33 protein-coding genes are annotated in these 40,789 nt (G+C 43.3%); 15 read left to right on the top strand and 18 right to left on the bottom strand.

Features of this window, described 5'->3' with window-relative positions; translation table 11 throughout:
- Positions 1 to 376: 376 nt before the first annotated feature.
- On the top strand, positions 377 to 631 hold the full coding sequence (locus tag D0C36_RS23860; RefSeq protein ID WP_117394251.1) for a hypothetical protein: 255 nt from the start codon (positions 377 to 379) through the stop codon (positions 629 to 631).
- A 15-nt stretch (positions 632 to 646) separates the two neighbouring features.
- Here the strand turns inward: D0C36_RS23860 and D0C36_RS23855 are convergent, their stop codons facing one another.
- The 13 genes from D0C36_RS23855 to D0C36_RS23790 all read right to left on the bottom strand — a co-directional run bounded on the left by D0C36_RS23855 (position 647) and on the right by D0C36_RS23790 (position 18,472).
- On the bottom strand, positions 647 to 2,071 hold the full coding sequence (locus D0C36_RS23855; protein ID WP_117394250.1) for an SDR family oxidoreductase: 1,425 nt from the start codon (positions 2,069 to 2,071) through the stop codon (positions 647 to 649).
- 51 nt (positions 2,072 to 2,122) lie between these two features.
- Positions 2,123 to 3,451, bottom strand: coding sequence for a paraquat-inducible protein A (locus tag D0C36_RS23850; RefSeq protein ID WP_117394249.1), 1,329 nt, complete (start codon positions 3,449 to 3,451; stop codon positions 2,123 to 2,125).
- Between the two features lie 13 nt (positions 3,452 to 3,464).
- The gene (locus tag D0C36_RS23845) at positions 3,465 to 4,778 is read right to left on the bottom strand and encodes a paraquat-inducible protein A (RefSeq protein ID WP_233524562.1); all 1,314 of its coding nucleotides are present in this window, start codon (positions 4,776 to 4,778) and stop codon (positions 3,465 to 3,467) included.
- 360 nt (positions 4,779 to 5,138) lie between these two features.
- Positions 5,139 to 5,684, bottom strand: a complete 546-nt coding sequence (locus D0C36_RS23835; protein WP_117394246.1) for a lipocalin family protein — start codon at positions 5,682 to 5,684, stop codon at positions 5,139 to 5,141.
- A 6-nt stretch (positions 5,685 to 5,690) separates the two neighbouring features.
- A complete protein-coding gene (locus D0C36_RS23830) occupies positions 5,691 to 5,924 on the bottom strand; it encodes a hypothetical protein (protein WP_117394245.1) in 234 nt (77 codons plus the stop codon).
- A gap of 110 nt (positions 5,925 to 6,034) precedes the next feature.
- On the bottom strand, positions 6,035 to 6,394 hold the full coding sequence (locus D0C36_RS23825) for a response regulator (protein WP_158557195.1): 360 nt from the start codon (positions 6,392 to 6,394) through the stop codon (positions 6,035 to 6,037).
- A 29-nt stretch (positions 6,395 to 6,423) separates the two neighbouring features.
- Complete coding sequence (locus tag D0C36_RS23820) at positions 6,424 to 6,831, bottom strand: response regulator (protein ID WP_158557194.1); 408 nt, start codon at positions 6,829 to 6,831, stop codon at positions 6,424 to 6,426.
- Positions 6,832 to 6,982: 151 nt separating this feature from the next.
- On the bottom strand, positions 6,983 to 8,959 hold the full coding sequence (locus D0C36_RS23815; protein WP_117394242.1) for a glycoside hydrolase family 97 protein: 1,977 nt from the start codon (positions 8,957 to 8,959) through the stop codon (positions 6,983 to 6,985).
- Positions 8,949 to 10,484, bottom strand: coding sequence for a glycoside hydrolase family 28 protein (locus D0C36_RS23810; protein ID WP_117394241.1), 1,536 nt, complete (start codon positions 10,482 to 10,484; stop codon positions 8,949 to 8,951). The genes D0C36_RS23815 and D0C36_RS23810 overlap by 11 nt, the downstream gene beginning before the upstream one ends.
- A gap of 148 nt (positions 10,485 to 10,632) precedes the next feature.
- The gene (locus tag D0C36_RS23805; protein WP_158557193.1) at positions 10,633 to 11,793 is read right to left on the bottom strand and encodes a glycan-binding surface protein; all 1,161 of its coding nucleotides are present in this window, start codon (positions 11,791 to 11,793) and stop codon (positions 10,633 to 10,635) included.
- 26 nt (positions 11,794 to 11,819) lie between these two features.
- Positions 11,820 to 13,598: a RagB/SusD family nutrient uptake outer membrane protein gene (locus tag D0C36_RS23800; RefSeq protein WP_117394239.1), complete on the bottom strand. Its 1,779-nt coding sequence runs from the start codon at positions 13,596 to 13,598 to the stop codon at positions 11,820 to 11,822.
- A 39-nt stretch (positions 13,599 to 13,637) separates the two neighbouring features.
- Positions 13,638 to 17,105, bottom strand: coding sequence for a TonB-dependent receptor (locus D0C36_RS23795; RefSeq protein ID WP_158557192.1), 3,468 nt, complete (start codon positions 17,103 to 17,105; stop codon positions 13,638 to 13,640).
- 209 nt (positions 17,106 to 17,314) lie between these two features.
- Complete coding sequence (locus tag D0C36_RS23790; protein ID WP_158557191.1) at positions 17,315 to 18,472, bottom strand: FecR family protein; 1,158 nt, start codon at positions 18,470 to 18,472, stop codon at positions 17,315 to 17,317.
- Between the two features lie 303 nt (positions 18,473 to 18,775).
- Between D0C36_RS23790 and D0C36_RS23785 the strand changes: the two genes are divergently transcribed.
- Positions 18,776 to 19,354 carry an RNA polymerase sigma-70 factor gene (locus D0C36_RS23785; RefSeq protein WP_117394253.1) on the top strand — a complete coding sequence of 193 codons (579 nt, stop codon included), beginning with the start codon at positions 18,776 to 18,778 and terminating at the stop codon, positions 19,352 to 19,354.
- 11 nt (positions 19,355 to 19,365) lie between these two features.
- On the opposite strand, the gene D0C36_RS23780 is transcribed toward D0C36_RS23785, so the two are convergent.
- Complete coding sequence (locus tag D0C36_RS23780; protein WP_117394236.1) at positions 19,366 to 20,661, bottom strand: glycoside hydrolase 5 family protein; 1,296 nt, start codon at positions 20,659 to 20,661, stop codon at positions 19,366 to 19,368.
- 289 nt (positions 20,662 to 20,950) lie between these two features.
- Between D0C36_RS23780 and tssD (D0C36_RS23775) the strand changes: the two genes are divergently transcribed.
- The 11 genes from tssD (D0C36_RS23775) (at position 20,951) to D0C36_RS23725 (ending at position 32,603) form a co-directional block, all read left to right on the top strand.
- Positions 20,951 to 21,352 (top strand): type VI secretion system tube protein TssD, encoded by a 402-nt coding sequence (gene tssD / locus D0C36_RS23775; protein WP_117394252.1) that lies wholly within the window; start codon positions 20,951 to 20,953, stop codon positions 21,350 to 21,352.
- A 54-nt stretch (positions 21,353 to 21,406) separates the two neighbouring features.
- A complete protein-coding gene (gene tssD, locus D0C36_RS23770; RefSeq protein WP_117394235.1) occupies positions 21,407 to 21,799 on the top strand; it encodes a type VI secretion system tube protein TssD in 393 nt (130 codons plus the stop codon).
- A gap of 163 nt (positions 21,800 to 21,962) precedes the next feature.
- A complete protein-coding gene (locus D0C36_RS23765; RefSeq protein WP_117394234.1) occupies positions 21,963 to 23,771 on the top strand; it encodes a type VI secretion system Vgr family protein in 1,809 nt (602 codons plus the stop codon).
- A gap of 6 nt (positions 23,772 to 23,777) precedes the next feature.
- Positions 23,778 to 25,055 (top strand): hypothetical protein, encoded by a 1,278-nt coding sequence (locus D0C36_RS23760; protein WP_117394233.1) that lies wholly within the window; start codon positions 23,778 to 23,780, stop codon positions 25,053 to 25,055.
- Positions 25,030 to 25,521, top strand: coding sequence for a hypothetical protein (locus D0C36_RS23755; protein WP_117394232.1), 492 nt, complete (start codon positions 25,030 to 25,032; stop codon positions 25,519 to 25,521). The genes D0C36_RS23760 and D0C36_RS23755 overlap by 26 nt, the downstream gene beginning before the upstream one ends.
- A complete protein-coding gene (locus D0C36_RS23750) occupies positions 25,521 to 26,342 on the top strand; it encodes a hypothetical protein (RefSeq protein WP_117394231.1) in 822 nt (273 codons plus the stop codon). Before D0C36_RS23755 ends, D0C36_RS23750 begins: the two co-directional genes overlap by 1 nt.
- Before the next feature lie 10 nt (positions 26,343 to 26,352).
- The gene (locus tag D0C36_RS23745; protein WP_117394230.1) at positions 26,353 to 29,754 is read left to right on the top strand and encodes a PAAR-like protein; all 3,402 of its coding nucleotides are present in this window, start codon (positions 26,353 to 26,355) and stop codon (positions 29,752 to 29,754) included.
- 29 nt (positions 29,755 to 29,783) lie between these two features.
- A complete protein-coding gene (locus tag D0C36_RS23740) occupies positions 29,784 to 30,740 on the top strand; it encodes a hypothetical protein (RefSeq protein ID WP_117394229.1) in 957 nt (318 codons plus the stop codon).
- Between the two features lie 109 nt (positions 30,741 to 30,849).
- Positions 30,850 to 31,383 (top strand): hypothetical protein, encoded by a 534-nt coding sequence (locus D0C36_RS23735; protein WP_117394228.1) that lies wholly within the window; start codon positions 30,850 to 30,852, stop codon positions 31,381 to 31,383.
- 71 nt (positions 31,384 to 31,454) lie between these two features.
- Positions 31,455 to 32,117, top strand: a complete 663-nt coding sequence (locus D0C36_RS23730; protein WP_117394227.1) for a hypothetical protein — start codon at positions 31,455 to 31,457, stop codon at positions 32,115 to 32,117.
- A gap of 39 nt (positions 32,118 to 32,156) precedes the next feature.
- Complete coding sequence (locus D0C36_RS23725) at positions 32,157 to 32,603, top strand: hypothetical protein (RefSeq protein WP_117394226.1); 447 nt, start codon at positions 32,157 to 32,159, stop codon at positions 32,601 to 32,603.
- A gap of 33 nt (positions 32,604 to 32,636) precedes the next feature.
- On the opposite strand, the gene D0C36_RS23720 is transcribed toward D0C36_RS23725, so the two are convergent.
- The 4 genes from D0C36_RS23720 to D0C36_RS23705 form a co-directional block, all read right to left on the bottom strand.
- On the bottom strand, positions 32,637 to 35,051 hold the full coding sequence (locus D0C36_RS23720) for a TonB-dependent receptor (RefSeq protein ID WP_117394225.1): 2,415 nt from the start codon (positions 35,049 to 35,051) through the stop codon (positions 32,637 to 32,639).
- Positions 35,041 to 36,387 (bottom strand): HTTM domain-containing protein, encoded by a 1,347-nt coding sequence (locus D0C36_RS23715; protein ID WP_117394224.1) that lies wholly within the window; start codon positions 36,385 to 36,387, stop codon positions 35,041 to 35,043. The genes D0C36_RS23720 and D0C36_RS23715 overlap by 11 nt, the downstream gene beginning before the upstream one ends.
- 9 nt (positions 36,388 to 36,396) lie before the next feature.
- Positions 36,397 to 37,488 (bottom strand): imelysin family protein, encoded by a 1,092-nt coding sequence (locus tag D0C36_RS23710; protein WP_117394223.1) that lies wholly within the window; start codon positions 37,486 to 37,488, stop codon positions 36,397 to 36,399.
- A gap of 87 nt (positions 37,489 to 37,575) precedes the next feature.
- On the bottom strand, positions 37,576 to 38,679 hold the full coding sequence (locus tag D0C36_RS23705; protein ID WP_117394222.1) for a DUF4856 domain-containing protein: 1,104 nt from the start codon (positions 38,677 to 38,679) through the stop codon (positions 37,576 to 37,578).
- Positions 38,680 to 38,803: 124 nt separating this feature from the next.
- Here D0C36_RS23705 and D0C36_RS23700 point away from each other — a divergent pair, with 124 nt between their 5' ends.
- Positions 38,804 to 39,481, top strand: a complete 678-nt coding sequence (locus D0C36_RS23700) for a response regulator transcription factor (protein WP_117394221.1) — start codon at positions 38,804 to 38,806, stop codon at positions 39,479 to 39,481.
- On the top strand, positions 39,478 to 40,725 hold the full coding sequence (locus D0C36_RS23695) for a sensor histidine kinase (RefSeq protein ID WP_117394220.1): 1,248 nt from the start codon (positions 39,478 to 39,480) through the stop codon (positions 40,723 to 40,725). The genes D0C36_RS23700 and D0C36_RS23695 overlap by 4 nt, the downstream gene beginning before the upstream one ends.
- The last annotated feature ends 64 nt before the right edge of the window (positions 40,726 to 40,789 follow it).

Genomic DNA, 40,789 nt, shown 5'->3' with positions numbered 1-40,789 from the left:
TATCAGGCCGTAATTCCTGTTTCGCGGGCTGCAAAGATGCGAACTTTTTACCATTCGTGTCAAGTATTATTTCAACTTTCTTTTACTTCGCTAAACTCTCAGAGTACAACCCGCTCAACTATCCGTCTTGCGGGCTGCAAAGGTACATAAGGATTCGGTTTTTACAAACTTTATTTCTCTATTTTCTACTTTTTAAAGGCAATAAATATCAATCATTTGATTTACAGTGAGTTTCATAATGACGTTACAAATTAACGATGTAGAGCACCTGCGCTTCGGGTCTTTTTCGAACCATGAAAATAGAATTGTTTGTTTTGCAGATTTCCTGAAGGCAAAGTAGTTTGAAACATTTGCCTCAATTAGCGGTTTTAAAGCTATGACAACCACTTTGGCTTACAAGATTAGCCGCGACCTCAGCAATTTAAGCTGCCAATTACATCATTTGAGCTTATCTACTAAAACCTCAAAAGAATCTACCATTGTAAAAGTTTGCTGCAGTTATTTTAAAGACGATGTTTTGACAGAATTGAACAAACGCTACGGAGCAGCTTTTGTAGAAGAACAGATACGCTTTACTACACCTGCAAACGACAGTGGCATCGTAACAGCGTCTAACAGTTTTGATGAGTAACCTTATATCAATTACTTAACCCGCAGCTATATGATGTAACATCCCCTTAAAAATAAAAAAGTGGAAGGGCAACATCGCATACCAGTATAATCTCCCGGCAATACCCAATGGCCTAAAGGTAGCCGTTTGGGCAACGCAATTTTTGTCATTTATCTTAAACTCCAACCAGGCTTCGCCGGGTAATTTCATCTCCGCATACAACAGCAGTCGCTTCTCCTCTTTGCTTACGAGTATAACTCTCCAAAAATCAAGCGCCTCTCCTGCCGAGGTCTCTGCTGCATTTTTTCTGCCGCGTCTTAATCCTACACCGCCAAACAAACGGTCAATAAACCCACGGAAAGACCAAAGCCAGTTGGCGTAATACCATCCATTGCGGCCACCAATAGCAAAAATGCGCTTTAGCGCTTCCTCAGCATCTTTTGTTTCCTCTGTTTGCTTATTGGCGAATACGCCAAATTTGGGAATCTCGATATGTTTAGAAAGCCCCTTCCTAAATATCCGGTTATCACCGGCATCATTCCAACTGGAAAGCACCAGGTTTTGCTCAATCTTTTCAAAGGCCATATTTATAGCTTCGTTGTACGGAATGAGTTTGATCTTCAGCTTTTCGGCAAGATCATTCGGCTCAGCTATAACATCTACCTTCATGCTATCAACAAGATTTTTGGCTAACGGGTAGGCTGTTGAGGTAACAAAATAAAGCCAGTAAGACGATAAACGAGGGGTAAACACAGGCACAGTAATAATCTTGCGTTTCAGCTTACGCACTTTTGCAAAATGCTCCAGCATTTGTTTATAGGTAAGCGTATCCGGGCCGTAGATATCAAAATGCTTATTATAAGTATAGTCTTTGCCAAGCACACCGTTTAGAAACCGGATTACGTTGCGGATAGCGATGGGTTGACATTTAGTTTTTATCCATTTGGGGGCTATCATAAGCGGAAGCTTTTCTACCAGATCCCGAATGATCTCAAATGATGCGCTGCCGGAGCCTACAATTATACCCGCGCGCAAAGCGGTAACCGGTACTTTGCCTTTGCGTAGCTCTTCTTCTACTGCTTTTCGGCTGGCCAGATGTTTACTGAGGTGTTCTTCGTTAACAATACCGCCAAGGTAGATGATCTGTTTGGCTTGTGTTGAACCTACAAGTGCTACAAAATTGATTGCCGAGGCTTTCTCTTCCTTACTAAAATCTCCCCCGCTCATATTCATAGAGTGCACAAGGTAATAGGCTACATCAATATCCTTCGGCACTTTGCTCAGCGTTTGGAGATGCATCAGATCTCCTTCAACTACGGTAATAAGTTCTGGTTTAAATTTATTTACATCCAGGCGGTCTTTATCCCGCACAAGGCAAACCACCTGATGTCCGTTTTCAAGCAAAACGGGCAATAATCTACGTCCTATATAACCGGTGGCACCAGTGAGCAAGATCTTCATACTTGTTCAACAGGTTGCATAATAAAATGTTCAGTAGAAATGGCTAACAGGTTATTTCGACAAGGACTTAGCAGGCGCTACAATTTTCAATATACGCTTTAAAATAGTCTCGTAAACCACGTAGGCAACAAAGATAATATAGCCCGGCTGCAGGCCGGTTTGGTTTATGGTGGTAACATTAAGCGAAGTGCTATGCAGATTAAGGCCTGATAACTGACTTTTTAGTATACCGTTAAGCCCGATATAGGTCATCAGGATGCCTACAACCATTACATCGGCCATATTCCATTTGCCAGATTCAAGTGCCAAATAACGGATCACTCTATTTTGTGATAGCTTCTCGTTACCTGAAACGTGGATTCCTGTAGCAATAAGGATGAGTACCGGCAGGATGATCACAAACAGTAATAACAATACACCAACTGCAATAGCATCGGGTTTTGGCTGGCTTATGAGTACGCCAATAATTTCCATGATGCTTTTATTCTGATAAAAAAGAACCTGGTTGCTAAACCCTACCTTCTCCCCTAAAAGCATAAAATCAAGCGAGCTTATCCGGGCATCTACTTCTATTATAGATGCCGTTACGCCAACTGCAAGCAACACAAAGGCAATACAAAGCGATAATAAGAATAAGGTTGTATGCAAATGGATGTATTTTCGCAAAACCCACCAAAGCAAAAGCGCAAATACTACACAGCCAAACATGGCATAAGCATATTGGTAAGTAAGCGATGTCATTTGCTTTGCCTTAACATCTATTTGCTTATTAAACTGTGCCACATCCTGTACCTGATATTTATGGTACAAATATTTGGTTAAAGCACCATGTGCTTCAGCCGTGCTGTCATAAGTTTGCAGGCTAAGCTGATCCAGTTTACTGGTAACAATACCTTTTAACCTTTTTGTACTGGTTGGGCTGTTTACCTTGGTTACTATAGTGCGTGCAAAGCCGGGCACCTGCGCACGGATATCATCAACATCAACCACAGCATGAAAAGCCAGTTTCTTCAGTTTACCGCCGAGCGATTTCTGCGGTTTATCAATTTCAGCAACTGTTTTGGTAACCAGGCCCTGCAATTGTTTCTCTACTGCCGTTTGCAATTCTTTCTTCTGCTTTTTGGTCATCTTATATTCCGTGACCTGGCTATCAACCACTCCTACTATCTTATCGCGCCATTGATCGACCGAGAAAATACCGAATGTGATATTGTTTACCGCACTATAATCTTCCTTAAGCTGCTCTTGCTGCTTGGATAGCATATCAACCCGGTAACCGCAGAAAACCTCAAGGGCTAAAAGCAACAACAGGCCGGCGACGAGCAATATATTGCTCGTTTTTGTCTTGCGGGTATCGGTATTTGCTTTAGCGTTGGTCATTTAATTATAGCTATTAATGCGCATCGTGCGGAGTAATAAATTTAAGGATGGTAGAAAGGATCAATCCGTAAACCACGAAACTGATAAATATAATATAGCCCGGCTGCAAGGCGGTATTGTTTGTGGTGATGATGGTTAAGGGGGCACTTTTAATATTAAGCATAGAAAGCTGACTCTCCAGCAGACCGTTTAGCCCGATAAACACCATCAGGATAGCGATAACAATTACATCGGCCATACTCCATTTGCCCGACTGGAATGCGAAATATTTGATCACTTTGCTTTCGGCAATTTTCTTCTTACTGAGCAAATGGATACCGGTTGAAGACAATTTCATCACCGGGAAAAGAATACTGAATACCAGGATAAGGATACCCACCAGTATTGAATCGAACTTTGGTTGTTTTACCAAAACCTCTACCACATCCAATATGCTTTTGCTTTGGAAGAACAATACCTGGTCTTTAAACGTAACGTGCTCGCCCAGCAACACAAAGTCAAGCGAGCCTATCCTTGCATCAACTTCTATCATTGATGCAGTAAGGCCAACCGCCAGTAAAATGAAGGCGAACAATAATGACATAATGAAAAGCGAGACATGCAACTCGGTACGTTTGCGTAGCAGCCACCACATCAGCAGCACAATAACTACGCAGCCCAGCATTATAAAAGAATAATTATACATCACTTTCCTTATTTCATTAAGCGATGTATCCAGCTTTTTATTTAAAGCATCCTGATCTTTTACATGATACTTTTGAAAAGCCTTGTTCATGATAGAGTCCTTAACACTTAGGGTACTATCTACATAGGCACTTTGCTCAAGCACAGCAAGTTTGCCCAAAGCCAGTTTGCTCAGTTGCTTTTTGTTATTGGGATTATCTGCTTCGGCAATTATTTTACGGGCAAAGCCGGGCACCTGCGCTTTTATCTTGTCGGTTTTTACAAAGGTTTTAACCGCCAGTTTTTTGATTTTTCCGCCAAGTGATTTTGGCTCCTTATTCATCAAACCCTCGGCTTTATTAATGAGTGCCATAATGATCTGCTCTACTTCTTTCTGCAGATCTTTACGCTGTTGTTTGGTCATCTCAAAATGGCGCACCTGGTGGTTAATGATGCCTTTGATATCATCTTTCCACTGATCAACAGAGAACAAACCCAGGGTAATATTATTTACGTCAGAAAAGTCGGTTTTGAGTTCTTCCTGTTGTTTGGATAAGGTACGCAACCGGTAACCGGAGTATCCTTCAACGCAAAGCAGCAAGCCCAGCCCCAGAATAAGGAGCAGGTTAAATAACAATTTTTGTTTACGGGTTTGTGCTTGCAATTTAATACAGAATTAACAGTGATTTTGGTGATAACTGCAAACCGGCGCAAATGTTTGGGAAGGTAAACTTTAAATATTCAGCCCAAACATTCCTAATTATTGTGCGTTGAATTTACATGCCTGAGTTAGCTGAAAAAACACTACAGTTGTCCTTGTTTTCTGCCGCGCAGCATGCGGGGCTGCTGTTGCTGGTACTACCTGTTCTTCACATGATATATTTGCAATTAAAAGAACAGGAAAAAATACGGCTGAACCGCGATAATAGCCTTGACAGGGCTATTGTATCGTATTTCGTAAAGCGTATTAAGTTAAATCTATCGTACTTAATGCAGAAGCTGCGTTCCCTATAAAGATGAATATCTAACGAGTATGTTGATCTGTCCAAACTAACTTATCTGTATCATATCCCAATACTTTCGCATGTTCAAGGTAACGATGCTTGATATAATCGGGCATGGTTTTATCGCGGGATAACAACCAGAGGTAATTCAGATTATTCCCCGCAATCAATGCGTACCGGTAATCCTTATCTATTGCGATAACATTATACCCGGCATAAAAAGGCCCAAAGAAAGAAACTTTCAGCCTACCTTCATTAGCCGCGTTTACAGGTTTGGCTTTACCTATACTTTGTTTCCATTTTTGTTCTTTTACCTTAAAGCCACGGTTATCAACGCGTATGGTTTCGTCTTTATTTAACGAGTAGGTGGCGGTTACCTGATCCAGCCCCTTTTCGTATTTGAAATCCATGCGTGCAATTTCATACCAGGTGCCAAGGTACTTTTGCTGATCAAACGGTTTAACCGCATTAGCTCCTTTTGGGATAGAAACGCAGGACGATAGCTTCAACAAAATTGCAGCAGCACCGGCAAGGCCTGCCACCAGGTATAGCCTATTCTTATTCATATTGTATTAAAGTGTCTCGGCAAATGAGCAGAGGTGATGAAATATGGGCTGATGAATCTCCCCGGGGTTTAGCGAACGCCACCCTGTCCCCTCTTTGGTTAACAGGTATTCAACTCCAATATCCCGGTTACGGAAACGATAAATAAGCTGCCCATTCCCGTTATTAACCTTTTCTTTCAGCACGCAGGTTTGCGATACCCCGTCTGCTGATATTACTGTGGTGATGATTTCTTCTGCCATGATATATCTATCGCAACAAATGCGCCAGCCGTTATCTTTATCAATAAAATTTAGATCTTTTCTAACATTCGGCATTTCTGTAGCCAGAAATATTAGCAGTCACTATCAGTTCAGTTGATCAGTTTCCGGATAACTGATACCAGGTAATTGATATCAAATGGCTTTTTGATATAGGCATCAAAACTAAAGTTACCGATCGCTATGGCTTCCTTCTTGTAAGCAGACATCAGTACAACCGGAATACCTGCGGTGTCTTTATTATTTTTCAGCAATGTACAGATCTGTCCACCAGAGAGGCCCGGCAGCATATAGTCTGTTAAGACAAGGTCTGGTTGCTGCGACTTTACCAGATCAATGATATCGTTTGTACCTTCAGAGCCGCTTACATCAAACTTTGCCTGGTTAAGCACCGATGTAGTGATCTCTAAAATATCCGTATCATCTTCTATAACAAGTATCTTTTTTTTCATAGCGTTAAAGGTGATCATGCCGGAGTGGCTCAGGCTGGTTGAAAAATTTCTTTAATATGCTGAAGGCTTAATGGTTTACTGATAAAATCCTGTACCAAAGGGTTAAGCAGCGATTTCTGTATATCATTTTGATACAAAGAAGACGATAACACGTAGATCTGTATACTTTTAAATTGAGATATACCCAGGCGCTCATACTCTTTCAGGAATTGCCAGCCATCCATTTCCGGCATATCCAGGTCCAGGAATATATAATCCGGTAAAAAGAAGGGCTCGCTGTTGGCAATTGCCTTTAAACGCTCTAACGCTGTATAAGCATTACTGATCGCCTCAATCAGCAGATCAGGGTCAAATTTCTTAAACAAAAGCCTTAATATCATACTATCGATGGGTTGGTCATCGATAACGTAAATATCTGCCGGTCGCACGTTATCCATAAAAAAACAACGATGTACCGGCACCATTGTTTGTAAAAAGAAAGCTGTTAAGAACAACGCACAGTTAAATACTACTTAAAACAAGTAGTCGCTTTTTAAAACCGGGCTTCTGCATTTTAGTAACAGAAGCCCGGGCCAAATATTCTACCGTTTATTTTTTAGTTATCTTAACTACTGCACCACCATTGGCTGCAACGGGTAGATTAAGCACATCTTTACGTGTAACGGTTTTGGTTTCCTTTTTCAGGTTGTTAGGGTTAGTATCTGTATCCGCGGCATCAGTATAGATATCAGCTGTATACTCTCCGTCCCCTAAAAAGTCGAGTTTTACGGCATGGTTACGGGGCTGGTTGTCGGTAATAGCACCAATAAACCAGTTGTTACCGTTGCGCCTTGCTATGGTTACATATTGGTTGATGGCGGCGTTAGGCACACGGGTCTCATCCCAGTTGGTGGGCACGGTTTGCAGGAAATCGAATCCCGGCTGGCCCTCATAAGCCTGCGGGGCATCGCATACCATACCCAGATAGCTCTCCAATACTACGTACATAGCCATCATGTGGCAACGCGTACTGGTAACCAGCGGGTTACGGAACCTTACCTTGAACTTTGATTGCGGCACGGCACGGAAACCACCCAGGTGATAATCTGTAGCGCCGGCCAGCATACGGGTAAAAGGCATGGCAATATCATGGCTGGCATTAATGGTGGTATCCCATTTATAAACCTCGTAGTTGCGCGTGCCTTCGCGGGTAAACTCGTTAGGGTACATACGGTGCAGGCCAGATGGTTTGCTTGAGCCATGGAACTGGATATGCAAATGGTGCTTGGCTGCCGTCTGCAAGATATCTTCCTGGATTTTGATCATCTCCTGGTCGTCGCGGTCCATAAAGTCGACCATCATACCACTTATGCCCCATTTTTCGTATTGGGCAAAGGCTTTTTCTAAAATAGGATATAGGGGTTTCCAGTGTACCCATACACGGATACCTACACCTTTGCTTTTGGCGTAGTCGCAGATCTTCTGCATATCCAGGCTCGATACTGCTTTAGAAGGATCAGCATTAGGCCCCGGGAAAAAGTCGGGACCATCATTCACGTACCATTCATGCAAACCATATTCAACCACCGAGTGGTATTGGATATTGTTACGGGCACAAAAATCGATGTAATACTTATTGGTCTCGAAGTTATTACCCGGCGCAAAAACAGTATCAGGCACTACGCTGCCATTCCACCAGGGGAAGGTTGCTTTGCCTGGCTTTATCCATGAGGTATCTTCTATTTTACAATCGCCATTAAGGTTAGTAAGCATATTTGATTCGATGAGCGCCCCTGCCCTGTCGCCTATAATAGCAACGCGCCATGGGGTTTCATGCGGTAATACCGCCTTCACCTTCTCTTTATCCTGCCCTGGCAGCGGCGACAGTTTACCACGCATGGTACCATCGCTGTTTTTTGAAAGGTACATACCGGCATAGTCAACCACCTCTGCCTCGGTTATGGCGAGGTAAATGTTGTTGGAATACTCAAAAGTGGCAGGCATATCCATCAGGCTGTCCACCTTAAGCTTTGAATATGGTTCGTGGGTATAAGGCCCTTCATGCGATGATGTGTACGATGGCAGGAACAGCACCAGTGCTTTCGGGTCACCGGCTAAGTTGAAGTTGGTGTGCTCATCATATAGGGTATAGTTTTTCCAGCCTGCCTGTTTAGGGAACATGTACCTGAACGCCACACCATCGTTATAAGCACGTGCCACCAGGTTTATCTTTCTGAAAGGTTTTTGGGTTTCTTCAAAAGGGATAATGGCTTCTCTGTAGTTATTGCGGATGTGCTTTGCTTTCCCTACCACAAGGTCATAGTAGCCATCGGCTTTGCTATAGTTAACGTTACTCATTTTAAGGTTTTTGCCCCAGGCACCGCTATCAAAATCGAGCGTAAGCGGCGAACTATTTATCACCGCCTGCTTTTTGTAGCTCACTTTGTAAACCGGCGAACCTGCAGTTAACGTTACCTCTATGATCACCTTTCCATCCGGAGAAGTAACCTTAGCGCTTTTCTGTGCCAGCAACATTAACGGCGAAGCACAAAGCCATACGATCAGTACAAATAACTTATTTCTCATTGCCGGTTTTTTTGATGGTTAGTTTAGAGTCGGTATAAAAATCCTTACAGTTGTTAAGCAATACATCCTGCATACCGGGGTTGGCCGGCGAGGCTGTACCTTTTACGCTGATAAGGCGCAAATTATCAACACCAACCGCTTCAATAGCATTGGTATAATGCTTTTTATCGATGCCTTTATCCCACTTTACCACAACCTGGTTCATCAACACGTTCCTGGCATTCTCAATGTAGATAGCAGGGATATCGCGTGCGAAAAGTTCTTTATGCGGCACGGTATTCGGCCTCAAGTCGAGGTTACCGCCAATGGTCTCTTCCAGCGGACTTTTCACAAACTCCATTTGCAGGTTATTAAAAAATATATTCTCCAGGTAGGTTTCGTTTGAGGCGTACATGTTTATACAGTTTTCGCTGCGGCACGATACATTGGTGAAGTTAACATTTTTTATAGTACCCACCTTGCCCTGCGGCATACCACGCATGGCGGTAATTTTTATCGGGTCGCCCTCGCCCCACCAGTCGCCGGTGTGCAGGCGGGTCTGGATGTTGATGTTGGTAAAGTTGATGTTCTCCATCGAACCGTAATCGCCAATACCCAGGTTTATGCCACGGTTTGAATCATAAATGGTGATATTGCTGAAATTGTAGTTATACATATCGTTCTGATCCCAGCCACCTATGCGGATACCGCTCGAGCGTGAACGCAATACGCAATTGTTCACGTTGATGTTCTCAGAGCGTTTCATGATACGCTTAAAGCCGGGGTCGCCCCAGTGCCAGGCGTAACCTGCCAGTACAATGGCATCATCGCCGCAAGAGAAATTACAGTTAGAGATATTTACATTACTGCTCGATATTACATCCAACCCATCGCTGTTAGGGATATTAAGGTTGTTATCTATCTTCAGCCCATCAACCTTTACATCATCACAATGTACTACAAGGAAGGTCCAGTACGGGGCATCGATACAGGTAAAATCGGTAAGTGTTACTTTGGTACACTCACTAAAAATAACCATTTGATGAAAACGGTCTTTAGGATAAAAAGGACCATCGCCATTACCTGATGCCACCTTACGGAAGTTGTTCTTTTGGCGGGTATCAGACTTATCGCCAATTACTTTGGCGCTGTCTATATACATCATTTTCATGCCCTGGCCAAACACAGTTCCGTTGCCGGTTATGGCTACATTGGTTGCTTTTTCGGTATAAAAAACACCGGCCAGTTCATCGTTATGTTTCTGGTATTGTTTCAGATCGGTGGTAGCAATCAGCCTCGCCCCAGTACCAAAATGGAAATCGACATTAGATTTTAAATTCAGCGTACCGGTAAGGTAATCACCTTTTGGGATATACACCATGCCACCGCCTTCGGCAGCACAAGCATTAATTGCTTTTTGTATAGCAGCTGTGGTAAGCGTTTTGCCGTCGTTTTTGGCGCCGTAATCAAGCACGTTATAAGTGTCTTTTGCGTAGCAGGTAAAAAGCGTGAGCAATAGGGAAAGTAACAGAAAGCTCTTTTTCATTGTTGTTTAGATGTATCCCACAGGGATATTATTGGAATAGTTTATATAAAAGGCATAATGATGCCTTAATTGGCCTCACGACCATTAAAATTTTAGCAGATGTATTAAAAAATGGCGGCTCCCCGCGAGCCTGGGAGCCGCCTGCCGATTATTTTACGATCGGCTCTTTTTTCACCAATCTCATGGATGAAATGCTGAAATCGAGATTAACCGGCACACCCGGGTTAATAGCGAAATAAAAGAAGTTATCGTTATTTGGATACAGCTGGCCCATAACCTTTTTGGCATCAAGCGTAATGGTTTGCCAGTTGCCGTAAGTGTTCAGCGATTCGCCGCTGTCATACAAATTCCACTCGTAAGTGATGGAGAAACGCATAGAGAACTTGATGAACATCTGGCTCAGCGGATGGTCTTTCTCTGTGTTCAGTTCAAATTTAAGGTCGTACTGATCCAGATGGTTCAATATATCTGCATCCGTAACCGGGAAATTACAGCCGTGGATCTGATCGTACCAACCCCATTGCCCTATTGAGACGCCATGTATGTGCGAAAACGTACCATTAATGGGTTTAGGATCGCCCAGGTTACCGCCATTGGTTTGCCACTGCTCGCCTGCCCATAGTTTGTTCTGGATGTTAACGATCTGGCCCAGGTGCCGATAGTTCATCTTAAGGCCATCAGGCAGCTCTGGTGTTACCAGGTTAACTACAGCTTCGGCACGTGGGATACTGGCAGGTACAATTATGGTCAACGTTTTCTGATCGCCTGATAGTACCGTTGCCTGTGTGCCGCCGAAACTTACCTTGGCATCTTCTTTTGTTATTTTGTAGATATCAAAGTTATCGCCGGTAATGGTTGTGGTATCGCCGGGTAAGGCGAACTCGTTGTACAAGCCGTTCACTTTTAAAGCAGGTACATTAATTTTAAGATCGGCAGTTGCGGTACCTAAGGCGGTGGTAACAGTTACTTTATTGGTAACATCACCAGGCAGCAAACGTGGCACCGGCACAACTATTTCCTTTGTTTTTACATAAGCTTGTTTCAGATCGGCCTCAACATCATTAAACTTTACCGATTTTAAACCGCTTAGGTTAGTACCCTGTATCATTACCAATTGCGACAGATCAGCCTCGGTTAAATTTGTTGTGCGGTCTACCTTGGTAATTGAAGTGATGGTTGGCGGCGCAGTAGACACCTCCGACTCCTTTTTTATCTTATCGTAAGTTACAACGTCCTTGTTACAGCTAAACAGTGTTACCGCTGTTAAAAGCACCAGGCACATTCTAATTGCATTGTAAGTTGCTTTCATAATATTGCTGATTAAATTTTCGTCAATTAATTCCATCCCGGGTTATTACCATGGATGGCAGTATTTGTAGTTACTTCGCTTATTGGCAGCGGGTAAAGCAGGTTGCGCTCTGCACGTACCTTTGTTACGCCAACCTCATCATTGCCTTGTATAGAGTTCATTACATCAAGGTAAATACCCCAGCGTATAAGATCCCAGCGGCGATCTCCTTCTAAAGCAAGCTCCATAGCACGCTCCTCGATCACTGCCGACCGGAACGCCACCAATGAGCCCACATTACCATCGCCTGCCATTTGTTTCGGATTGGCGTGACTACGTGCCCTAACATCGTTCAATGCGGTAAGCGCATCAGCCGTAGGGCCGCCATTATATTCGTTGGCTGCTTCAGCATAAATGAGTTTAATATCCGCAAAACGCAGGAAAGGATAATTCACATCGCTTTGATCTTTGGTGCGGTCTGTTGGATAGGCAAACTTGTTAAGGAAAGCAATGTAGTTAGCATCAGTACCTGAGCCATAATTTAAGCCATCATTATATGGTGCAACCGCAGGGTGATGCACAATGATAGGATTGCCACTGCCATCAACACCGGTTTGCTCATCATAACCCAAAGCTTTTTTACGGTACTCATCATTATTAGGATAAAATGTGCCTATGTGGTTAGCATAATCAAAATTACGCGACCAGCGGTGCATGGTGCCATCAACAATGCGCAGGTCCTGTGGCTCAAACAATTTATACCAGTGGTCGCGCTGGCCGTACCACATGCCCGATATTACCTGGTTATTCACTACTAAACCGGCAAAATCGCGGGTTAGGTGGTTACCCAGGTCGGCATCGCCGGTATAGCCTTGTACGCTAAAAATGTGTTCGTCGCGGTTTTTGCCGGCAGCCGTCCACATGTTATTAAAGTCGGCAAGTTTGTAAGTACCATAGTTGCCGTTTATTACCTCTTTGGCCATGTCCATAGCCAGCTTAAAATATTGCTTTGAGTCAAACTCCTCGTAGCCCTTAACTTGTTTTTTGGCGTAGGTTATTGGCGACGGCATGGTACGGATCTGTACGTTGTTCACCAGATCAAAAGGTTTACCGCCACGTACAATAACCTGCCCCGATGGTAACGATGCCGAACCAATAGTTACATACACCTTGGCCAGCAAGGCAGCCGCTGCGCCTGCCGTAGCACGGCCCGGAACTGCTTTTGCGTTAGTGTACATCATATCTTTTGCCTGGCTCAACAGGCTGATGATCTCGGCATAAACTTCTTTTATAGGGCGTCTTGGCTGGTTAATATCGGCACCATCGTTAACGGCTTTATCAAACATAGGGATATCGCCGTAGGCCCTTACCATTAAAAAGTAGGAGAAAGCTTTCAGGAAATACATCTCGCCCAATACATTCTTTTTGTACTCGGGAGTGGTTTTCGTCATTTTCTCGATATTGATGATGGCACGGTTGGCGCGATGCACCATTACGTAACCGTAGGTCCACAAAGGGTCGGTTTGTTTGCTGTTACCCTGAAAGTTACCCGCACCCAGTTCACCAAATGCCCATGATGGGCCGGTGGTGTAATCGTTATCATACTCCAGCACTGCAGGAAACTCGCCGAACCTGAACATGAGGCCTAACTCGTTGTAAGCCCCCAAAGCCCATTTATCGGCAGAGGCATCAGAATCGCCCACCTCTGCAGGCGACACGAAATCGTAAACCTTTTCGTCGAGTTTACAAGAGCCCAGCATCATCACAAAAAAGCAGGCCATAAACCATTTAAGGGGCAGGCTTTTTATGTTATATATTCTTTTCATATCCTTAGTATTTATCTCTCTTCTTCTGATAGTTAATAATTAGAATGATACCCTTGCGCCCAATGAGAAGGTACGGCTTGATGGATAAGCATGTATATCAACACCGCGCCTTGAGGCATCGCCGCCAAATGAGTTCACATCCGGGTCAAACCAGTTGTATTTGGTGATGGTGAGCAGGTTGGTACCGGTTGTGAAAAGGCTTATCATCTCTACCCCTTTAAACGGTTTCACAAAATCATAACCTATGGTAAGGCTTTTAAGGCGGGCGTAAGAACCATCCTGTATGTAGCGGTTTGATATTAACCACTCGCGGGTGTAACCGTTATTCACTTTTGGCCAGGTAGCACTGGCTGCTGTCTCTGGTGTCCAGCGGCCGGCATAGGCAAAGGTTGGGATGTTACCTATCGAATTTAGCGTAACATCAGTTAAGTTACCGTTGAAGATATCGTTACCAAAAACGCCCTGGATAAAGAAACTCAGGTTAAAATTCTTGTAACTGAAACTATTGGTGATACCGGCAATAAAATCGGGGTTGGTGTTACCGATGATGGTACGGTCGGCATCGGTAATATTGGGGTCGTTATCAAGGTTAAGGTATTTAACCTCGCCTATTTTTTGCTTGATAATGGCAGCACTTGCATTGGCGTAAACCGGATTAGCACGTACCTCTGCTTCGTTATCATAAAAACCATCTTCAACATAACCGTAAATAGCACCTATCGGCAAACCGTTACGCTGGATGAATACATAGTCGGCAGCGTTCCATAAACGGGTGGCAAACTGATCATGGTCTAAGCCACCGATGGTATTTTTGTTGAATGAAATATTGGCATCAATAGTCCATTTTAATGCGCCGCTTACCAACGGAAGGAACTTACCCCCTATCTCTAAACCCTCGTTTTTAACCCAGCCGTGGTTAATTGTTTCCTGTTGGAAGCCTGTACTTAACGGTGTTTTTATGCTCTGCAGCAGGTCGGTAGTTTTTTTGCTGTAGTAATCAATAGTGAATGCTACGCGATTATTAAAGAAGGCCATATCCAAACCCAGATCATATTGGGTAGTGGTTTCCCATTTCAGGTTAGGGTTGGCAGGGCCATTGTAAGTTGACTCGGCCATACCGCTTTGCAGCGAACCACCGATAGGATAGTTTGCAGCAGCCAATTGTGGCAAAGTAGCATACTGGGCAATAGCCTGGTTACCTGTACGGCCGGCACTTGCCCTGAATTTCAAATCGCTGAAGATACCAAGATCCTTGATGAATTTCTCTTCTGATGCTCTCCACGCAAACGCGCCCGACAGGAAGTTGGCAAACTTGTTTTTAGTAGCAAATTTACTTGAACCATCGCGGCGGAAAGAGGCGGTAAACAGGTACTTATCGTTCAAAGTATAATTCACCCTCGCCAGTACCGACATCAGCTCATTTGCACCGCGGCCGCTTACCAGTTTGCCCGGCGTTAAGGCCTTGCCCATATCATAATAACCAGTAAGATCATCAGGGAAGTTGGTAGCCGACATTGATTTGCTGCCGTAGTTGGCGTTCTCATGCGTAAAACCTAACACGGCGTTAAGGTTATGCATAGTGCCCAGCTTTTTATCGAAGGTTAACAATGATTCGGTAACGATATTGGTGTACCAGTCATCGCTTTGGCCTGCTTTACCATTGATGGTAGGTGCCTGCCCCTCGCCTGTTAAGCTGTTGTAATAAGTACCGCGGTTATTTGCCGAGTAATTGATACCCAGATTTTGCCTGAATTTTAACCAGTTGGTAAATTTAACTTCGGCGTAAGCTGAACTAAATGAGCTAATGGCCGCCAAGTTATCTTTAGCCGTCATTACATACAGGTACGGGTTGGCAGATAACCAGCTTAAAGGATTTTGAATCTTGGTGATATCAGTCTCGGGTGCGTAAGTGGTTGGGAAAACCAGGGCCGATCGGAAGATACCATAATCGAACGAATTGGTTTTGGCAAAATTTGAACTGGTACGGCCAAAAGAGGTGTTTAAACCTATCTCCAGCCAGTTACCCAATTTTTGACCAACATTAGCGCGTAATGCATAACGCTCAAAGTCGCTATTCTTAACTATGCCTTCCTGCTTGGCATAGTTACCTGATACCGAATAAAACCCGCGCTCCGAACCACCTGAAACACTCAGGTTATAATCTTGCGTTAAGGCTTTACGGGTAATAAGATCCATCCAGTTACTACCTTGTACATTGGTACTGTTTCCATATTGGTCGGTACGTACACCCGGGCTCAGGAAATCCTCAGGCGATGGTTGGTAAACACCCTGGTCATACTGATATTGGTTATTAGCGTAAGGATAAGTCCATTGACCGGGGTAAGGCAGCTGGTAAAATGTATAGTCGTTGTATTTTACACCATTGGTATAGCCTTCATTTACATAGTTTGCGTAGTTATAGGGGTCTAATACAGGCACTTTTTTGCCCAGCATTGATACAGCAGTATTGGTTGAGAACACCACCTTGGTTTGGCCGGCTTTACCTTTTTTGGTAGTTACCAGCACCACACCGTTTGCACCGCGCGAACCATAGATGGCTGTAGCCGATGCATCTTTCAATATATCTATCGATTCGATATCTGATGGATTGATCAATGCCAGCGGGTTAAAAGTTTGATTGTTACCACTGGTAGCCTCATTGGTTGGGGTTGATGCTGCATCAAACGGAATACCATCAACCACGTATAAAGGCTGGGTATTGGTGCCGTAAGAGTTGGCACCACGTATCTGGATACTTACACCGGCACCGGGCGCGCCATCATTCTGATTAACGGCCACGCCAGCCAGTTTACCCTGTAAACCTTGCGCCAGGTTTATCGGTTGGCCCCTCATCAGGTCTACTGCCTTTATCTGGCCTACAGCACCTGTAAGGTCGCGCTTTTTAACAGCGCCGTAACCAATTACAACAACATCCTCTAAAGCAGATGCCTGCTCGGCAAGGGTAATGTTTATCTGGGTTTGGCTGCCTACTACAACTTCTTTGGGGCTAAAGCCAATAAAACTGTAAACCAGCACAGCTGTGGCATCTTCAACGCGTATGGTGTACCGCCCATCGGTACCGCTTACTACGCCAACGGTTGTTCCCTTAACGCGGATGGTTACTCCGGGCAAGGGCTGGCCTTTTGAATCTGTTACTGTACCGGTTACTACAATAGGATCGGCAACTGATGAAGTGTTGGTTAACACGGTATTATCCTTATCCTTGATAACCACTGTATTACCATTTACGATGTATGTAAAAGGTTGATCTTTGAAACATTGCTCCAGCACATCGTTCAGCTGCTGGTTTTGCGCGCTGATGGTTACGGTTTTACCCGCTTTAAGCATGTTGGAGTTATAGAGGAAATTATAACCGGTTTGCTTGCCCAACTGGTCTAAAACAACCTCGAGCCGGGTATTTCTTACACTCAGGTTTACTTTTTGAGCATACGTTGCCGCACTTACCTGTAACAAGGCAGCAACCCACAAAACAACGGTTAATTTCATTATCTTCAGAAATTTAGGTGAAATGCAGGAGCGGGCCCCGCAATTACTTGCAGTAAAAATTTTATACATTTGGATGTTAGGTTAAATAATTGGGTTGGTGAAGACAATTGAATTAATTACCTGGCATCAGCTTCTCACAGGCTGAGGATCATCGGGGGCGCGGCAAACGCTCCTGATGATTTCTGGTAATCATTTATGCAACGTAAAGGTTACTGCATAACTATTACCCTCCTTCCTTCTACCTTAAAGTGTATGGTACCTGTAAGTTCCAGGTTATGCATCAGTTCAGATATATCTTTATAGCGCGATATTTTACCGCCAAATTCTTTACCCTTAAGGTTATCCAGGTATTCAACATCCACATCGTACCAGCGCGATGCCTGTTTCATGATGGTACGGATATCAGCATTGCTGAACATAAATAAACCGTTTTTCCAGGCTATGGCCTGTTCTGTGTTGGCTTCCTGTACGTTAAAACCCTCGCTGCCGCTTACTGATATGCCCTGCTGGCCCGGGATGAGCATAGCAGTAGCATCGCCTTTACGTAACCTTACCGATCCTTCTAACAAGGTTGTGGTAACCGTTCTGTCATCGCTGTAAGCGCTTATATCAAAGTGGGTACCCAGTACTTCAATACTGTTGCCGTTGGCTTTTACAATAAATGGTTTGTTCTTATTTTTTGCTACTTCGAAATAACCTTCGCCGGCAAGCTCTACCGTGCGGGTGTTACCATCAAATGATACCGGGTATTTAAGGGATGATACCGAGTTTAACCAAACTTTGGTACCATCGGCCAATATAACCTGGTATTGCCCGCCGCGTGGCGTGCTTACCGTGTTCATTGCATTAGCATCAGTAGCTGTGCCTGTAGTAGCTGTAGCAGCGCTGTAAACCAACAGGCCATCTTTGGTTTTGCTTACCCGCATACCCGCTTGTGTACCCAACTGTCCGTTCTTAGCATCAGTTAAAACAATGGTTTTACCATTGGCCATGGTTAAAAATGCTTTGTTACCGCCCGGGGCGATATGTGGTTGTGAAGCTTGTTCTGACGCCGCGATAAATGGCGCAGCATCTTTTTGCTGATACTTAATAAATGCTATCCCGGCGGACAGGAATACGAGCAATACTGCGGCTACTTTTAACCAGGTATAGCTTTTTGATGCAACAGGTTGCAGACTGCGGCTTTCTTCAAGGCGTTGCCAGATGCGGTTTTTCATTTGCTGCTTTTCATCAGCTGCCATATCAAACTCATCATCAAGCAGATGCATCTCGTCACGGTAATTGTTTAGCAATACAATTTCATCCGGGGTGCACTGGCCGGCCTGGTATTTTTCGTAAAGTTGTACAAACTCTTCTCTGGTAAGCATGAAGGTTAGTAATTGGTTGTATAGGTTAAGTGTGCAAAAGCGCATGTAACACACATACTTTATAAAACTTTTTTAAATTTTATTTGTAAGCGGCCATTTATCACTCTAAAAAGCAACCTTAAATTGTAACAATACCATGTATTTCATTTAACCTAAAGTTTAAACAAAAGACTTCACTACCATTTATTTAACCTTTACGCTATCGCTTAACCGAATAGGCCAAAACCGTGCAAACTTCTCATGGACAGCAACATAAATGGCTTGTTTTATAGGATTGATTTTCCTAATTTCATAAACCCAATTATGACTATAGATCTGAAAGACGACATTGTGTTGTGGAACGCCGTGCGCCATGATGATGAAAATGCTTTTAAAGAGCTTTTTGATCGTTATTGGGGAAGGCTGTACAATACCTGTAACCGGTACCTCAAAAATCGTGAAACCAGCGAGGAATTGGTGCACGATATTTTCCTGAATCTTTGGGATCGACGCAGGAATCTTGAAATAATTTGCTTTGAAAATTACCTGCTTAATGCCGTACGCTACCAGGCATACAACCGCATCCGGGCAAAAAAATTAGCTGTAACTTATATCGATGAAAGCCAGTTCCACGATGCTGCCGACGCGAGCCTTGCCGACGACAGAATAAACGAACAGGAACTTGAACAGGAAGTATTTGCCTACATGCACCAGCTGCCCAAACGCTGCCAGGAGATCTTCAGGCTTAGCAGGTTCAATAATTTAAGCAATGATGAGATAGCCGCCCAATTAGGCATATCAAAAAGAAGTGTTGAGAACCAGATAACCATAGCTCTCAAACACTTAAGGCTTTGCCTAAAACACACCGCATCATTAACGGTGCTGTTTATGCTGATGAAATAACAATTAATTTTTTAGCGCTTATTTAATTGCTGCAACTGTTGATTGTATTGCTTTATAGCAGGCACAATGGTATCGTTATCAAAAACAGAGTACAGGCCCTGCTCCTCTTGCGCCGGGTCGCCAAGGTAAGCATCACCATCCTGCCAAAAAACGTGGCCTTTGGTTGCCCTGCCTGTACCGCCCCATGCCCAGAAATTACATCCGGCAAAAATATCAGCGGTCTTAGCGCTTTGGCTTATTAGTTCAAAAATGGTGGTGTAGTATTTATCGCGCAGCGTAGTTGCCGATTCGGGGTTAAACTTCATGCTATCTCTCGGCAATCCAAATTCCTCAACCACTAATGGTTTTTTGAGTTGTTTAGCTATGGCAAGGTGGTTATCCAGGTAAGTTTTAGTGTTGGCGATCGCTCTGTCGAACGTAGCAGGCATGTTTGCCCTGTCCAACCAGCCCCAGTTACTTGGCCAGATGTGGATAGTAACATAATCAATAGCAGGTTCAGCGTGGATATCTTCCCAAAGTTTGATATCATCCTCGCATCCTGCCTGGCCTTCGCTGCCTGTGGTTACCAGGTGGTTTTTATCAATAGATTTGATGAAACGTGCCGTCTCTTTTATCCATGCTGCAAACGGAGCTTTACCCTCTGCAGAAAAAGCGCGGGGCTCGTTGCCTATCTGCCAGGCCATAATAGCCGGATCATTAACGTATTTGCGTTTGGTAATGCTGTTGGTACGGTTTAAAATGTAGCGCACATGATTTTTGAACAATTGCTTAGCCTTATCATCTTTCACAAATTGGGCTACATAGCTTTGGAAAGTATTCCAGCCATCAACAGATGGCACAGGGGCTTTGCCTTTGCCAGCCCATTCCAGGTACTGGCTGTAACCGCCAGACCACTCCCACGAGTTGTTGAGGTAAAGTATGGCTTTCATACCGCGGCGCTGCATCTCCGCTAACAAAAAATCGAGGCCGCCCAAAAGGTTCTGATCATAAACACCGGCAGCGGTTTGAAGCGATGGTTGTACTTTATTAGGGCGGGCAGGTCCATCGGCACCTACCAATATTCGCAAATTATTTACGCCGTTGGCTTTAAGCACATCAAGCTCTTTAACGAGCCTGGCGCGGTTACCGTTTTTGGCGCCCAGCATAGGGCCGTACCAAAAGTTAGAGCCGATATAATAGTAATTGCTGCCGCCTGATTTGAAATGGCCGTTCTCGGTCTTCACAAAAGTTTGTGCTGAGACGGTATTAAAACTAAAAAGCGCGCAAAGGAATAAAACCGCGGTTAAGCGTAGTGATAGTGGTTTCATAATTTGGTTAGTTGGCGCGCAAAAATATGATCTTAAACCAATTAAGCAAAATCAATGCATAAACAACCATGTTTGGGTATTATGAGAACCTATCGGGCCTTATCCGTAAGTTTTATTTTCAATGTCAAAAACAAGCCCTAAGTAATAGTTAAGGTGTATAAATTAAAAAATTGTTAGAAACCAGCATTATTTCGAAAAACAATACTTTATTTTCTTTGTACTATATTTTGCAAAGCAGAACCAACAGCAGGTTTTGTATTTGTTAACATTAACCTTAAAACTTATCGTTATGGCTTTCAAAGCAAGATTGAATTTTTCGGGCAAAGAGTACGATGTTCTACATTGCTCTTACACCCTTAACCGCGATGTTGACTCAAAAGGACGCCCGTCCTCAGGTGTTTATGGCGGTACAATTGACATAGAAGTTGAGTCTACCGAAGACACCTCAGTTGTCGAATCAATGGTGAACAACCAGTATAAACCCCTTGCCGGCACTTTGTTGATCAAAAAATCTGAAGAAGATGCAAAAATGAAAGAGCTGACTTTTGAAGACGGCTATATCATTAAGTATGCTGAAGGTTTAAACATCACCGGTGATACACCCATGACCTATAAATTCACCATCTCTGCCCGCAAACTAAAATTAGGCAGTGCGGAACACGTGAACGATTGGCCGGGTGTTAAAGCGTAAACACGCATAGTTTTCTGATCTGTCTAATTTATTACAATTTAAAATATTACAACCATGGCTTTCAAAGCAAGAATTAATATAGGCTCAAAAGAGTTTGACGTACTACAGTGCAGTTATGCGTTAAGCAGGGATGTTGACGCCAAAGGTCGTCCTTCTTCAGGTGTGTATGGTGGCACCATCCAGGTTGAGGTTGAATCAACCGAAGATACTTCGGTTATCGAATCAATGGTAAACAACCAGTACAAACCATTGAGCGGTACTATCACCTTTAAAAAATCAGAAGAAGATGCCAAAATGAAAGAGTTAAGCTTTCAGGATGGTTACATCATCCAATACAATGAGGGTTTATCTATTGTGGGTAACACTCCAATGTCGTTAAGCTTTGTTATTTCGGCACGTACCCTAAAAATTGGTAATGCCGAGCACGAGAACGACTGGCCCAAATAATACGTAATTGCAGAAACAATACGGTAGGAACCGCGCAGAAGCGGTTCTTACTTATATCATTTAATAATATCGTACCAAGCAGGTATTAGCAGGTTATTCACAGTCATGGTTATGCCCCTCGTGATGTGTAGATAATTGAGACCGATACCTAAACCTAAGCATCATGGAAAAAAAGTTGTCAGTCGAATTGCATATTGCGGATCAACCCATATTGCACTTTGATTCCATAAAAATAGATCAGGCATTTAATCAGCATCACAGGTTTGAGGTTATCCTAAACCATGATATAGGTGAATCATTAGGCGCACATAAAATTGATCAATCGCAATCATGGGTTGGCCAAAGCCTCGTGGTAAGCCTTGATGATGGGGCAATGAACTTTAAAGGTATTATTTGCGAAGTTGCGCTTGAGCAAAACCTTGGCCTTAGAGGCAATTTAATTGTAAGCGGCTACTCTCCTACCATATTGCTTGAAACAGGCAATCGTTTAAAATCATTTAACAATATTCCTCTGGCAACTATAGTTAGGCAGGCTGTTTCATCAGTACCGGCTAACGATCTAAATATCAACATTAAACCTGTTTACCAGGAAAACCTAACTTACATTACCCAGTTTAAAGAAAGCAATTTCGATTTTTTAAACAGATTAAGCGCCGAGTACGGGGAGTTTTTTTATTACGATGGCAACACGCTGCACTTCGGCAAACCAGCAGACCAAAAAGAAACAACACTTGTACATGGGCAAAACCTTAGCGTAATGAAGGCGGCCGTGCGCATAAAACCACAAAAATTTTCGTACTACTCTTACAATGCTGCCGATAACCAGGTATTTAATGCAGGTACTACCGGCAACAGCCAGGGGCTTGATACTTATGGCAGCAACAGCATCCAAACAAGCGGCAAAATATTTACAGATAAAGTAAATACGCCTATAAAACCACGCGTTGCCAACAAACAGCAATTGGATGATTTAACCAATATCCATGCGGCAGCGGCAGCGGCAGATCTTTCTGACCTTAATGGAGAAAGCACCAATGCTGCACTTAATTTAGGAAGCATTACCGATGTTACGGTATCGCGATCATCGGGCATAGGTATGTTTGACCAAAGCAACCTGGGTAAATACATTATTACCGAAATAAGCCACCAGATAGACGCCGTAGGGCGTTACAAAAATCGTTTCAGGGGTATTACGGCTAATGTAACCGCTATACCCGTACCAAACGTTAAAAACCCGCAAGCCGAGTCGCAGGTGGCTACGGTGATAGATAATGCAGACCCTAAACGCATTGGCCGCATTAGGGTGCAGATGCTTTGGCAGGAAAACGAGCAATGTACCGATTGGATAAGGGTTTTGACGCCTAACGCGGGCTCCAGCAGCCAGTTTAGCCAAAACCGCGGCCAGGTGTTTGTACCCGAGGTTGGCGACCAGGTGATCATCGGCTTCAGGTATAATGACCCGGACAGGCCTTTTGTAATGGGCAGCATATTTAACGGTGAAAATGGAGCAGGTGGCGATGTTAGCAACGTTATCAAATCCATAGCAACCCGGAGTGGCCACCTTATACAGTTTGATGATACTGATGGCAACGAAACCATTACCATTACTGATAAAAACCAGAACGTTATTAAGTTCGATACCAATGCATCCAGCATTGAGATAACCGCTCCCGAAACCATCAGCATAAGAGCCAAAAATATCAATATAGCTGCAGATGAAACCGTGGCTATCACAGCAGGCGAATCTATCAGCAGCAGCGCCCGCGAAAACATCACCAGCGATGCCGGGCTAAATCATACCGTTATGGCCGAAAATGTTACCATTGTTGCTAATGATAACTTTCAAAAAACGGCCAGCCATATCGAAAAAACTGCCGAAACAATCAACGTTAACAGTACAAAAGATAACATCGAATTGCATAGCGCAAGCCAGATAGTTAACAAAAGCGGCGGCAAGGTTAAATTATTTTAATATCCCATGGGCAGCATAAAATATATAGCAAAATCAATCAGCGAGCAATCAACAAGCTCGAGATGGTTTGCTACCAATGGCGATATTAATCTTAATGCCGGCAAAGAGGTGGCTATGCAAAGTAGCCAAAAGGTACAGTATGATACCTATACCCCACCCGAGAAGGAAAATACCGACCCTGAGGTTGAGGAGATCCAGATAAAAACCGTGTTGGATGATGGTTATAATGATAGCAGCACCCTGGTAAAAGGCCTGGTTTACGGCAAAGTTTACGCATTTGATGCTGTAAAGTTTAAGCAGGGAAAAGCGCCTACCGATCTGTCTACTATCCGTTGGGGTTTTAAATATGAGACCGAGCAAGGTGTTGTACAAGCCGATTTTAAGGACGGCCATGGCAAAAAGATCCTGGTATCGATTGAGGCGCTTGCCGTTTGCGGTAAAAACCTTACCATATACGCCTACATCAAAAATAAGGACGGCGGCGCATCGCTAAGTACTTGGGTACATTACCGTTTCAGATATTTCGACAGAGCAAAGGTAAAAGAAGAGATCAACCAGCGTTTATCAAAAAACTACCTTATCAACCAAAGCAGTACTTCGCTTTGCGGTATGGCGGCTATCTTTTATTGCTTCCTGAGGATAGATTCCGGCAGTTATAGCAATTTAGCACTTGAGCTTCACCAGAAAGGGACGGTTACGCTAAACCAGTATACTGTTAAGCCAAATTCGGCCATGTACGATATGCAGCCTACTGCCGAGAATACCAAATATCCCGGCTCGCGTAAGTACTCTGACGGCACACCCATCAATCCACCGCGGTTAATGCCTTTGGTAGACTGGATAGTTTTAGCCAGCACACGCAGCAGCGAAAGTAACCTGGGCTACACCGGCGAAGATGGGCAGGATTTTTCTGCCATCAACTGGGGCAGTGTAATGACCAAGATCCTGAAAGATTTTATGGGTTACACTACCATTACAGATAATACCACCCTGTTTACCGGTTGGGATCACAGCGATACGCTTATCCAAATGCAGAAAGACTACCAGGAAGGTTACCAGGTGATACTACTTATTGACTCAGACATGCTTGATGATTCGGTAAGTTGGGCAGGCAACCTAACCAACTGGCATTACATTGTTTTTGAAGGCGATCTGTTTTTTGATACCGCGGCAGATAAATATCAGTTCAGTTATTTTACCTGGGGGCAATTCTTCAACAAGAAATCTTTCAGGGCATCAGTTTTTGATTCTAACTTTTATGGCTACTACAAGATCAAGAAATAAATGGTTGGTAATTGTTATTGCCCTTGTTATCATCATCGGGGTTTTATGGTTATACAGCAACCGCAACGCGCAAAAAAAGCACGATCAGTTAGCGTATAACTGTAAAAATAAAGTATGGTATTCGGTCCCGCAGCTACAATTCAAAGGCTTTGCCCCCGAAACAAAAACAGCAGTAACTATTAAACGTAAAGGCGAGCAAATAACCAATAAGCTGCAATTGAAACAAGCCAAAGCAAATAATGATTCGCTTGCCTTTGAGTTGGTCGCTATTGAAGCAGATAGCACGGTAATTAATAAAAGTGATACCATTTTAATAACCATTGGTAACGAAAAACACACCATCTATGGTTTCAACAGCAACTCGTATTATGGCGATCATCATATTCTTTTTTGCGATGAACTGTACCAGATGGATGGCAAACCATTTCGTACCACAGAATTAAACTGGATATATAAGAAGAAATAATGAAAGGCCAAATCCCATATAAACCTTTAAGCCAGCCATTAAAACTGCTTTTTAACGCTACCATTAATGAGCGGGGCAGTGATAGCATTGATAGCGCATCAAGGCTTACGTATGTTGATATTGTGCCGTCAAAAACTTCATTTTGGTCGGGCACACAAGGCGTGCAGGTCATCAGGGAAGCAGCCCCTGTCAATGCCTCTTCCGATAACAATGCCGATGCGTTTATACAACATGCCGCGCAAGCTTTGTATAACCTGCATTTCCAGATAGATTACAGTGGAATGCCAAGTTCGCTTGAGCGCCAGGAGAAGCTTTGGCAAAACTGGATGCAGCTTAGGTTATTGCTTGCAGATACTTACAGCGGCGATTGGGTAGATAAAACGCTTACGGTTATTGACCATAAAATGCTGCCATCAGATAAATTGCTGGATACCACCATGCAGGATATTTTTTTTAATAATTATTTCAGAAATATCTACACACCCAAATTTAGCGATGGCACAACGCAGGTAAACAGGAACGTATTTGGCCTTATGCCGGGTGCTATGCCCGTTTACGAAACCTGGCAGGTTGGCGAAACTGCTAAAACTTTCGAAGTGAAATTTACAGGTAACTGGCGTGGCGGCAACCTAACCGAAATACAAACCAGATGGCTAAAGCACAAGAGCAACCTCACCATGGCCGAAGCACAACTACGCGGCAGCGGCTATTTCACCGTTAACAAAGATACCGGATGGTGTTCGGCATTTGAGAGCACCTATACCCTGCTTGCCGGGGGCGAATTTGAGAAAACTATCACAACTACCTTAAAATCTGCCTGAACCTACCACTATGTCATGGAGTACCGACCCTGAAACCTTAAATACCCCTAACAGCGGCGCCGAAACACCTGCTGCCGCGGCTAACAATAGCACAGCAGAAACTAATGGCGTGCAAGAACAAGAGCCGCAGCAACCGGCTCAGGATGGTGGGGCGCCCTCGCAATTACTGGTATGCCATGGCGCCAAATGCACCTGCGATAAGGCTGTTGATGCATCGCCAAAACCGTTAAAGGTATTAAGCCATAACAAATATTTTATTAACGATAATGGCGAATCAAAACTAATAGCCACCACCAAAGAAAATGCCTTGCCAAATTTAAATTTCGGGCAGTGTAAAGTACCTAACCCAAACAATCCTTCGCCTTGCAGTGCCAAGCTGGAGTGGAAAGATTACTATGACCACGTGCAACTGCCCGGAGGCGCTTACGTGCTTACCGAAAAAAGCACTGCTATATGCACTGCAAAAGGCGGCAACATTAAAATTGTACAACACGGGCAGCAGGCAAACATAACTACCCAGGAAGTTGACAAAGCTAATGCCGGTGCATGGGAAATGAACGGCCCCCTTGTTACCGAGGAGCTAATTTATACCGAAGAGCAATACAACAATACCGATGCCGATGGTGCAAGTGTAAAATCAATAGAGCCACTGATGTATGGCAGCAACCAACCGGTTAATACTCCTGTTGAGTTTAAGGCCAATTATAACGGCAAACCTACTGATGCACAAAAGCAAGGCACCAACTGGATAATCTATGACCCGGCCGGCGAACCTATGCAACTCCGCACCGATGTTGGCGAAAAACTTAAAGTAGCTTTTAACAAACCCGGCACCTACCTTATTGAAGCTTATGGTAAAACCGCCGGCGATAAAAAGGTAACCACTGCCTACACCGTTAAAGAAAATGAAATTGGCGAAGTAAAAACAGCTAATGGCGCTACCACGGTACGCGTACAGCAGCCTGTGTCATTCACCGTTGGTAGTTTGTTTGATAATTTACCGCTGCCGGGTAACACCAATAATATCACCTGGTCGGTAACTAAAAATGGCGGGGTTGGCACACCACAGTTGCTTAACGAGACCGGCCCAAGCACCCAGGTAATTTGTAATGACGAAGCTACCTATGTAGTTACAGCTAATTTAGATGGCATTGTAAAGCAATCTAAAGTGATAGAGGCTTTAAAAAACGGTATCAAATCGGTAAAAGCATCTAAAGAAAGCGGGCGGGTAAATGATACCATAACGTTTGATGTAAAAGATAAATTTAAGATCTCGCCTGCCCTGGAAACCGAAAAGGCAGCTGTTAAATGGCAATGCCTTGACGACAAGGGTAAGCAGGTTGCCGAGTTTAGCAGTAAAACCGGCGAGAGCATCACTTATAAGTTTGAAAAGCCGGGCACGTATACCATACAGCCCTACATGATAAAACCATCATCTAAGGTTGCAGTAAAGGTAACCATTGCCCAACCTGCTTTGACAAAGGCACAATGGGAATACCCTGAGGGTGGCCGCAAAAACAAAACCGGCTGGAACGAACCAAGTCGTCCATTACTGGTTTTCCAATCAGCAGAGGGTTTGGTGATCGACCTTGAATTTGGTTTCATCAGTAAGGATAACAAGGCTACCCCTATATCAACCCTAAAAGGTATTAAGATACCTGATAATCAAACGCCTGATTTTAAGGGTCATGATTTTACGCCCGACCGCAACAAGTTAAAAAGTTCGGTTAAGGAAGGCGACCTATTCTACTTTAAGGTGATACCGCAGGATAAGCAGTACGAGATAGATAACGCCAACATCCCGCAACCGCAAGACAAGCTAAAACTCATCACTGCCGAACAAATTGTAAGCATCGAATTTTTAAAAGATGGCAAACCCGTTATCAACGCGCAATATGGCGACAAAATGCAATGCCGCATCCGCACTCGTAACCTGTCGGCAGACAAATTAAATGTTCAGATCTATCGCCAGGAATCGCGCTTTGGGGTTGATGCTTTACGACAGGACAGCTTGCTGCTAGATGGTTCCTACCCTATTTCGCAGGGCGGTTTGGTTGTTTTTGATTTTACGTTAAACAAAGCCTGGGAGAAAAATTACAGCGAAAAGTTGCACCACTTTTACGCCAAGATTTCTGAAAAAGAACTTTTTGGCAGCACCAGCGCTACTTTAGTTGCCTTTAAAAATGATGTGCCTGCCAACGGCGGCAAAGTAATGGCCGGTGTTCAAAAAGTTAACAACCCCGGTGCAACCGGCAAATGCGCCTGTAAGGATCAAAACCTGGCATGGGGCAATAAAATTGGCTGTAAAGAGCGTAAAAAAGTAATAGAAGTTGCGGGCAATTTAGGTGTTGACCCAAGCTGGCTAATGACCGTTATAGCGCTCGAAACGGCGCGTACCTTCAGCCCGTCTATTGATAACGGCGTGGGTTATGTGGGCTTGGTGCAATTTGGTAAGGCGGCTGCAGAAACCGTTGGCACCACACAGGATAAGCTGGTTAAAATGTCTTTTGTAGACCAGATGGATTATGTACAAAAGTTCCTGATCGGCAAAAAGGCAAAATATAAAACCCTTGCAGATCTGTACCTGGCCGTACTCTATCCATCGGCATGCGGGCACGGCAGCGAGAAAGACTATGTTGTTTTAGAAGGCAAAGCATATAAAAACAACCCGGCGTTTTTTAAAGAAGATGATGAGTATGTTGACAAAATAATAAAGGGTAAAAAAGTACGAGTACGCGGCCCTAAAGATGGCGGAAAAACATACGTATGGGAAGTTGCGTTAACCATACAAGGTGTGCTTACCGAGGGACAGGGCCATCGCGAGACTACGTTTAGTTGTGGTGTTGGTAAATCTCCGGAAGATGATAAGAATACCGACGGCGTTTTAGAGCAGATGAAAACATTTGTTGATAAACATGTGCCTTACAGCCAGGCAGGTATCCGCAACGAAAATTCTGAAGCCGGACTTGCCAAGGTTGACTGTTCTGAAACAGTGGCACTTTATTTATATAAACTTGGTACGATGCCTAAATTCCAAAGCATATCTACCGGTGTGATGACCACCGAAAAAGATTTTAGAAAAGCTATAGGCAGCGATAATATTGACTTTGTTGCCGGTAGCAAGGATAAAGATTTTAAACCCCAAAGGGGCGACATATTTGTTTGGCGATCTGATGGTGCGGGCCACACCGGTATTGTTTACGAGTACGACGCCGGTAAAGATGTAGTGACCATATTAGAAGCCATTGGTTCATCCGGCGCGGTTAGCGAGAGCGACCAGGTTAAAAATGGCGGGTACTCTGGCAAGGGCGTTTCCCGAACGGCCAAATATACCCGCACAAAGGGCGCTTTATATGGCCACGACGGCTGGTGCGGTTACTTTAGGCCCAAAAATTACACTAAGAAACTGTAAGTTAAATCATATATAATATCTAACCATAAATGACTACAAAAATTAAGTTTATACTATTTGCCGCTATAGCCGCCTTAGCATTTAGTTGTGGTAACGGTTCAAAACCAGCCAGCAACCAACAAACTGATGCCATTGCCGATACCAAAGCCTTAAATTTTGATAACGTATTAAAATGCCACGCCTATTCTTATAATGATGGTTATTTTATGACTGCCGATTATGGTTGTATCTATAACCCTAACGGCGGCAACACCCTGGGCAATGCTGTAGTTTACCTAGTGCCACAAAAAGATCTGAACGTTACTGATGACCAAATAGCTGCCGAGAATAAAAAGGTTAATGCCCTTAATGCTGATCAATACAAAAAAGACTATAACATCTACATTTTTCTGATAGATAAAAAATATCTGAACTACAGTAAAGACGGTGACCCGGTATATTATCAGAAAGATAAATTTACCGAAGTAGTTTACACTTATGATAACGCCAGCGGCAACTGGAACGCGGCAGACTCGGTAAGTGTTAATGGCGACCCCAAGCAAGAACAAACCTGGCGCGACAATTTTTTAAGTAACGTAACAAGCAAGCCAAAACAACAAGCTACAACCGCCACTACAGCCACAACAGGCGGCACCACCGTTGCCGATAAATGGTTTGGTACTTACGAGTTTAACATTGATGAAGATCATCCGGATTGGAGAGATATGCAGAAGATATCACTTACCATCAGCAAAGATTCGGTTGTATACCATGCCGAAGGTTATCAGATAGATCAAACCTACCTGTTATCGGCAACCGACAATGGTTCGTCGCTAAAACTGCAATACAAAAGTCCTATAGACAATACCGAAAGTGCCGTATTAGATAAAACTAAAGACTTTGGCACTTTTAGTAACGATGGCAAAACCTACAAATGGGTGTGCCCTTATATCGATATCAGTTTTGGCAGCGGCAAAAGCATGCCTTACAAACTAAATAAAAAGTAAAATCAGCTAAAAGCCCTCGGATACTACCTGAGGGCTTTTAAATTACAACACCAGTGAATAACTGCTGAGATAAGTCGATGTTTACACAATACGCAATTGTCAATTAAAAATGCAACTGCCAAAAAGTTATTATCTCCCCCCTTACAGATCTATTATCATAGGCACTATCCTTATTGTTATGGGTTTGTGCTTCACTTTTATGGGTGTGGATATAAAAGCTTCTTTAGGGGATAATCTCCAATGGGTATTCTTGAGCTTTAGAAGCATTGGCGACTTTATTTTCTCATTCATCATGCTGGTGTTTAAGGCCGGCTTTATTGGCGGCGGCTACTTATTTATCAGGTTTGCCAATGGAATAGAACGAGCCAAGCTTGACGAAAAAGGTTTTTACTACCGCGAAATACCAAAAGGCGGCGGCGTTTCAAAACTGGCTATGGATTCGCGGCCCTTAACATTCGTCCCCTATCCCGCCATAAAAGAAATTCATTTACGAAAGAGTATGTTGAGTGGTATGCAACTGCTGATAACGTTAAACTCGGGCACTGTGCCGATGGTAGCACTTGGTGTTTTGAGTAAACAGGAAAAACAGGAAATAGTTGATTTCATAAAGACTAAGATCAATAACCCGGTCATTAAAACATAAAGGACAACCGATGCTGATAAAAATTTTGATATGTGTAATTTAACCTATCGCTTTACCGGCTTACAATTAACATGAATTGGCCGCAGATAGTATGGAATGTTTACGGGCTTTATATTTGGGCCTTTCGCTTGTATATAATGGTGGCACTGGCTATGTCGCTTTTTTTGGCAGCTCCCGTTGCCGGTAGTATTTCTTATACATCCAACGGCTATCACCTGGCAATATTCGAACTGGAGTTTTATATTATCTTACTACTGATGTATCAGCTCAGGCCATCTCGTTTCAAACGCGTCATCGTGAAGGCCTATACAGAAAAGTCTCCGCCGCCCTTTAGAAAAGAAAACTTTTTTTGGATGGTCTATCTTGGCACCCTGCTGGTTATTTTCGGCATACCTATGCTTATTGCCCGTCCCTACCTGCTTGCTGCCTGGAGATTAATGGACGATTCTAATCGATTTATCATAACACATGCCGGCGCATGGATCCCGGCTCTTTTATTTCTCACGCTTATTTCTTTTAAGTTATGGGCCGATCTTACCCGTTCTATAGATGATGCAAAATATTCAGTAACCCGTACACTGTCAGTTTTAGGGATTACTGTACTAACGGCTCTTGCAATGTATTTATCACTACTGACCTTCCGTCCAGAACCGGATGTGGTAGTGGTTTTATGCCTGGCTTTTAACGCAGCCCTTCTTTGGATAGACATCAGGCTATATCAAAAAACGAGTTAAAATTGTATGTATAATCTATAACCTTTTAAAATCAGCCTTATGAAAACCAAAATCTGCCTGTCTCAAAAAGTAGTACTTTTTTATGCTATACTAACGCCGGTAATTATATTCGCTTCTTTGTATAATTTAATAGAAGGTGTTATACTGCAGCATACGGCTACTTACCGCCTTGGGCCATTTAGTTTGTTTGGATTTGTGATTATGCCGGTGATTGTATTTGCTGCGTATTTTAAAAACATTTGCATCATTACAACTGATACCATCACTATTAATAAGGTAAATTACCCTTTCTCAGATTATAAATTTACCCTTGCCGAAAAGGAACTCGCGCTGCAGCACCGACCCCTTACCAGCTTATTTAAAAAGTACTATCACTACCTTATAATAACTGATAGAAAAACCAACAATATCGTATTAGAGAAAGATCTCGAGGTGTTTGATAAAAGCCTTAACCGGATCAAAGAATTAGTACCTTTTGAAAATTAATGCTGCAATTATATAGAATAATTATACGATTTATCAGTATTTAACCTGTAGCGTTAAATAATACCCCCTCGGGTCCGACGGTAAAATACCCGGCCCGGGGTATCCATCAGCCCTTCTCGTAAAGTATTTGGCATTGGCCAGGTTGTTGACCGTACCTGATAGTGTAAACCATTTCCAGTTATAACTGGCGCTCAAGTCCATTACTTTGTAGGCCGGCACGGCGCCGTCTACAGCACGCGGCGAATACTCGGTATTGGTAGCATCAGAATATTGTTTACCAACGTATGAGAACTGGTAGCTTACATCAAAACGTTTGTTTCCGAAAGATACACCTGTACGAAGCAACATTGGTGGTACAAACTCAACCAGCGCGTCTTTTTTAACCGAGGCATCCAGGCTGGTAATATAACGGGCATCTATCAGCGCAAAGTTTGTATATACCGATAATTTGTACTTGCTTGCGCCATGGCTGAATGCTTTCAACAGATCGGCCTCAATTAAACTTTCAAAACCGATGTTGCGGCTATCTCCGATATTTTTCCTGAGTCGATAAGAAGTCAAACTATCTGCCGATGCGGTAAATACCGAGCCAATACGGCGGTTATACTTCAGGTAAAATACGCTTATATCGTACCTTAAAAAGTTATTGATGGTACCACGTACTCCCCCATCAATAGTGTAGCCACGCTCGTCGGTAAGGTTAGAATCTACGCGGGCATTAGCGTTAAGTACACGGATATCATTAAAGTTTACCGAGCGATAGTTTTGCGAGATATTGCCATATAATTCGATTTCTTTGGTCGGTTTATACGATGTACCAATACCGAAGAACACGAATGAACGATCATTCTTTTTGTTCTCCTGGTTTTTAATAAGGTAATAATCCGGATAAGGGCTTGAGCGGGTGGTGTAAAAGCCATCGGCCTTGGTTGAGATAAACTCGAACCTTGCCCCCGGCGTTACGCTCCATTTATCTGTCAACTGAAAAATATTCTCTGTAAACACCGCCACATTGGTACCCGGGAACGTGTATTGCGATGAGCTTGGATAATCGCCCGAATATTTAAAATCGGGGCCGCTACCCTCAACTGCAGCGCCCTGGCTGCGCAGGGTTTTTCCTTTGTAAACTCTTACGCCGGTAAGCAACGAGTTTAGTTGTGTACCACCCAATTTATATTGGTGCAGCAAACGCAACTCCGACCCATAATTGCTGTAATGGTCGTTCAACATATCGCGTGGTTGGCCATTATCGGGGCGGTTAATGTAATCCAATATCCCAAGCGCAATACGATCTGCACTGAGGTGATAAGTACGCAAGTTTAGTTTGGTATAGTCGCCCAGTTTATAATCAAGCGTTACGTTAAAAAGGTTCCAGTTTACCTTAAACCAGTTGCGCGCCCGGTTAGATTGGTGCGCATCTGCCGCAAAATCCTCATCAGTTAAACCACCGGGTAATTGCGCCAGATAGGTCATGTAAGTGTACTCGCCGGTGATTTTCAACCTATCGGTAAGTGCATAATCTAAATGGATAAACGAGCCATGCTGGTTAAAATGACTGTTGGGGCGCCAGCCATCGCCACGCTTATACTGATAGTAGGCATAATAGTTCAACTTTTTGATAGTACCACCAACACTGTTAAATGTATTGAAGAACCCAAACGAACCTGCGGTTTGCCTGCTGGTGATCTCCAGTGGTTTATCTGCCGGCCACTGTTTCATTTTAAAATTGATGAGGCCGCCAAACTGTGTACCATACTGCAAACTGGCCGCCCCCCTGATGATCTCGATACGGTCGACGGCTTCGGTAGTTGGCGTGTAGTAGCTTTCCGGGTAACCTAAAGCATCGGCACTTATATCGTATCCGTTTTGGCGTGTATTAAAGTTTGATACACGGCTTGGGTTCAATCCTCTACCACCTATACCCAGTTGGAGGCCGCCGCCGTCATATTCAATAATGTTTATCCCCGCCACGCGGCTATAGATCTGCCTGGTATTATTGGTAGCCAGGTTTGCGTTAAGGTTGGCAATGTTTACCACTTCGGTTTTTTTACCGGCGTAAATGGCCATACCTTCAACCTGTCGCAACGCGCCCGATGCCTGTTTAAAAGCGGTATCGCGCACGTTTACTTCTGATAACTGCTGGCCGGTATCCTGCCTCACGTCAAATTGTAATTGCTCGTCTTTATCAGTAAGTTTTATGGTTTTACGATAGAGTTGGTTGCCCAGATAAGTTGCCAAAAGCTCGTATTTTCCGGGCTTAAGCGCCTTAAATTGGAAATGGCCGCTGCTATCGGTAGCGGTACTCAAATCGCCGGGCTTAAGGGTAATGGTAATACCTATTGCAGGTTGCCCGTTGTCAATTACTATACCGCTGAGTGATAATTGCTGCGCAAACGCTGCTGTGCCTGTTAATAAAAACGATATAAAGAGTAATAGTTTAGTTCTCATTTGTTGGTAAGGGTAAAACCCATTTGTAATGCTGCCAGCCAAGCTGTTGTACCGCAAGGTTGGTAGCGCTATTGATAAAAGGGCGTGATCGCCTGCCGTTTAAGGCCACAAAACATTGGGCATAAACTGCCGGATGCTTCAATCCTCTTTTTTCATAAGTAGTTGCCAGGAAATGAGCATAGCGCAATATCATATCCGGCTGTGTGCTCATCATTTTTTCTTGCAATGGAGTTAAAAACTCGCTGTTATTTACTTCGTATTCTTTGCCTGTTGAGGGTTCTTTCACGGTAAAGAAAGAGTTGCCCGATTTTTCCATCAGCATTACCCGCCACGAAAAACGAAAACCCTCTTCGTGCCAGAAAAGTCCGCTTGGGTAAGCAATAAATCTTAAAGGGACGATGATCTGAATGGCAAAGTAAACACCTATCCCAACGGCAAAAGCTTGTTGAATTTTCTGTGGACACCTTAGTGGCTGAGGGTTTGATTTAGCTCCTTTATTAAAATAACCCAAAAGTTTACGGTGCGCATCCGAACTAAAGAAGATGGTACTTACTACCATCATTACATACGGAAACAAACCTATCCCCGGGAAAAATATAGCCGTAGCAATATGAAAACCCAGTACAAAAACATAGGCATACGGTCTTGTTTTTTTATTGATGAGGAAGAAGGCAATAAAAAGATCGTACACCGCGCCAAACCAGCTAAATAGATAGGCTATCCATGTAGTGTACATTAACTGGCCTATCAGCGGAAGATGGCTTTTGGCAGGCAGCCATATCTTCATAGGGATAGCATTCAGCAACCAATCGGGATTAAGCTTGGCCAGCCCTGCAAAAAAATAAACTATGGCTACCTGTAATCTCAAAACCCCAACCATCCATAATGGTACTTCGGTGCGTTTAAGTTGGGGCCAGATCTTGACATCTACAGACCAACTCCTGTGCGCGGGCAGCCATATCAGCATAAAACCCACTAAACAGATAAAGTAATAGTGGTTAAGGTAGTTCGTGATATCTATCAGCTCAACGTACGTAAATGCCAGGAAAAAGACAACCGTTGCCACCCGATAAAAAAAACCTATGGTGATAAAAACAGTGGCCAGCGCAATAAGCGCAAACAGCAAATGCATACCCGTATAGCCCAAAGGCTTAACCCACTCAAAACCCATGTAGCTGAAATAAAATTTGGGCGCAACAAATTGCTGCACAATCCAGCCGTTGAGCCAAAAACGGATAGTACCAACCAGCATCATGATGCCAAATAGCACCCTGAAAGTTACCAGTGGCGCTATGGGAACCGGGCGTTTTAAACGGTCTGCAGATAAGTTGATCATCTTTGTCTGTTAATCTCCGTCGGTATCCTGGTAAGTGATCCTTACACCGGTTTGCGAAGCCACATCTGTTTTTATTAAGGTTAACAGGATCTGAATCTCGCGGTAAGCCGCATCTATCTGTGTTTTGTTGTTGGTCATGGCCGTTGGGTAAGGATCGGGAATGGCTTTAAGGCTGTTTATGGCTTTATCAAACTGGCTCATTACATCATTGCTTAGCTTTTGCTGCTTAAGGGCTACCAGGTAATCAGACATACCTTTGCCGCTGCCATTACCGTTGAACATACGTTTGAGGGCACTTAAATTTTCGGTAGCTAAGGCGATAGAAATGCCTGAATAGAAACCTTCAGTGTTTTTTGGATACATTACCCCTGCCGATTGTTTACCATAAGGCCAGCCAATGCGGGGCCCTTTTAACTGATCCATCTCAAAAGCAAACTGGTTCACCAAAAAAGCAATAGGACTGCCCGAGTCTGATTTGGTATTGCCGATGAACGTGGCACGATAACTTCCTTTCCATCCATCCAATACTGTACCTACCCTTGTTTTAAGTGCGGCCAAAACATCCTGCACATATTTTTTACGATTGGCTGCATTAGCAGAAAAATCTGTTAACGCATGCGGGTTAAACAACAAATAATCTAATGCCGGGAAACCTTGCTGATTAATGCTCGCATTTGAAGTGAGGCTATATGTACCCTTACCTATGTTGCCCTCTACCACAGCAGAATCGGTAGGGAAAGTATTAAGGAAATTGCTTAGCAAAGCGGTTTCGGCTGGGCCAAACTGATCAACCGATACGTTTTGATACTTCAGCCATGTTTCTTTAAAAACCGGCTTTAGTGCCGCTTGGTTGGTGGTATTTGGCGTGCTTAAAAAAGTATTTACGGCTGTCTCCAGCAAACCTACCTGTGTTTGTAATGTGGTGTAAGCAGGTATGATGAGATTATCGGCATAGTTGGTAAGCATGGCTGTTTTATCAAAGCCAGACTCATCTGGTTTTGAACCGCCGAGTTCGGTACCACTTTTTGAACAGGCAATAACAGCAACAGTTACTGCTAAGATAACGGAAAGGACTTTGAACGAATTTTTATTGTATTTCATCGTCGGGATGGATTTTTCTTTCAATACACAAGCCCCTTGGCAAAAATTAGCCAAAGAGCTTGCGAAATAAGGCGGTATGGTATTTTATTATAAACCGTAGGTAGTTTTCAATATAGTTTGTGCTTCAACCAATTTGGTGAAGTTTGCCTCGTTTATAAGCGTGTAGAAATTGGTATCAAACGTTGCTTTTAGCTTAGCGTAATCAGCAGCGCTAAGTTTACTGCCTGTTTGGCGGAACTGTAAAGAGTATACAAAACCAAAACCTTCTGATAAGGCGTGGAACTGGGTTGCCAGGTTACCAACATTTACAGAACGGGTTGGGATGGTTGCATACTCTAAAGCTGCTGCTGCATTTAATTGCTCCCATTTATCCAAAATGATCTTTGCCTGCTCAGCAACAACAACTTTGTCTTTACCGCCTAATGCAGCGCGACCTTTTCTAAATGCTTCAAAAATGGTTTTACCGGCCAATATCTCTTTACCACGCTCGGCAAGGTAACCACCCCATAATAACGGGCGGTTAGCATCAGCACTGGTATAGGTTTTATCGGGATCATAATCAGCAGGAATGCCTAACAAACCAAAAGCATCATCCCAATTGCGTTGTGCCAAGGTAGTGTTGTTGGTTACGGCTTTATTATCATCATTGCCAATGTTGCTTAATAGTTTAACAACCTCTTTAAAGTACAATGCGCCCATCATACCTTTTGCTACTGCCTGGTTTGATTCTAAACCGGTTGCACCAACCAACCTTTTGGTGGTACCGCTTATTACCACACCCGCAGCACCATTTACGGCGGCAACATTATTGCTCATGCTGTTGGTTGCCTGGGTAGTAAAATGGCCTCTGAAAAAATCAGCATTGCTGGTTTTTTCGGCAAGCGTAACACCAGACGTATTCAGAGTGGCATCAGCAAACTGGCTATTTTTATTATCAAACATATCGTTTGCTTTTGTAGCAGTAATAGATGCATTATTAGCTGTACCAAGGTAACTGTTTAGCTCGGCACCCATTTTAACACGGGCAGTAGCTTTAGAGTAATCGGCACCGGTAAAAGTGTAAGTGGCCGGCACGGTGTAAGGTTGTACTTGTTCTTCCGGTTCGGTAGGTGTTGTTTTATCTTTTTTACAAGATGTAAATGCTGCCATCCCGGCAACCGCTAAGGCGATGTAGGTAAATTTGATTTTCATCGTTTATATTATAAATTCTAATTTTATTTGAATTAAGTCTAAATAAAGACTTAACATTGTGCAAAGATGTGAGCGGATTCTAAAGAAAATCTAAAGATTCAGGCTCCTTCAGATTTTTCTTAAAATGAAAGTTTTGTTTATTGAAGATGAGCCGGTACTGGCCGATGATATGCTGGAATACTTTTCCTCGCAGGGCATGCTTTGCGAATCTGCCAGGACTTTTACGGCAGCATCAGAAAAGATCATGAACTATGCTTATGATATTATTATCGTAGATATTGGCCTGCCCGATGGTTCAGGCATGAAACTTATCCCCTCGGTTGTTACCCAAAACCAGGATACCGGCATCATGATCGTATCTGCGAAAGCTTCACTGCCCGATAAGTTGGAAGGCTTGCGCTTAGGTGCTGATGATTATGTAACTAAACCATTTTATATTGAAGAGCTTAACGCGCGTATGCACGCCTTGTACCGCCGTAAAGCATTGAAGGGTACCCATAGGATAGTATTTGATGATTTTAGTATCGAGCCCGAATTGAAAGTACTTTACCATCAAAACACAGAGATAAGCCTTACTAAAAAAGAGTATCAGCTACTGCTCTACTTTATTGTTAATAAAGAACGCGTGGTAAGCAAAGCCGCTATTGCAGAACACGTTTGGGGCGATTATGCCGACCAATTGGATAACTTTGATGCCATTTATGTTCACCTCATGAACCTGCGTAAAAAGCTAAGCAAGGCAAGCGGTGGCAAAGAGTACATTTCAACAGTTTATGGCATGGGCTATAAATTTAACTCATGAGGCTGCTCACTAAAACAAGTATCCACTATTTATGGGTAAGCGGCATCGTTTTGATCTGCACCTTGTTTTTGCTTTTTTTTATCCTCAAGAATAATATTGCCGATGAGATAAGAGAACAGCTGGAGCTGCAATCTGAATTGGTAATGTATGAGATAAAAGAGGGTAAGCATGTTGAATTTCCATTGGTTAAAATAGACACCGTTAGTATCCACCCGGCAGCAGAACCGGTTTTTAAGGATACCCTGATATTTGACCCCCTGCAGCAAAAAAAAGAAGATTATTACCTGTTAAGGCAGGTTAAAACTATCAATAATAAAGCCTACCAAATAACTGTGGCTACTATATATATTGGCTGGCAGGAGTACCTGGAAACAATTGGCTTAGTATTCCTGGTTTTGGCCATTGCTATAACAGCAGGTGGCGCACTGGTTAATTACTTTATCAGCAAAAAAGTATGGGCACCGTTTCTTATGAACCTGGCCAAGCTTAAACATTTTTCTTTCAGATATGACGATAGTGTAGAACTGATCAGCTCAGATGTAAACGAATTTGAAGAATTAAACGGCGTGTTAAATCAATTGATGATACAGGCTAAAAACGAGTATCACAGTTTGCAGGAGTTTACAGAAAATGCCTCGCACGAATTGCAAACACCCATTAGCATCATACGTAGTCAGCTGGAAAAACTGAGCCAGCACCCTATGGAGCAGCAATCAGCCGATCTCCTTCAAAGCGCAAAAGATACGCTTAACCGTTTAAGCAAAGTGAACAGAGCCTTGTTGTTATTAGCAAAACTTGAACGCGATAACTTCCCGGATCTGCAGATAACCAATGTTTCGGATATATTGGAAGACCTGCGGACTGAGTTCTCTGATATTTTTGCAGAAAAAGAGATCAAACTATCTGCACAGATCTTTCCTGTAAAATTGGTATGCAGCCCCCACTTAACACGTATTTTATTCTCTAACTTACTGAGCAATATCAATCACCATACTCCAACCGGAGGTTACGCAGAAATTACTATCGACAATACAGGCATCGTTTTTAAAAATGATGGACCTCCACTAAATTTCCCTGAAACCGCGCTGTTTCAACGATTCAAAAAGAGCAACGATTCATATAAAGGCACGGGGCTCGGTTTGTCCATCGCAAGGCAGATCTGTGTTGTGCATAATTGGCCATTAAATTATTCTTATGAGCACGGGCAACATATTTTTAGAATAAGTTTTTGCTCTAACACTTAACCTAAGGGTTTAAAATCCTTTCTCTTAATTACATAACGTATATTGGCATTTACTTGCCGATACA

The organism is Mucilaginibacter conchicola (assembly GCF_003432115.1).
GTDB classification, from domain to species: domain Bacteria; phylum Bacteroidota; class Bacteroidia; order Sphingobacteriales; family Sphingobacteriaceae; genus Mucilaginibacter; species Mucilaginibacter conchicola.
The sequence above is the reverse complement of the archived record's forward strand: the minus strand, read 5'-3'. Positions and strand labels throughout refer to the sequence as shown.

Excerpts from the sequence above, each read along its gene's own strand:
- D0C36_RS23860 (WP_117394251.1), top strand. The coding sequence starts at position 377 with ATGACAACCACTTTGGCTTACAAGATTAGCCGCGACCTCAGCAATTTA.
- D0C36_RS23855 (WP_117394250.1), bottom strand. The coding sequence starts at position 2,071 with ATGAAGATCTTGCTCACTGGTGCCACCGGTTATATAGGACGTAGATTA.
- D0C36_RS23850 (WP_117394249.1), bottom strand. The coding sequence starts at position 3,451 with ATGACCAACGCTAAAGCAAATACCGATACCCGCAAGACAAAAACGAGC.
- D0C36_RS23835 (WP_117394246.1), bottom strand. The coding sequence starts at position 5,684 with ATGAATAAGAATAGGCTATACCTGGTGGCAGGCCTTGCCGGTGCTGCT.
- D0C36_RS23830 (WP_117394245.1), bottom strand. The coding sequence starts at position 5,924 with ATGGCAGAAGAAATCATCACCACAGTAATATCAGCAGACGGGGTATCG.
- D0C36_RS23825 (WP_158557195.1), bottom strand. The coding sequence starts at position 6,394 with ATGAAAAAAAAGATACTTGTTATAGAAGATGATACGGATATTTTAGAG.
- D0C36_RS23820 (WP_158557194.1), bottom strand. The coding sequence starts at position 6,831 with ATGGATAACGTGCGACCGGCAGATATTTACGTTATCGATGACCAACCC.
- D0C36_RS23815 (WP_117394242.1), bottom strand. The coding sequence starts at position 8,959 with ATGAGAAATAAGTTATTTGTACTGATCGTATGGCTTTGTGCTTCGCCG.
- D0C36_RS23810 (WP_117394241.1), bottom strand. The coding sequence starts at position 10,484 with ATGAAAAAGAGCTTTCTGTTACTTTCCCTATTGCTCACGCTTTTTACC.
- D0C36_RS23805 (WP_158557193.1), bottom strand. The coding sequence starts at position 11,793 with ATGAAAGCAACTTACAATGCAATTAGAATGTGCCTGGTGCTTTTAACA.
- D0C36_RS23800 (WP_117394239.1), bottom strand. The coding sequence starts at position 13,598 with ATGAAAAGAATATATAACATAAAAAGCCTGCCCCTTAAATGGTTTATG.
- D0C36_RS23795 (WP_158557192.1), bottom strand. The coding sequence starts at position 17,105 with ATGAAATTAACCGTTGTTTTGTGGGTTGCTGCCTTGTTACAGGTAAGT.
- D0C36_RS23790 (WP_158557191.1), bottom strand. The coding sequence starts at position 18,472 with ATGCTTACCAGAGAAGAGTTTGTACAACTTTACGAAAAATACCAGGCC.
- D0C36_RS23785 (WP_117394253.1), top strand. The coding sequence starts at position 18,776 with ATGACTATAGATCTGAAAGACGACATTGTGTTGTGGAACGCCGTGCGC.
- D0C36_RS23780 (WP_117394236.1), bottom strand. The coding sequence starts at position 20,661 with ATGAAACCACTATCACTACGCTTAACCGCGGTTTTATTCCTTTGCGCG.
- tssD (WP_117394252.1), top strand. The coding sequence starts at position 20,951 with ATGGCTTTCAAAGCAAGATTGAATTTTTCGGGCAAAGAGTACGATGTT.
- tssD (WP_117394235.1), top strand. The coding sequence starts at position 21,407 with ATGGCTTTCAAAGCAAGAATTAATATAGGCTCAAAAGAGTTTGACGTA.
- D0C36_RS23765 (WP_117394234.1), top strand. The coding sequence starts at position 21,963 with ATGGAAAAAAAGTTGTCAGTCGAATTGCATATTGCGGATCAACCCATA.
- D0C36_RS23760 (WP_117394233.1), top strand. The coding sequence starts at position 23,778 with ATGGGCAGCATAAAATATATAGCAAAATCAATCAGCGAGCAATCAACA.
- D0C36_RS23755 (WP_117394232.1), top strand. The coding sequence starts at position 25,030 with ATGGCTACTACAAGATCAAGAAATAAATGGTTGGTAATTGTTATTGCC.
- D0C36_RS23750 (WP_117394231.1), top strand. The coding sequence starts at position 25,521 with ATGAAAGGCCAAATCCCATATAAACCTTTAAGCCAGCCATTAAAACTG.
- D0C36_RS23745 (WP_117394230.1), top strand. The coding sequence starts at position 26,353 with ATGTCATGGAGTACCGACCCTGAAACCTTAAATACCCCTAACAGCGGC.
- D0C36_RS23740 (WP_117394229.1), top strand. The coding sequence starts at position 29,784 with ATGACTACAAAAATTAAGTTTATACTATTTGCCGCTATAGCCGCCTTA.
- D0C36_RS23735 (WP_117394228.1), top strand. The coding sequence starts at position 30,850 with ATGCAACTGCCAAAAAGTTATTATCTCCCCCCTTACAGATCTATTATC.
- D0C36_RS23730 (WP_117394227.1), top strand. The coding sequence starts at position 31,455 with ATGAATTGGCCGCAGATAGTATGGAATGTTTACGGGCTTTATATTTGG.
- D0C36_RS23725 (WP_117394226.1), top strand. The coding sequence starts at position 32,157 with ATGAAAACCAAAATCTGCCTGTCTCAAAAAGTAGTACTTTTTTATGCT.
- D0C36_RS23720 (WP_117394225.1), bottom strand. The coding sequence starts at position 35,051 with ATGAGAACTAAACTATTACTCTTTATATCGTTTTTATTAACAGGCACA.
- D0C36_RS23715 (WP_117394224.1), bottom strand. The coding sequence starts at position 36,387 with ATGATCAACTTATCTGCAGACCGTTTAAAACGCCCGGTTCCCATAGCG.
- D0C36_RS23710 (WP_117394223.1), bottom strand. The coding sequence starts at position 37,488 with ATGAAATACAATAAAAATTCGTTCAAAGTCCTTTCCGTTATCTTAGCA.
- D0C36_RS23705 (WP_117394222.1), bottom strand. The coding sequence starts at position 38,679 with ATGAAAATCAAATTTACCTACATCGCCTTAGCGGTTGCCGGGATGGCA.
- D0C36_RS23700 (WP_117394221.1), top strand. The coding sequence starts at position 38,804 with ATGAAAGTTTTGTTTATTGAAGATGAGCCGGTACTGGCCGATGATATG.
- D0C36_RS23695 (WP_117394220.1), top strand. The coding sequence starts at position 39,478 with ATGAGGCTGCTCACTAAAACAAGTATCCACTATTTATGGGTAAGCGGC.